This is a genomic window from Sphingomonas palmae, from assembly GCF_900109565.1.
In the GTDB taxonomy this organism is placed as follows: Bacteria; Pseudomonadota; Alphaproteobacteria; order Sphingomonadales; family Sphingomonadaceae; genus Sphingomonas; species Sphingomonas palmae.
Window position 1 is genome coordinate 515,228 of sequence record NZ_FNZZ01000002.1, and the last position, 56,427, is coordinate 571,654.

General features: G+C 68.2%; 56 protein-coding genes, 1 tRNA gene and 1 riboswitch (2 of these 58 only partly in view). Of the genes, 26 read left to right on the top strand and 31 right to left on the bottom strand.

Annotated features, from left to right (window positions below; genetic code table 11):
• The 4 genes in view from BMW51_RS06930 to bluB are tightly spaced (each overlapping or abutting the next) and all read left to right on the top strand, a layout consistent with a single transcriptional unit that may run on beyond the window.
• Nucleotides 1–659, top strand: partial view of a cobyrinic acid a,c-diamide synthase CobB gene (locus BMW51_RS06930; protein WP_093004730.1) — the 3' portion only. Its footprint begins 652 nt before the window's first position; only the last 659 of its 1,311 coding nucleotides appear in the window; its start codon lies beyond the left edge, outside the window; the stop codon is at nt 657–659.
• Nucleotides 656–1,375 carry a uroporphyrinogen-III C-methyltransferase gene (cobA, locus tag BMW51_RS06935; RefSeq protein ID WP_093004732.1) on the top strand — a complete coding sequence of 240 codons (720 nt, stop codon included), beginning with the start codon at nt 656–658 and terminating at the stop codon, nt 1,373–1,375. Before BMW51_RS06930 ends, cobA begins: the two co-directional genes overlap by 4 nt.
• Nucleotides 1,372–2,127 carry a precorrin-6A synthase (deacetylating) gene (gene cobF, locus BMW51_RS06940; protein WP_093004734.1) on the top strand — a complete coding sequence of 252 codons (756 nt, stop codon included), beginning with the start codon at nt 1,372–1,374 and terminating at the stop codon, nt 2,125–2,127. Before cobA ends, cobF begins: the two co-directional genes overlap by 4 nt.
• Nucleotides 2,124–2,759 (top strand): 5,6-dimethylbenzimidazole synthase, encoded by a 636-nt coding sequence (gene bluB, locus BMW51_RS06945; RefSeq protein WP_093004736.1) that lies wholly within the window; start codon nt 2,124–2,126, stop codon nt 2,757–2,759. Before cobF ends, bluB begins: the two co-directional genes overlap by 4 nt.
• On the opposite strand, the gene BMW51_RS06950 is transcribed toward bluB, so the two are convergent.
• Nucleotides 2,756–3,328 (bottom strand): histidine phosphatase family protein, encoded by a 573-nt coding sequence (locus BMW51_RS06950; protein ID WP_177171565.1) that lies wholly within the window; start codon nt 3,326–3,328, stop codon nt 2,756–2,758. The genes bluB and BMW51_RS06950 overlap by 4 nt on opposite strands.
• Before the next feature lie 64 nt (nt 3,329–3,392).
• Nucleotides 3,393–3,467, top strand: a riboswitch (cobalamin riboswitch).
• A gap of 51 nt (nt 3,468–3,518) precedes the next feature.
• On the opposite strand from BMW51_RS06950, the gene BMW51_RS06955 reads away from it, so the two are divergent.
• Together BMW51_RS06955 and BMW51_RS06960 are read left to right on the top strand one after the other, a co-directional pair.
• Nucleotides 3,519–3,749: a CbtB domain-containing protein gene (locus BMW51_RS06955; RefSeq protein WP_093004740.1), complete on the top strand. Its 231-nt coding sequence runs from the start codon at nt 3,519–3,521 to the stop codon at nt 3,747–3,749.
• A 16-nt stretch (nt 3,750–3,765) separates the two neighbouring features.
• On the top strand, nt 3,766–4,473 hold the full coding sequence (locus tag BMW51_RS06960) for a CbtA family protein (RefSeq protein WP_093004742.1): 708 nt from the start codon (nt 3,766–3,768) through the stop codon (nt 4,471–4,473).
• Nucleotides 4,474–4,477: 4 nt separating this feature from the next.
• Here BMW51_RS06960 and BMW51_RS06965 read toward each other — a convergent pair whose 3' ends face one another.
• A complete protein-coding gene (locus BMW51_RS06965; RefSeq protein ID WP_093004744.1) occupies nt 4,478–5,428 on the bottom strand; it encodes a glycoside hydrolase family 130 protein in 951 nt (316 codons plus the stop codon).
• Nucleotides 5,425–6,192 (bottom strand): SDR family oxidoreductase, encoded by a 768-nt coding sequence (locus BMW51_RS06970; RefSeq protein ID WP_093004746.1) that lies wholly within the window; start codon nt 6,190–6,192, stop codon nt 5,425–5,427. Before BMW51_RS06970 ends, BMW51_RS06965 begins: the two co-directional genes overlap by 4 nt.
• Nucleotides 6,193–6,261: 69 nt before the next feature.
• Here BMW51_RS06970 and BMW51_RS06975 point away from each other — a divergent pair, with 69 nt between their 5' ends.
• Nucleotides 6,262–6,663 carry a hypothetical protein gene (locus tag BMW51_RS06975; protein ID WP_143051824.1) on the top strand — a complete coding sequence of 134 codons (402 nt, stop codon included), beginning with the start codon at nt 6,262–6,264 and terminating at the stop codon, nt 6,661–6,663.
• Nucleotides 6,664–6,688: 25 nt separating this feature from the next.
• On the opposite strand, the gene BMW51_RS06980 is transcribed toward BMW51_RS06975, so the two are convergent.
• Nucleotides 6,689–6,762, bottom strand: a tRNA-Gly gene (locus BMW51_RS06980).
• 286 nt (nt 6,763–7,048) lie between these two features.
• Between BMW51_RS06980 and BMW51_RS06985 the strand changes: the two genes are divergently transcribed.
• Together BMW51_RS06985 and BMW51_RS06990 are read left to right on the top strand one after the other, a co-directional pair.
• A complete protein-coding gene (locus tag BMW51_RS06985) occupies nt 7,049–8,602 on the top strand; it encodes a L,D-transpeptidase family protein (RefSeq protein WP_177171566.1) in 1,554 nt (517 codons plus the stop codon).
• Nucleotides 8,603–8,624: 22 nt separating this feature from the next.
• On the top strand, nt 8,625–9,011 hold the full coding sequence (locus BMW51_RS06990) for a hypothetical protein (protein ID WP_093004750.1): 387 nt from the start codon (nt 8,625–8,627) through the stop codon (nt 9,009–9,011).
• A gap of 49 nt (nt 9,012–9,060) precedes the next feature.
• Here BMW51_RS06990 and BMW51_RS06995 read toward each other — a convergent pair whose 3' ends face one another.
• Entirely contained in the window at nt 9,061–9,345 is a 285-nt protein-coding gene (locus BMW51_RS06995) for a hypothetical protein (protein ID WP_177171568.1), read from the bottom strand.
• Complete coding sequence (locus BMW51_RS07000; protein WP_093004754.1) at nt 9,345–10,343, bottom strand: glycerophosphodiester phosphodiesterase; 999 nt, start codon at nt 10,341–10,343, stop codon at nt 9,345–9,347. Before BMW51_RS07000 ends, BMW51_RS06995 begins: the two co-directional genes overlap by 1 nt.
• Before the next feature lie 118 nt (nt 10,344–10,461).
• Here BMW51_RS07000 and BMW51_RS07005 point away from each other — a divergent pair, with 118 nt between their 5' ends.
• The 10 genes from BMW51_RS07005 to BMW51_RS07050 all read left to right on the top strand — a co-directional run bounded on the left by BMW51_RS07005 (nt 10,462) and on the right by BMW51_RS07050 (nt 23,151).
• Entirely contained in the window at nt 10,462–11,025 is a 564-nt protein-coding gene (locus tag BMW51_RS07005) for a 2Fe-2S iron-sulfur cluster-binding protein (protein WP_093004756.1), read from the top strand.
• The gene (locus tag BMW51_RS07010; protein WP_093004758.1) at nt 11,022–11,987 is read left to right on the top strand and encodes an FAD binding domain-containing protein; all 966 of its coding nucleotides are present in this window, start codon (nt 11,022–11,024) and stop codon (nt 11,985–11,987) included. Before BMW51_RS07005 ends, BMW51_RS07010 begins: the two co-directional genes overlap by 4 nt.
• A complete protein-coding gene (locus BMW51_RS07015; RefSeq protein ID WP_093004760.1) occupies nt 11,984–14,230 on the top strand; it encodes a xanthine dehydrogenase family protein molybdopterin-binding subunit in 2,247 nt (748 codons plus the stop codon). Before BMW51_RS07010 ends, BMW51_RS07015 begins: the two co-directional genes overlap by 4 nt.
• Before the next feature lie 82 nt (nt 14,231–14,312).
• Entirely contained in the window at nt 14,313–16,517 is a 2,205-nt protein-coding gene (locus tag BMW51_RS07020) for a xanthine dehydrogenase family protein molybdopterin-binding subunit (RefSeq protein ID WP_093004762.1), read from the top strand.
• 19 nt (nt 16,518–16,536) lie between these two features.
• The gene (locus BMW51_RS07025; RefSeq protein WP_093004764.1) at nt 16,537–17,508 is read left to right on the top strand and encodes an XdhC family protein; all 972 of its coding nucleotides are present in this window, start codon (nt 16,537–16,539) and stop codon (nt 17,506–17,508) included.
• Nucleotides 17,505–18,134: a nucleotidyltransferase family protein gene (locus BMW51_RS07030; RefSeq protein ID WP_093004766.1), complete on the top strand. Its 630-nt coding sequence runs from the start codon at nt 17,505–17,507 to the stop codon at nt 18,132–18,134. The genes BMW51_RS07025 and BMW51_RS07030 overlap by 4 nt, the downstream gene beginning before the upstream one ends.
• Before the next feature lie 182 nt (nt 18,135–18,316).
• Nucleotides 18,317–19,813 carry an efflux transporter outer membrane subunit gene (locus BMW51_RS07035; protein ID WP_093005145.1) on the top strand — a complete coding sequence of 499 codons (1,497 nt, stop codon included), beginning with the start codon at nt 18,317–18,319 and terminating at the stop codon, nt 19,811–19,813.
• Nucleotides 19,813–21,213 (top strand): efflux RND transporter periplasmic adaptor subunit, encoded by a 1,401-nt coding sequence (locus BMW51_RS07040; RefSeq protein WP_093004768.1) that lies wholly within the window; start codon nt 19,813–19,815, stop codon nt 21,211–21,213. Before BMW51_RS07035 ends, BMW51_RS07040 begins: the two co-directional genes overlap by 1 nt.
• Nucleotides 21,137–21,943: an ABC transporter ATP-binding protein gene (locus tag BMW51_RS07045; RefSeq protein ID WP_425440975.1), complete on the top strand. Its 807-nt coding sequence runs from the start codon at nt 21,137–21,139 to the stop codon at nt 21,941–21,943. Before BMW51_RS07040 ends, BMW51_RS07045 begins: the two co-directional genes overlap by 77 nt.
• Nucleotides 21,943–23,151, top strand: a complete 1,209-nt coding sequence (locus BMW51_RS07050) for an ABC transporter permease (RefSeq protein WP_093004770.1) — start codon at nt 21,943–21,945, stop codon at nt 23,149–23,151. The genes BMW51_RS07045 and BMW51_RS07050 overlap by 1 nt, the downstream gene beginning before the upstream one ends.
• A 32-nt stretch (nt 23,152–23,183) precedes the next feature.
• Here BMW51_RS07050 and BMW51_RS07055 read toward each other — a convergent pair whose 3' ends face one another.
• The 10 genes from BMW51_RS07055 to BMW51_RS07100 form a co-directional block, all read right to left on the bottom strand.
• Entirely contained in the window at nt 23,184–25,202 is a 2,019-nt protein-coding gene (locus BMW51_RS07055; protein WP_093004772.1) for an acetyl-CoA carboxylase biotin carboxylase subunit, read from the bottom strand.
• Nucleotides 25,199–25,573 (bottom strand): hypothetical protein, encoded by a 375-nt coding sequence (locus BMW51_RS07060; protein ID WP_143051825.1) that lies wholly within the window; start codon nt 25,571–25,573, stop codon nt 25,199–25,201. The genes BMW51_RS07055 and BMW51_RS07060 overlap by 4 nt, the downstream gene beginning before the upstream one ends.
• Nucleotides 25,570–26,562: a biotin synthase BioB gene (gene bioB, locus BMW51_RS07065; RefSeq protein WP_093004777.1), complete on the bottom strand. Its 993-nt coding sequence runs from the start codon at nt 26,560–26,562 to the stop codon at nt 25,570–25,572. The genes BMW51_RS07060 and bioB overlap by 4 nt, the downstream gene beginning before the upstream one ends.
• A gap of 11 nt (nt 26,563–26,573) precedes the next feature.
• Nucleotides 26,574–26,951, bottom strand: a complete 378-nt coding sequence (locus BMW51_RS07070; RefSeq protein WP_093004779.1) for a lysozyme inhibitor LprI family protein — start codon at nt 26,949–26,951, stop codon at nt 26,574–26,576.
• Nucleotides 26,948–29,110, bottom strand: coding sequence for a methylmalonyl-CoA mutase (scpA, locus tag BMW51_RS07075; RefSeq protein WP_093005149.1), 2,163 nt, complete (start codon nt 29,108–29,110; stop codon nt 26,948–26,950). The genes BMW51_RS07070 and scpA overlap by 4 nt, the downstream gene beginning before the upstream one ends.
• A gap of 100 nt (nt 29,111–29,210) precedes the next feature.
• On the bottom strand, nt 29,211–29,999 hold the full coding sequence (locus tag BMW51_RS07080) for an enoyl-CoA hydratase-related protein (RefSeq protein WP_093004781.1): 789 nt from the start codon (nt 29,997–29,999) through the stop codon (nt 29,211–29,213).
• A 24-nt stretch (nt 30,000–30,023) separates the two neighbouring features.
• Nucleotides 30,024–30,455 (bottom strand): methylmalonyl-CoA epimerase, encoded by a 432-nt coding sequence (gene mce / locus BMW51_RS07085; protein ID WP_093004783.1) that lies wholly within the window; start codon nt 30,453–30,455, stop codon nt 30,024–30,026.
• An 8-nt stretch (nt 30,456–30,463) separates the two neighbouring features.
• Nucleotides 30,464–30,676 (bottom strand): hypothetical protein, encoded by a 213-nt coding sequence (locus tag BMW51_RS07090; protein ID WP_093004785.1) that lies wholly within the window; start codon nt 30,674–30,676, stop codon nt 30,464–30,466.
• Entirely contained in the window at nt 30,673–30,972 is a 300-nt protein-coding gene (locus BMW51_RS07095; protein ID WP_093004787.1) for a hypothetical protein, read from the bottom strand. The genes BMW51_RS07090 and BMW51_RS07095 overlap by 4 nt, the downstream gene beginning before the upstream one ends.
• A gap of 58 nt (nt 30,973–31,030) precedes the next feature.
• Nucleotides 31,031–32,557: an acyl-CoA carboxylase subunit beta gene (locus BMW51_RS07100; RefSeq protein ID WP_093004789.1), complete on the bottom strand. Its 1,527-nt coding sequence runs from the start codon at nt 32,555–32,557 to the stop codon at nt 31,031–31,033.
• Nucleotides 32,558–32,656: 99 nt separating this feature from the next.
• Between BMW51_RS07100 and BMW51_RS07105 the strand changes: the two genes are divergently transcribed.
• Nucleotides 32,657–34,060 carry a helix-turn-helix domain-containing protein gene (locus BMW51_RS07105; protein ID WP_093004791.1) on the top strand — a complete coding sequence of 468 codons (1,404 nt, stop codon included), beginning with the start codon at nt 32,657–32,659 and terminating at the stop codon, nt 34,058–34,060.
• On the opposite strand, the gene BMW51_RS07110 is transcribed toward BMW51_RS07105, so the two are convergent.
• Complete coding sequence (locus BMW51_RS07110) at nt 34,045–34,428, bottom strand: PilZ domain-containing protein (protein ID WP_093004793.1); 384 nt, start codon at nt 34,426–34,428, stop codon at nt 34,045–34,047. The two genes, BMW51_RS07105 and BMW51_RS07110, sit on opposite strands and share 16 nt — an antisense overlap.
• Nucleotides 34,429–34,565: 137 nt before the next feature.
• Between BMW51_RS07110 and acs the strand changes: the two genes are divergently transcribed.
• From acs to BMW51_RS07130, 4 genes are all read left to right on the top strand, one after another.
• Nucleotides 34,566–36,506 (top strand): acetate--CoA ligase, encoded by a 1,941-nt coding sequence (gene acs, locus BMW51_RS07115; RefSeq protein ID WP_093004795.1) that lies wholly within the window; start codon nt 34,566–34,568, stop codon nt 36,504–36,506.
• 71 nt (nt 36,507–36,577) lie between these two features.
• Entirely contained in the window at nt 36,578–38,656 is a 2,079-nt protein-coding gene (locus BMW51_RS07120; protein ID WP_093004797.1) for a M13 family metallopeptidase, read from the top strand.
• 185 nt (nt 38,657–38,841) lie between these two features.
• Nucleotides 38,842–39,396: a hydrolase gene (locus BMW51_RS07125; RefSeq protein ID WP_093004799.1), complete on the top strand. Its 555-nt coding sequence runs from the start codon at nt 38,842–38,844 to the stop codon at nt 39,394–39,396.
• Nucleotides 39,397–39,530: 134 nt separating this feature from the next.
• Nucleotides 39,531–40,673, top strand: coding sequence for a mechanosensitive ion channel family protein (locus tag BMW51_RS07130; protein WP_245708322.1), 1,143 nt, complete (start codon nt 39,531–39,533; stop codon nt 40,671–40,673).
• Here BMW51_RS07130 and otsA read toward each other — a convergent pair.
• From otsA to BMW51_RS07155, 5 genes are all read right to left on the bottom strand, one after another.
• Nucleotides 40,636–42,045, bottom strand: coding sequence for an alpha,alpha-trehalose-phosphate synthase (UDP-forming) (gene otsA, locus BMW51_RS07135; protein WP_093005153.1), 1,410 nt, complete (start codon nt 42,043–42,045; stop codon nt 40,636–40,638). The genes BMW51_RS07130 and otsA overlap by 38 nt on opposite strands.
• Nucleotides 42,042–43,835: a glycoside hydrolase family 15 protein gene (locus tag BMW51_RS07140; protein ID WP_093005155.1), complete on the bottom strand. Its 1,794-nt coding sequence runs from the start codon at nt 43,833–43,835 to the stop codon at nt 42,042–42,044. The genes otsA and BMW51_RS07140 overlap by 4 nt, the downstream gene beginning before the upstream one ends.
• Nucleotides 43,832–44,578 (bottom strand): trehalose-phosphatase, encoded by a 747-nt coding sequence (gene otsB, locus BMW51_RS07145; RefSeq protein WP_093004801.1) that lies wholly within the window; start codon nt 44,576–44,578, stop codon nt 43,832–43,834. Before otsB ends, BMW51_RS07140 begins: the two co-directional genes overlap by 4 nt.
• A 68-nt stretch (nt 44,579–44,646) precedes the next feature.
• The gene (locus BMW51_RS07150; protein WP_093004803.1) at nt 44,647–45,375 is read right to left on the bottom strand and encodes a class I SAM-dependent methyltransferase; all 729 of its coding nucleotides are present in this window, start codon (nt 45,373–45,375) and stop codon (nt 44,647–44,649) included.
• Nucleotides 45,375–45,821, bottom strand: coding sequence for a GtrA family protein (locus tag BMW51_RS07155; protein ID WP_425440976.1), 447 nt, complete (start codon nt 45,819–45,821; stop codon nt 45,375–45,377). The genes BMW51_RS07150 and BMW51_RS07155 overlap by 1 nt, the downstream gene beginning before the upstream one ends.
• Nucleotides 45,822–45,952: 131 nt before the next feature.
• Between BMW51_RS07155 and BMW51_RS07160 the strand changes: the two genes are divergently transcribed.
• Complete coding sequence (locus BMW51_RS07160; RefSeq protein WP_425440979.1) at nt 45,953–47,734, top strand: AcrB/AcrD/AcrF family protein; 1,782 nt, start codon at nt 45,953–45,955, stop codon at nt 47,732–47,734.
• Between the two features lie 9 nt (nt 47,735–47,743).
• Entirely contained in the window at nt 47,744–47,998 is a 255-nt protein-coding gene (locus BMW51_RS07165; protein ID WP_093004805.1) for a hypothetical protein, read from the top strand.
• On the opposite strand, the gene BMW51_RS07170 is transcribed toward BMW51_RS07165, so the two are convergent.
• From BMW51_RS07170 to BMW51_RS07210, 9 genes are all read right to left on the bottom strand, one after another.
• A complete protein-coding gene (locus BMW51_RS07170) occupies nt 47,995–48,615 on the bottom strand; it encodes a MarC family protein (protein ID WP_093004807.1) in 621 nt (206 codons plus the stop codon). The two genes, BMW51_RS07165 and BMW51_RS07170, sit on opposite strands and share 4 nt — an antisense overlap.
• A 25-nt stretch (nt 48,616–48,640) precedes the next feature.
• Complete coding sequence (gene folD, locus BMW51_RS07175) at nt 48,641–49,510, bottom strand: bifunctional methylenetetrahydrofolate dehydrogenase/methenyltetrahydrofolate cyclohydrolase FolD (RefSeq protein WP_093004809.1); 870 nt, start codon at nt 49,508–49,510, stop codon at nt 48,641–48,643.
• 67 nt (nt 49,511–49,577) lie between these two features.
• Nucleotides 49,578–49,889, bottom strand: coding sequence for a YggT family protein (locus BMW51_RS07180; RefSeq protein WP_093004811.1), 312 nt, complete (start codon nt 49,887–49,889; stop codon nt 49,578–49,580).
• Nucleotides 49,890–50,594: 705 nt separating this feature from the next.
• Entirely contained in the window at nt 50,595–51,494 is a 900-nt protein-coding gene (gene argB / locus BMW51_RS07185) for an acetylglutamate kinase (protein WP_093005161.1), read from the bottom strand.
• A gap of 44 nt (nt 51,495–51,538) precedes the next feature.
• Nucleotides 51,539–52,684: a PepSY-associated TM helix domain-containing protein gene (locus BMW51_RS07190; protein WP_093004813.1), complete on the bottom strand. Its 1,146-nt coding sequence runs from the start codon at nt 52,682–52,684 to the stop codon at nt 51,539–51,541.
• 60 nt (nt 52,685–52,744) lie between these two features.
• Nucleotides 52,745–53,428, bottom strand: coding sequence for a Fe2+-dependent dioxygenase (locus BMW51_RS07195; RefSeq protein ID WP_093004815.1), 684 nt, complete (start codon nt 53,426–53,428; stop codon nt 52,745–52,747).
• A gap of 16 nt (nt 53,429–53,444) precedes the next feature.
• Nucleotides 53,445–55,913 (bottom strand): TonB-dependent receptor, encoded by a 2,469-nt coding sequence (locus tag BMW51_RS07200; protein WP_093004817.1) that lies wholly within the window; start codon nt 55,911–55,913, stop codon nt 53,445–53,447.
• Between the two features lie 58 nt (nt 55,914–55,971).
• The gene (locus BMW51_RS07205; protein WP_093004819.1) at nt 55,972–56,238 is read right to left on the bottom strand and encodes a ribbon-helix-helix domain-containing protein; all 267 of its coding nucleotides are present in this window, start codon (nt 56,236–56,238) and stop codon (nt 55,972–55,974) included.
• 13 nt (nt 56,239–56,251) lie between these two features.
• A protein-coding gene (locus BMW51_RS07210) for an aspartate/glutamate racemase family protein (RefSeq protein WP_093004821.1) crosses the window boundary here: on the bottom strand, nt 56,252–56,427 show its 3' portion. 514 nt of this gene lie beyond the right edge of the window; 176 of the gene's 690 nt are visible here — the last part of the coding sequence; the start codon falls outside the window, past its right edge; its stop codon occupies nt 56,252–56,254.

Below are 56,427 nucleotides of genomic sequence, written 5' to 3' on the forward strand. Positions count from 1 at the left end.
ACTTGGACGCGTTGCGCGCCGCCGCCAATGCGGAGCCGCTCGCCGCTGCGCAGGCGCAGCCGGTCACGCCACCGGCGCAGCGGATCGCGCTCGCGCGTGACGCCGCCTTCTCGTTCACCTACCCGCACCTTCTCGACGCGTGGCACGCCGCGGGCGCGGAGATCATCCCATTCTCCCCGCTCGCCGACGACGCACCCGATCCTGCCGCCGATCTCGTCTGGCTGCCGGGCGGGTACCCCGAGCTACACGCCGGCCGCCTCGCCGCCGCCGATCGCTTCCGCGCCGGATTGCACGCGCACGCCGCGACGCGTCCGATCCACGGCGAGTGTGGCGGCTACATGGCACTGGGCGAAGCGTTGATCGACGCCGACGGGTCGAGCCACCGCATGGCGGGGCTGCTCGGCCTCGTCACCAGCTACGCGCAGCGGCGGATGCATCTGGGCTACCGGCGCGCGGTGCTGGAGGCACCGATCGGCGCCATCCCGGCGGGCAGCGGCCTCGCAGGCCACGAATTCCATTATTCCACTATCATCGAGCAACCCGACGCCGCACTGGCGAGGGTCAGCGACGCCGATGGCAATGCGGTGGCCGATACCGGATCGTATCGCGGGCGCGTGTCGGGTACCTTCTTCCACCTGATCGCGGGGACTGCCGAGTGACGCGGGTCAGCTTCGTCGGCGCGGGGCCGGGTGACCCCGAACTGCTGACGCTGAAAGCGGTCGACCGGTTGGCGCACGCCGACGTGGTGCTGTTCGACGACCTGTCCGCCGGCCCCGTGCTGCGTCACGTTCGCGCCGGCGCTGACCTCGTCGCGGTCGGCAAGCGCGCGGGGCGCCCCTCGCCAAGCCAGGCTCACGTCTCCGCGCTGCTGGTCGAGCACGCGCTGAGCGGCGCGCGCGTGGTGCGGTTGAAGGCGGGCGATCCCGGCATCTTCGGCCGGCTGGAAGAGGAGATCACCGCGCTGCGCACCGCCGGCGTGGCGTTCGAAATCATACCCGGCATCAGCGCCGCGCAGGCCGCCGCCGCGGCCGCCGCGATCCCGCTGACGCGCCGGGCCGAGGCGCGCCGCGTCCAGTTCGTCACCGGCCACGACGCGACCGGCGGCCTGCCCGAACAGCGCAACATGGCGGCACTCGCCGATTCGGACGCGACCACGGTCGTGTTCATGCCCAAGCGCACCTTCCCCGCGCTCGCCGACGATCTGGCGGCGCACGGGCTGCCCGGCGACACGCCCGCACTCCTTGCCGAGGCGGTCGGCCATCCCGAGCAGCGGCTGACGCGCACCTCGATCGCGGCGCTCGCCGAACAACTGCGCGCAGGCGTGTCGGATGCGACCGCGCTGATCCTCTACGGTCCGCTGGCGGCCGAGGCATGATCGACCTGCACCTGATTGGGATCGGTACTGGGAGCCCCGACCACCTGACGCGCGCGGGCGAGAGCGCGATGCGCGCGGCCGACGTGATCCTGCTGCCGCGCAAGCGCGCGGACACCGCCGATCTGCTCGACGTGCGGTTGGCGCTCTGCGACGCGGTGCTGGGAGAGCGGGGGCGCGTCGCGGTCTTCGACCTGCCGGTACGCAACACCGCCGCTCCCTATCTCGGCGCGGTGAACGCGTGGCACGACGCGATCGCCGATGCCTGGGCGAACGCGATCGCGCGGCACCTGCCCGGCGGTGGGCGGCTGGCACTGCTCGTCTGGGGTGATCCGTCGCTGTACGATTCGACCCTGCGCATCACCGACCGGCTGCGCGCGCGGGGGATGACATTGAGCGTGACGGTTACGCCCGGCATCACCAGCTTGCAGGCGCTCACCGCCGCACACGCGATCCCGCTCAACACGATCGGCGACCCGGTGACGATCACCACCGGGCGGCGACTGGCGGATGGCGGCTGGTCCGCGGGCGCGGACACGCTGGCGGTGATGCTCGACGGGCAATGCGCGTTCGACACGATCGATCCGGCGGGCGTGACGATGTGGTGGGGCGCGTATCTCGGGATGCCGCAGCAGGCGCTCGCGGCGGGGCCGCTCGGCGAGATCGCCGTCGGCGTTCGCACGCGCCGCGCGGCGCTTCGCGAAGAACACGGCTGGATCATGGACATTTACCTGCTGCGTCGCGCACGACCGTGACGGCTCCGGTGTTCGACGCCGCGTTTCGCGACCAGTTCGACGCGCTGCTGCGCTGGCGGCGCGATGTGCGTCACTTCCGGCGCGATGCGCTGCCCGCAGGCGAGCTCGACACGATCCTCGACGCCGCACGCCTCGCCCCGTCGGTCGGCAACAGCCAGCCATGGCGGTTCGTGCGATGCCGCTCGGACGATCTGCGCGAGCAACTGGCGGCACACGTCGACCAACAGAGCACCGTCGCGGCGACAGCGATCACCGATCTCGAGCGTAGCGCATCCTACGCCAAGCTGAAGCTGCATGGCCTGCGCGAGGCACCCGAGATTGTCGCGGTGTTCAGCGACGACGATCCCGCCGCCGGCTACGGCCTCGGGCGCGCGACGATGCCGGAAACGTTGCGTTATTCCACCGTGCTCGCGATCGATCATCTGTGGCTCGCCGCACGCGTGCGCGGCGTGGCGGTCGGTTGGGTGTCGATCCTCGATCCTGCCTACGTCACCGCGTTGCTCGACGTACCGGCGGGCTGGTCGCTCGTCGCATTGCTGTGCCTCGGCTATCCCGAGCGCGATGCCGACACGCCCGAGCTGGAGCGTCGCGGCTGGCAGGCACGCCAACCGCTGAACATCCTCACGCGCTAGCCCTCGCGCGGCGGGACGAGCGCCTGCAACCGCCAGCGGCCGTGTCGCGACAGGATGAGACGGGTGAGCGGCGCGACGTCGATCGCCAGCACGCTCGCGTCCGGCAGCACCAGCGCATGCGCCAGTGTGGCGCGGATCACTGCCGCATGCGTCACCGCGAGCACGCGCCCCTCTTCCAGCTCGTCGAGCCATCCACCGACTCGTTCGCGCACCGCCGTCATCGGCTCGCCACCCGGAGCGCCCTGCTCGGGCGCGGCTAGCCACCGCGTGAACGCCTCCTCACCGATCTCGGCCATGCTGCACCCCGCCCAGTCACCAGCATCGACGTCGCGGAGGGCCGGTTGCTGTGCCGCGTCGATGCCGAGCAGCGCAGCAGTCTCGATCGCCGAGGCAGCCGGGCTGACGAAGCAGTGATCGACGCTTGCCCGGTCGAAAGCCGCCGCGCGCACCTTGGCGCGGCCGCCGTCATCGAGCGGTTCGGCCGGATCGGGGAAGCGCCCCTCGCGCACGCCGCGCGTCGCCCCGGCACATAGCAGGGTCAGGCGAGTGGTCGGGGGGCGGGCAGTCACGCGGCTGCTCTGGCCGGTTGACGCGCGGGCGTCCAGCCGCCACACCGATCGCATCGGAGCCGGGCGGGAAGCCGGTGCGAAACCGGCGCGGTCGCGCCACTGTGATCGGCGGGCTTGCCCGACCGGAAGCCAGACCCCGCCCGGCACCTTCACCCACGCCGGGCGCGTTCACCCGGACAGGAGCGACACGATGACGACCCGCACCGCCACCCATCCCGGCCCCTTTGCCGCTGCTGCTCCCGCCGCGCGGCCGATCCCGCTCGCCGACATCGCGCCTTGGGCGGTGTTCGCATTCGTCGTCGCGCTGATCCTGTTGTACTTCGTCAGCACCGAACAGGGCGCGTTCGCGCTGTTCGACGGCATGTACGTTCATGAATACGTCCATGACGGGCGTCACCTGCTCGGCTTCCCCTGCCACTGATCCGGCGGACGCCGTCATGACCAGGTCTTTGCTCTGGCGAGGGTTGCTCGCCGGACTCGTCGGTGCGTTCATCGCCGTCACCTTTGCGCTACTATTCGCAGAGCCGCAGATCGACGCCGCGATCGCGCTTGAGGCGCGCCATGTCATGCCCGGCATGGCGGCGGAGCCCGAGCTCGTGTCGCGCGCGACGCAGAAGACGTGGGGGCTGTTCACCGCGATGGGCCTGTACGGCACCGCGCTTGGCGGATTGTTCGCGATCCTGTTCGCCGCGCTTCACGGCCGCGTGTCACGCCTGAGCCCGCGCGCGCTGTCGCTGCTGCTGGCACTCGCCGCCTTTGTCGTGGTCGTGCTGGTGCCCGCGATCAAATATCCGCCCACCCCGCCTGCGGTCGGGCTGCACGAGACCGTGCGCCTTCGCACCGCCGCCTATTTCGCGATGCTGGCGCTGTCGGTACTGGCGGCGGTCGCGGCGGGGTGGACGGCCCGGCGTGCACACAAGCTCGTAGGCGTCGATCGCCTGCTGATCGCAGCCGGCGTGTTCGTCGGGGTCGTCGCGATCGGGCAGCTGCTGCTGCCGGTGATCGACGAAGTGCCGGCGGACTTCCCCGCCAGCCTGTTGTGGCAGTTCCGCCTCGCCTCGATCGGCACGCAAGCGGTGTTCTGGCTCGCCACCGCCGACCTGTTCGGCCGCGCGGCGGAGCGCGAGTTAGCGCGCCCCGCCTGAGCGATCAGCTGCGGCGGATCAGCGCGCGCGACAGCCGGCGATCCTCCAGCGAGTAGTAGAGCCAGATCGCGCCACGATCGACCACGACCGAGGCGGCGAAGGCGATGTCGGTCGCCGTGCGATCGTCGACCGGCGGCGGGGTGATGAGCGGCTCGATCCCGCGCGCGACGATGCGGGTCAGGTCGGCGTCGAACGCGATCCAGCCGATCCGCCAGCGCGCGTCGCGTGTAGCGCCGTTGTAGAACATTACCGGCACATCGGGATCGTCGATCAGCAGCGGGCCGGTCGACAGATGCCAGTCATCCCAGCTGTTCTCGCGCGGCATGAACGGGGTCGGCTGCTCGTCCCACGGACCCGCGGCATCGGTGCCGACCGCCAGCCCGACGCGCGATGCCTCGTCCGCGGCATATTCGTAGAACAGCCGCCAGCGCCCGTCCTTGGTCCGGTTGACGGTGGCTTCCTTGGTGTTCCCTTCCGACTTGGACGAAGCGAGCGCGACCCCGCTCTTTGTCAGCCGGTCGAGCGACCGCCCGCTCGCGTAGGATAATTCGCCGTGCGCGTGGTCGGCGAGCACGCCCGAGTAGTAAACCAGATAGCCAGCAGCGGTGCGTACGACCGTAGGGTCCTCGACCCCGCCCGCATCGTGCGCGTCGGGACCGGGCACGATCGACGGCTCGGGCAGCATCGTGAAGCGGACGCCGTCGTCGCTCCACCCGCTCCAGATCTGACCCGTGTCGGTCATCAGCTCGCCCGGGCGGCAGACCGCGCGCACCATCATGCCGAAGCGGCCGTCCGCTTCCTGCCAGACGTACGGGCTCATCAGGTCGCGCGCCATCAGTGCGGGCGGGCCGTCGACCTGCACGACCTCGATCCGCTTCACGTTGAAGTCGAGCGCGATGTCGGCGGGCGCGACCGCGTCCTTGCGGTGCGGATCGGCGACGGACGCGTCGCTCATGCGCCCAGCGCCTGCATCAGCGACAGCCCGCCGTCGATGACGATCCGTGCGCCGGTGATGTAGCGCGCCTTGTCAGAGGCGAGGAACACCGCGAGGTCGGCGACCTCCGCCGGATCGCCGGCGCGGCCCATCGGAATGTTGTGCTCGAGCGTGCGACGATAGACCGGATCGGCCTGCGCCCGCGCGTTCATCGGCGTCAGGATCATGCCCGGTTCGATCGCGTTGACGCGAATGCCGCGCGGCGCTTCCTCGATTGCCAGCGTCTCGACCAGGTTGGAGAGCCCGCCCTTCGCCGAGCAATAATCTGCCCCACCCGCGCGCACGGCATAAGCGTGGATCGAGGAGATATGGATAATCGAGGCATCCGCCTTCGCCTCGCCGCGCGCGGACAGGAAGCGGCGCGAGACGATGAACGCGCCGGTCAGGTCGGTGCCGAGCAGCCGCTGCCACTGCGCCAGCGTCATGTCGCGCACGGTGACACCGGACATGTTCAGCCCGGCCGAGTTGACCAGCACGTCGGCCGCGCCCCATTTCGCTTCCACCGCGGCAAAGGCGGCCTCGATCGATTGTTCGTCCGCGACATCGGCCCGCACCGCGATCGCCTCGCCACCGCGTGCGGTGACCGCCGCGACCGTCTTCTCCGCCGCGGCCGCATCCGAATGATAGATCACGCAGACGCGGTCGCCGCCAGCGCCGAACGCCTCGGCACAGGCGGCGCCGATACCTGATTCCGCTCCCGTCACGACAATCGTCCGCGCCGTCATGTTATCCTCCGCCGATGTTGCGCGCTTAACTCACGGCAACCCCGATCGGCTGCACGCACGCGCTCGACGGTGGCGCGACGATCGCGGCTGGCCTATCCTCACGTCATGATCGACCCCTCGCCGCCTTCACGAACGCAGCATCGGGCAAGTGCCCTCATCCTCTCGCTGCTGCTCGCCGCGTGCGGTCAGCCGAGCACCGCGACGCAGAACGTGCCGAGCAATCCGGCGGCGAACGACGTCGCGGCGATGAAGAACGACATTGCGGCGGTCGAGGACCGCGTCACGCGCGACACGCTGACCCGCCGCGTCGACGATTTGGAGAAACGGGTCGGCGCGCTGGAGGTCACGCCGGAGAAGATCGACCTCGACCTGTTGACGCAGCGCGTTCAGGCGCTGGAGACGAAATCGAGCGTGTCCGATCTCGCCGATCGGCCGGTACCAAGGCCAACGCCGTCGAAGGCTGCGCCTTGAGAAGCGTTGCTACTTAGGTTAGTTGTGGAGCGGGTAACGGGAATCGAACCCGTGTATTCAGCTTGGAAGGCTGCTGCACTACCATTGTGCTATACCCGCCCGGCGCATTTACTGCGCGGTCTTGAGGCACGCGGATTATTCGAGAACCCGCTCGCGTGCAAGCAGGACGTTGCCCGCAGCTTCCTTCACGCGCGGCCCTAAAGAAATTCGGCCTGAATTAGGTACTTAGCACATCAGCCATCGTTGAACCGAGCACATGGGTGCGACGAAGCGTTGTTTGCGTCCGTGCATCCAAGCCGACGTTCGCGTATTTCGTCGGCGTTCATCGTGGCGCATGACGCGCACGCTATGGCGCGGCACGACCGCGAGTTGAGGATAGAAGGTGATGCAGACGCTGAACGCGTTCGAGGGTGAGATCGGAAACAAGCACGCACGTGGCACGCGCGGCGCGGCGCTGCTGCGCGTGGTCGGTGGCGCGAGCAGTGCAGTGCTGGCGGTGATGGCGAGCCACGCTTCGGCGCAGATAATCCCGCCGGCCGCGCCGCCCGTGACTGCGCCGGCAACGCCCGCCCCCGCGGCAGCGTCGCCTGCCGCGCGCATGATCGCGCAGCCGCTACCGCGCCTCACCGATGCGCAGACGCGAGAACTCGCCAAGCTGATCGCGCAGGACGAAGTGCGTCAGGGCTTGCGCCAGGGCAACCCGCGCGACCTGAGCGACAAGACCGGCGACGCACTGGTCCGCGCCGCGCTCGACCACGCGCGCGCAGTGCACGCCGGACGGCTCGACGCGAGCGATTTCGAGCGCGACTGGGGCATCCGCCCGCAGGCCTATGATCCGCTGCCCGGCTTCGTCGATGCGGTGGAGCGCGATCGGCTCGCCGCGTGGGTCGCCTCGCTGCCGCCGCCTTATGCCGGCTACGATGCGCTGGTCGCGGGGCTCGCGCGTTATCGCCAGATCGCGGCCGATGGCGGTTGGGGCACGGTCCCCGCCGCGGCCGAGTTGAAGTACGGGCGCTCGGGGCCTGCGGTCGCCGCACTGCGCAAGCGGCTGGCGGCGGAGGATCCTCAGGTCTCGGCCAGCGGCGACAAGTTCGACGCCGACCTGCTCGCCGCCGTGCGCCGCGCGCAGCGTCGCTACGGCCTCAACCCCGCGGGCGATGTCGGCGCGCAGACGCTGGCGGCGCTGAACGTCCCGGTCGCGGCGCGGATGCGGCAGATTTCGGCGAACATGGAACGCTGGCGCTGGCTGCCCGCACAATTGGAGCAGAACCGCGTCCAGGTGAACGTCGCCGCGGCCGTGCTGACCGTGTTCGACGGCGACGCGCCGGTCATGTCGATGAAGGCTGTGACCGGGCGACCCGGCAACGAGACGCCGATGCTTGTTTCCTCGATCCACTCGGTCGTGCTCAACCCGCCGTGGAACGTGCCGAGCTCGATCGCTGACAAGGAATTGTGGCCGAAGGAGCGCGCCAATCCCGGTTATCTGAAACGCAACGGTTTCCGCGTGATCGACACCGGCGGCGGCGGCAAGCGGTTGCAGCAATCGTCGGAGAAGAGCGCGCTCGGCCGCTACAAGTTCGACTTCCCCAACGACTTCGCGGTTTACCTGCATGACACGCCCGCGCAGGCCGGCTTCTCGCGCTTCGACCGGCTCGCCAGTCACGGCTGCGTCCGGCTGGAGAAGCCTGAGGCGCTTGCCAAGCTGCTGATGAAGACCACGCCGCAGTGGCAGCCCGAGGCGATCGATGCCACGGTCGCTGCCGGCAAGACGGTGCGTGCGCAGATGGCGCAGCCGGTCGCGGTCTACCTGCTCTACTGGACCGCCTTCGCCAGTCCGTCGGGTCAGGTCGGTTTCCGCGACGATCCGTACAATTGGGACAGCGATCTGGCGAGCAAGGTCGAGGCGCGGCAGGCGAAGCAGACGCTCGCGTCGCTGTAACCGGCAAAAGGGAACGGACAGAATGTTGAAGAAGACGAAAACCGCCGCCGCGCTCGCCGGCGTCCTGATGCTCTCGCTCGCCGGCTGCTCACGCTCGGCGGACGAGCAGGCGCCGCTGCCCGACAATGAGATTTCCGACAATTACCAGTCCGAGCCGGAGCCGATTCCCGTGCCGACGGAGAGCGCGACGCCCGAGGCACTGCCCGCGACCGACCTGAACGCGACCGCTGAGGCGCTGCCGCCACCTGCCGAGCGGAGCGTCGACGAGCAGATGAACGACGACGCCTTCGCGACCGGGATGACGGCGCGCAGCACGCGCGGGCAGTCACGCGATACTGCGGCCGCGCCGACGCGCGACCAGCCGAGCGTGGACGAACCCGCGACCGACGGCAACTACACCGGCGAGTAAAGCTGGTTCGCCGACCACGCCCAAACAGGCGTGGTCGGCAGATGCCTCCCTAACGGTCGCGCTGCCCCGCGACATAGCCGTTATAGGGTGGGCAATCGCCGCGCTTCTTGCGGCAGTCGCGCTCATAGTCGCGCCGCTCGCGCTCCTCGCGCTCGGCCTGCTTGCGCTGTTGGCGGACGTATTTCTCGTCGCGCTCACGCGGGCTGGTGGTGGCGAGGTCGACGCCCTTGCCGACCGCACGCACCGGCAGCGTCGCGACGTTCCACGCCGTCTTCACGCACCCGCCGGTCGCGAGCAGCGGCAGCGCCGCGAGTGCCAGCACGATTGCACGCATCACTTCTTCTCCCCGGCGACGTACGCGTCGCGCGTCGCGACCCCGATAGCAGGAAAGTCGGTGAAGAACCCGTCAACGCCCTGCCCCAGCGCGGCCGCGATCTCACCCGACAGGTCGCCGTGCGCGGACGGGACGTCGCCGACCCGGAAGCGCGCACGAACGAAGGCGTTCTCGGCGCGATAGGTCCACGGGTGGACGCGCAAGCCCGCGGCATGTGCGTCGGCGACGAGCGGCGTGGAAGCATCACCCTGCCACAACATCGCCTTGTCGGGCCCGATCCCCCAGGCGTAGCGCGCGACTTCGCGCAGCCCCGCCGGGGTCATCATCGCGGCGTAGCTGGGCGCGGCAGCGTCAGCGGGCGCTCCGCTCGCGGCGACGAGCTGGATCAGGCGGATACGCGTCATCTTCGCCAGCCGCTTGAGATTGTCGACCTCGAACGACTGGATGAACACGGGCGCGTCCGCGCTGTCCCATCCAGCGGCGTGTAGCTGGTCGACCAGCAGGCGGTCGGTCGGATGGCCGATCCGCGCGAAGTAGCTCGGGTGTTTGGTCTCGGGATAGATCGCGACATCGTGGGCTTTCGCGAGCGCGATGATCTCGCCGAGCGTTGGGATCGTCTCCTGCCCGTCCCACGCAATGTTGCCGGGGCGCAGCGCGGGCAATCGCTCCTTCGCGCGCAGCGTCTTTAGTTCGGCGAGGGTAAAATCCTCGGTGAACCAGCCGGTGAGCGTCTGGCCGTCGATCGTCTTGGTCGCGCGCCGCGCGGCGAACTCGGGATGGTCGGCGACATCGGTCGTCTCCGAAATCTCGTTCTCGTGCCGGGCGATCAGCACGTCGTCCTTGGTCGGCACCAGATCGGGTTCGATCACGTCGGCGCCCTGACTGATCGCTAGCGCGTAGCTCGCCAGCGTGTGCTCGGGCCGCTCGCCGCTGGCGCCCCGGTGCGCGATCACGATCGGCGGCGAGGACAGGCGCGGGCTGGCTGGAGTCGCAGGCATCGGCACAGTCTGCCCGCTCACGAACGTGGGCGCCAGCAGCGCCGCGGCGGTGAGAATGATTCGCAGGGATATGAAGCGTATAACGCTCGTTATGGAGCGAGCAGCGAAAAGGCGGACCATGCGCTTCACCATCAATCAGAAAACCTACGAAGCGGATGTCGACGTCCGCACCTCGCTCCTCGACCTGTGTCGCGAGCATCTGGGCCTGACCGGCAGCAAAAAGGGCTGCGACCACGGTCAGTGCGGCGCGTGCACGATGCTGGTCAACGGAAGGCGTATCAACGCCTGCCTCTCACTGGCGGTAATGCACCAGGATGACGAGATCGTGACGATCGAGGGCCTGGGGACGGTCGAGGACCTTCACCCGATGCAGGCGGCATTCGTGTCGCACGACGGGTACCAGTGCGGTTACTGCACGCCCGGGCAGATCTGCTCCGCGGTCGGGATGCTCGACGAGGTAAAGAAGGGCTGGGCCAGCCACGTGACCGGCGACCTCGATCAGGTCTCGCTCACCGACGCCGAGATCAGCGAGCGGATGAGCGGCAACATCTGCCGCTGCGCCGCCTACCCCAACATCGTCGACGCGATCCGCGAGGTCGCGGGCCAGTGGGGTGAGCAGGCGATCAAGCCCGCGCCGCGTTCTGCCGCCGAGCAACCCGCACAAGAGAAGGTGTCGGCATGAAGACCTTCGATTACCAGCGCGCCGACACGATCGAGGCAGCGACGCACGCGAACGGCCGCTTCATCGCGGGTGGGACCAACCTGCTCGACCTGATGAAGCTGCAGGTCGAAACGCCCGAGCGGCTGGTCGACATCAGCCGACTCGACCTGAACGGAATCGAAGAGCGCGAGGATGGCGGGCTGTCGATCGGCGCGCTCGTGCCCAACAGCGACCTCGCCGCCGACCCCCGTGTGGTCGAGAAGTACGAGGTGCTCAGCCGCGCGCTGCTCGCGGGCGCGTCGGGGCAGTTGCGCAACAAGGCGTCGACCGGCGGCAACCTGCTCCAGCGGACGCGCTGCTATTACTTCTACGATACCGCGTCACGCTGCAACAAGCGCGCGCCCGGCTCGGGGTGCGACGCGATCGGCGGCTTCAACCGCATTCTCGCGGTGCTCGGCACCAGCGAGCAGTGCATCGCGACGCATCCGAGCGACATGGCGGTGGCGATGCGCGCACTCGACGCGACGATCGTCACGCAGAAGGCTGACGGCGACAAACGTCGTATCTCGATCCACGATTTCTACCGCCTGCCCGGCGACACCCCGCAGATCGAAACCGTGCTCGACGCCGGCGAACTCATCACTCACGTCGAGCTGCCCGCCCCGCCCGCGGGCAAGCAGGTTTACCGCAAGGTGCGCGACCGCGCCTCCTACGCCTTCGCGCTCGTCTCGGTCGCGGGCGTGATCGAGGTGAAGGACGGCGTCGTCGCCTCAGCCGCGCTCGCGTTCGGCGGATTGGGGCCGATGCCGTGGCGCAACCCCGCGGTCGAGGCCGCGATTGTCGGCCGCGCGCCGTCGACCGAGGCGTTCGAGGCCGCGGCCGATGCGCTGCTCGCCGACGCGAAAGGCTACGGCTCCAACGATTTCAAGATACCGCTCGCACGGCGCACGCTGATCGCGACCCTCAGGGATTTGACCGCATGAGCATCATCGGCAAGCTGTTCGGCAGCGACGACACCAACGCGCTGGTGATGGATGAGCCGCGCCCGACGAGCTTCCTCGACGGCGCGCAGGACGTGATCGGAAAGCCGATCAACCGCGTCGAGGGGCCATTGAAGGTCGCCGGACGCGCGCCCTACGCCGCCGAATATCCGGCCGAACGGCTCGTCTACGGTGTGCTGGTGCGTGCGACCTTCGGCCGTGGCAAGCTGACCAAGGTCGACGATACCGCCGCACGCGCACTGCCGGGGGTCATCGACGTCATCACCGACTACGACACCTTTATCCGCAGTCCCGGACAGGGCGGCGCGACCGACGCGCCACCGCAGGGCGTGCAGGACGTGCAATATTTCGGCGAGCCAATCGCGGTCGTCGTGGGTGAAACGTTCGAGGCCGCGCGCGATGGTGCCGCCGCAGTACGGCTCGAGTACGAGGAAGCCGACGCGAACTTCGTCTTCGCCGCGCACAAGGACCAAGGCAAGGAGCCGAAGAAGGATCAGATCCCCGGCCACAGCAAACAGGGCAATTTCGAGAAGGCGTTCAACGACGCGCCGGTCCAGCTCGACGTCACCTATACGACGCCGAGCCAGAACTCGACCGCGATGGAGCCGCACGCCTCGATCGCCGAGTGGCGCGACGGCACGCTGATCCTGCACGGCGCGTATCAGATGGTGGCGAGCGACCAGCAACAGCTCGCCAAGGCGCTGGGCGTATCGGCGGACAAGGTGCGGATCATCGCCCGCTACGTCGGCGGCGGATTCGGCTCGAAACTGGGTATCGCGCCCGAGAGCGTCGCAGCGGCGGTCGCGGCAAAGAAGCTCGGTCGCCCGGTCAAGATCGTGCTCGCGCGCCAGCAGGTGTACGAGGCGACGGTGCGTCGCTCCAACACCGAACAGCGCATCCGCCTGGGTACCGACGCGAACGGCAAGATCGACGCGCTCAGCCACAACTCGCTCATCGCCAACACGCCGTACGAGCAATATTGGGAGCCGGTCGGCGTCGGGACGCACTTCATCTACGGCGGTGAAAACCGCGAGGTCAACCACGACCTGATCCCGATGAACCTGACCGCAGCGGGCTCGATGCGCGCACCGGGCGAGGCGGTCGGCATGATGGGTCTGGAATGTGCGATGGACGAACTGGCCGAGAAGCTCGGCCTCGATCCGATCGAACTGCGCCGCCGCAACGAACCCGCGCAGGAGCCGGAGAAGCAGATCCCCTTCTCCAGCCGGCAGATGATCCCGGCGCTGGAGCAGGGTGCGCAGCTGTTCGGCTGGTCGCAGCGCAAGAAGGCGGGCACCGATCGCCGCGGCGAGTGGCTGTATGGCATGGGCGTCGCGGCTGCGGTGCGGTCGAACCAGCTGCAGAAATCGGCCGCCAAGGTCACGCTTACCACCGACGGGCGGGCGATCGTCGACACCGACATGACCGATATCGGCACCGGCACCTACACCATCCTGGCGCAGATCACCGCGGAGACGCTGGGACTGCCGCTCGACAAGGTCGTGGTCCACCTGGGCGACGGTAAGGCACCGGCCTCGTCGGGGTCGGGCGGATCGTGGGGCGCGGGCTCGTCGGGCTCGTCGGTCTATCTCGCCTGCGAAGGTATCCGCGAGAGGCTGGCCAAGTCGATGGGCGTGTCGGTCGAGGAGATGACGCTCAAGGACGGCCGCGCGATCGCGCAGAACCGCGCGGTACCGGTAACCGAGCTGATCGAAGAGAACCTCTCCGTCACCGGGCAGATCGAGCCGGGCAAGCAGGAGAAGAAGTTCCATCAGGCGAGCTACGGCGCGCACTTCTGCGCGGTGAAGGTCAACGCGGTGACGGGCGAGGTGCGTGTCGAGCGGATGCTGGGTGTGTTCTCCGCCGGGCGAATCCTGAACGAGAAGACCGCGCGGTCGCAATGCCTCGGCGGTATGACCTTCGGGATCGGCGCTGCGCTAACCGAGGAGCTGATCCACGACGAGCGGAGCGGCAAGGTCGTCAACCGCGACATGGCCGAATATCACGTGCCGGTGAACGCCGACGTGCCGCAGTTGGAGGTCCACTTTCTCTCCGAACGCGACATCCACGCCAATCCGATCCACGCCAAGGGCATCGGTGAGCTCGGCATCTCGGGCGCAGGGGCGGCGGTCGCCAACGCGATCTACAACGCGACGGGCGTGCGCGTACGCGACTTCCCAATCACCTGCGACAAGATCATTGAGCAGCTGCCGTTCGACGCGTGATCCTGTCCGTCCGCGCCGGCCACGGCTGGCGCGGACGCCCGTCGCTTCCTAGATACGCCACGTTCAAGCGGGGAGCGCGACGATGACCGAACAGGCGATCGACACGGCCGAGCGGCCGGGCGGGCTAAAGCGCGCAGTGCAGGGGCTGCTTGGTACCCCGTTGCCGCGTATCGAAGGGCCGTTGAAGGTCACCGGTACGGCGACCTACGCATTCGAGGACGCGCCGGAAGGTACCGCTTATCTCGCTGTCGTCGGCGCCCCCGTCGGCGCGGGTGAGTTGACCGGCATCGACGCGACTGCGGCGGAGGCTCTGCCCGGCGTCCTCGCCGTCATCCACGACGACCCGCGCATGATGGCGGGTGAGGGCAACTCGCGCGCGATGCCCAGCCGCGGCACGCGCCGCATCTTCCACGTCGGCCAGCCCGTCGCCGCGGTCGTCGCCGAGACGCAGGCGATCGCACGCGAGGCCGCCGCGCTGGTGCGCGTCACGGTGGACGAGCAGGCGGGCCGCTACGACTTCGCTGCGGCGCCCGTCGACGACGCGCCCGACATCGGTTTCCTGCCCCCGGTCACCAAGGGCGACCTGGACGCGGCGATGCGCAACGCGCCCGTCACCTTCGACGCGACCTACTCGACCCCGGCGCACTTCCCGGCCGCGCTGGAGCCGCACGCCACCACCGCCTGGTGGGAAGGCGACCAACTGACCGTCCGTTCCAGCAACCAGGTGATCGGCGCGGCCAAGAGCACGATCGCGACCGCGCTGGGAATCGCCGAGGACAAGGTCCGCGTGCTCGCGCCCTTCGTCGGCGGCGGCTTCGGCGGCAAGACAGGCGTTGGCCCCGAGGTAATCCTCGCGGCAATCGCGGCGGAGAAGCTCGGCCGCCCGGTCAAGGTGGCGCTGCCCCGGCGTGACACCGCCTACCTCGTCCATCACCGTAGCGAGACGCGCCAGCGCATCCGCATCGCCTGCGACCATGACGGCCACATTAACGCGATCGCGCACGAGGGTGTCGCCTATCAGAACGACGACAGCGCGTTCCTGGAGCCGATCCCGTTCGGCTCGATCCCGCTCTACAGCGGCAACACGCGCGTGTTCCGCACCGCACTCGCGCGGGTCGACCTGCCGCCGACCGGCGCGGTGCGCGCACCGGGCGAGGCGATCGGCACCTTCGCGATCGAGTGCGCGATGGACGAACTCGCCGAACAGCTCGGGCTCGATCCGATCGAGCTGCGCCGCCGTAACGAGACGGCGTACGATCCGACCTCGTCCAAGCCCTTTTCCACCCGCCGCCTGCTCGACTGCTACGCTGAGGGCGCGCGCCGCTTCGGCTGGCCCGAATGCGTGCCCGATCCCGGCACCACGCCCGAGGGCGAGTGGCTGATCGGCATCGGCATGGCCGCGGCGCTGCGCGGCAACTTCACCGTCACCGCCGCGGCGAACGTGCGGCTGGAGCCGAACGGGCGCGTGACGGTGGAAACAGACATGACCGACATCGGCACCGGCACCTACACCATCCTGGCGCAGACCGCGGGTGAGGTGCTGGGCGTCGATGCGAGCCAAGTCGACGTGCGGATCGGCGACACCAATTATCCCAAGAGCGCGGGCTCGGGCGGGTCGTTCGGCGCCGGCAGCGCGTGCGCGGCGGCGGTGCTGGCGTGCGAGGACGTACTCGCCGAGCTGGCGCTGCGCATGAACGCCGCACCTGAGGAACTGGTGCTCAAGGACGGTTGCGTCGCGGCGGGCGGGCGCGAGGTGCCGCTCGCCGACCTCGCGCGCGGGGAGCCGATCGAAGGGCGCGGCAAGTCCTCGCCGGGCCAACAGGCCAAGCGCACCAGCCAGGCGAGCCACGGCGCGCATTTCTGCGAGGTCGCGGTCAACGCGGTGACAGGCGAGGTGCGCGTGCGCCGGATGCTCGGCGTGTTCGATGTTGGCCGCGTGCTGAACGCGAAAACCGCGGCGAACCAGATCGTCGGCGGGATGATTTGGGGCGTCAGCTACGCGCTCGGAGAGGCGGCGATCACCGACACGCGCAGCGGCCGCTTCGTCAATCCCGACTTCGGCGAGTATCACGTCGCGGTGAACGCCGACGTGCCGCAGATCGACGTCCACTTCATCGAAGAGATCGACGACGCCGCCAACCAGGTCGGCGCGAAGGGAGTCGGCGAGCTCGGCATCTCGGGCGCGGGTGCGGCGGTCATCAACGCGATCCACAATGCGACCGGCGTGCGCGTGCGAAACGTGCCCGCGACGCTCGACACCCTGCTCGCCGGCTTGCCGCCGGTCTGAGACACATACGAGAACCGACATGGCCGATAACGATTCCGTCCTCGCCGCCGCCGCCGCCTGGAAGGGCGAGCCGCTGGCGCTCGCCACCGTGGTTTCTACCTGGGGCTCGGCTCCGCGCCCTAAGGGTAGCCACATGCTGGTCCACGCCGATGGGCGGTTCGAGGGGTCGGTGTCTGGCGGATGCGTCGAGGGCGACATTCTCGATACCGCGGCGCAGGTGATCGCGGGCGCACCGTTCCAGGTGAAGACCTACGGCGTTGCCGACGACAGCGCGTGGGAGGTCGGGCTGCCGTGCGGCGGGCAGATCAGCGTCATGGTCCAGCCCGTATCCGCCGAAGGGTTCGACCCCGAACTGTTCGACCGTATCGCGGAGGCACGCGATCACGGACAGGGCGTGACCGTCACGACGAACTTGGTGACCGGGCACAGCGACCTGCGCCCGGTGGAAACCGGCGAGGTGTTCGCCAACCGCTACGCTCCGCCGCGCCGGTTGCTGATCGTCGGCGCGGTGCAGATCGCGCAGAGCCTCGCCGCACTCGCCGCGACGCTCGGGATCGAGGTCGTGGTGATCGACCCGCGCGGGCGTTTTCTGACCGAGGAGCGCTTCCCGGGCGTGACGCTCGACGATCGCTGGCCCGACGAGGCGGTCGAGGCGTATCGCCCGGGTCCGTCGACCGCGGTGGTGACGCTCAGCCACGATACCAAGATCGACGATCCCGCGCTCATCGCCGCGCTCAAGACCAACGCCGCCTATGTCGGCGCGCTCGGCAGCCGCAAGAGCCACGCCGCGCGGCGCGAGCGGATGGCGGCGGCAGGACTGAACGAAACGCAAATCGACCGTATCGACGGACCCGTCGGCATCGACATCGGCGCGATCGGCCCGGCGGAGATCGCGCTGTCGATCGCCGCCGCGATGGTGCGCGCGTTCCACCTGCCCGTCGCCGCAGCGGACACTGCACTCGATCGCGCTGCCGAGGCCGTGCTCGCGTGATCGCGGCGGAGGACACCGTCCTCGTCCTGCTCGCCGCAGGCAAGTCGGCGCGCTTCGGCGATGTCGGCAGCAAGCTGAACGAACCCTTCCTCGCGCGCCCGTTGGGCCTCCACGTCGCCGTCGCGCTGGAAGCCGTGCCGTTCAAGCACCGCGTCGCGATCACCTCGCCGCGTTGCACGATCGACTTCGCACCGCACGGTTTCCAAGTGGTGAGCAACGACGATCCGGTCGCCGACATGGCCTCGTCGGTGCGACTGGGCGTGGCGTGCGCGCAGAAGTGTGGGGCAAGCGCGGTGGTGCTGGCACTCGCCGACATGCCGCGCGTCACCGCCGCGCACATCCATCGTCTGCTCGACGCCGCCGACTCGGACGATGCAGTGGTCGCCTCGAGCGACGGTATCTCGCCCAAGCCTCCCGCACTCTTCGCGTGCGCGCACTTCGACACCTTGCTCACGCTGACCGGCGACCAAGGCGCCCGCGATCTGATCCGCGCCGGGCGCCACGTCGTCACCAACGCGGCCGAACTGATCGACGTCGACACGGTGGAGGAGCTGGAGCGCCTTCGCGAACTCGTCCACGCGCCCGAGGCGCTGACGCTGCCCGGCACGCGACGGCACGGGGGCTGAGGCGCACTGACGGCGCGCGACGCGGAAGTGAATTCCGCGTCGTCGGACAGCACTGGCGTGCTGCCGGCCGAGCCGGTGCGTGCTTCGCACCGCGCGCCAGCGTGGCGCGCTTGCACCGGCTGCGACACTTCGCGACATAAAAGCGCTGGACGCGACGCGGTGTGTTGTCCATCTCCATCACCATGACGCGTTTGCGCCTCTCGCTCCTCTCCGGGCTCGCTGCCCTTCCCGTCGCGCTTGCCGGCTGCACGGTAGGGCCCGATTACGCTCCGCGCTCGGCCGCCGAACTGGGTGTGCCCGATCGGTATTCGGTCACGGCGGCGCCGACGCGCGAAGACCTGACGCACTGGTGGACACGCTTCGACGATCCCGTGCTCGGCCAGTTGGTCGAGCAGGCAGGCGCCGCCAACACCGACGTTACGCAGGGGCTCGCGCGGCTGAGGCAAGCGCGCGAATCGCTGGTGCAGAGCCGCGCCAACCTGCTGCCGACGCTCAACGGGTCGGGCGGGTACAGCCGATCGGAGACGTTTCGCGGCGGCGGACAGTCGGTGACGCTTCCCGACGGCACCGTCCAGAACGTCGGCGGCGGCGGCGGCTCGAACTTCTCGCTCGGGCTCGACGCGCAATACCAGCTTGGGCTGTTCGGCGAGGTGCGGCGCACCGTCGAGGCAACGCGCGCGCAGTACGAGGCGTCCGGCTTCGACTATGCGACGACGCTTCTGTCGGTGCAGCAGGAGGTCGCGCGCAACTACGTGCTCGCGCGGCTCTATCAGGCGCAACTCGCCAATGCGCGCGCCAGCCTCGCACTACAGAACGACAATCTCGAGATCGCGGGCTTCCGCGTTCAGGCCGGGCTGGTCTCCAGCCTTGATCAGGAGCAGGCACGTAGTCAGCGCGCAGCCACAGCCGCGACGATTCCTGCGTTCGAGCAGCAGTATAACGCCGCCGTCTCACGCTTGGGCGTTTTGACCGCGCAGGCGCCGGGTGCGGTGAAGCCGCTGCTCGCCACCCCGCGCCCGATCCCGACCGGCCCGCGCGTCGTCGGTGCCGGCATCCCCGCCGACGTGCTGCGCCAACGCCCTGACGTGCGCGCGGCCGAACGCACGCTCGCCGCCGCCACCGCGCAGATCGGCGTCGCCAAGGCCGCGCTCTATCCGGCACTCGCGATCAGCGGCAACATCAACACCAACGCTGGCAATGTCGGCGGCCTGCTCGGCACGATCACCGGCGGGCTGTTCGCCGGGCTGACGCAGGCGATCTTCAACGGCGGGCGCCTGTCCGCGCAGGTTCGCAGCAACGAGGCCGCCGCCGACGCCGCGCTCGCCGCCTACAAGGGCAGCGTGCTCGTCGCGCTTGAGGATGTCGAGAATGCGGTCGTCGCGCTCGACACCGCGCAGCGCCGCGCGCGCGAGTTCACCGTGCAGTTCGATGCCGCCAACAACGCCGCGCTGCTGTCACGCACGCAATATCGCAGCGGGCTGACCGATTTCACCACGCTGTCGCAGCAGGAGGCGAGTTTGCTGTCCGCGCGCAACAGCGAGGCACAGGCGCGCGCCGATCAGGCGACCGCGTTGATCCAGCTGTTCGGCGCACTCGGCGGCGGCTGGAACCCCGACGTAACCCCGACCGCATCCGACCCCGCAATCCAGCAGCCCGCACCTGCCCGAGAGACCCGCTGATGGCCGACCAGAACCTCGACGAATTCCTGGGGCAGAAGCCGCAGCCGAAATGGCGCAGGTGGCTGAAATGGGGCTTGGTCGCACTGGGCGTCGTGCTGCTCGCTCTCCTCGTCCAGCGGCTGGTCTTCGGATCGGCGAAGGCAGCCGATTACGCGACCGCGCCGGTTGAGCGCGGCAATCTGACCGTCAGCGTATCAGCGACGGGCAAACTCGCCCCGACCAATCAGGTGACGGTCGGCTCGCAGCTGTCGGGGCTCGTCACCAAGGTCGTGGTCGACGTCAACGACCGCGTCAGCGCGGGGCAGCCACTGGCACTCATCGACCCTGAGCAGATCGAGGATCAGATCCGCCAGCAGCAGGCGCAGATCGCCGCCAATCAGGCGCAGGTGCGTCAGGCGCAGGCGACGGTCGCGGAATCGCAGGCACAGCGCGCGCGGCTGGAGGAAGTGTACCGGCTGTCGAACGGTCGCGTGCCGTCGGCGACAGAACTCCAGACCGGTCGCGCCGATTACCAGCGCGCGGTCGCGGCGCTAAAGGTTGCGCAGGCGAACGTGACCGCGGCGCAGGCGACGCTGGCGCAGAGCCAGACGCAGCGCGCGCGCGCGATCATCCGCTCGCCCGTCAACGGCGTCGTGCTCGCGCGGCAGGTCGATCCCGGCCAGACCGTCGCCGCCTCGTTCAACACGCCGACGCTGTTCGTGATCGCGGAGGATTTGAGCAAGATGAAGCTGGAGGTCGCGATCGACGAGGCCGATGTCGGCTCGGTCAAGGTCGGACAAAAGGCGAGCTTCACCGTCGATGCTTTCCCGGGCAAGACCTTCCCCGCAACGATCACGCGCGTCGATCTCGGCTCCAACCTGACGGTCAGCAACGCGACCGCCTCGTCCTCGTCGTCGACTGCCTCGACCGGCAGCACGAGCGGACAGGTTGTGTCCTACGCCGCCGATCTGACGGTCGAGAATCCGTCGCTCGAACTGCGCCCCGGCATGACCGCGACCGCCGACATCATCACCTCGGACAAGGGCAACGCCTTGCTCGTCCCCAACGCCGCCTTCCGCTTCAAGCCGCAGGCGGCGGGCGCGAAGGACGACGGCGGCGGCATCGCGGGCTCGCTCACCTTCCGGCGTAGTCGTGACCGGCCGGAGCGAACCGCAACGGTCGGCCGCGGCGCGACGCAGACGCTCTACGTCAAGGGCGAGAACGGCCAACCCAAGCCGATCCAGGTCACGACCGGTGACACCAACGGCACGATGACCGAGGTGCTGTCGGGTCCGCTCAAGCCCGGCATGCAGGTCATCACCGGGCAGCTCGCGGGCGGCGGTGATGGGGGCAGCGGCGGCGGATCGCGTCGTGGCGGCGGCGGTGGGGGCCGGCGCGGGGGTGGCGGTGGTGGCCAGTAACGCCGTGCCTTCACCTGACACCGCGCCGCTGATCCAGTTGCGCGGTGTCACCAAGAGCTACGGCGAGGGCGGCACCGCGTTTCAGGCATTAAAGGGCGTCGACCTCGACATCGCGGCCGGCGACTTCATCGCGGTCATGGGGCCGTCGGGATCGGGCAAGTCGACGACGATGAACATCCTCGGCTGCCTCGACGTGCCATCGGGCGGCACCTTCCTGTTCCGCGGCCACCATGTCGAGACACTTGACCGCGATCAGCGCGCACTGCTCCGGCGGCGGTACCTTGGTTTCGTGTTTCAGGGCTTCAACCTGCTCAGCCGCACGACTGCGCTCGAGAATGTCGAGTTGCCGCTCCTTTACCGCGGCGACGAGAAGAAGGCGCGGCGCGACCTGTCGATGGCGGCGCTGGAGAAGGTCGGGCTCGACCGCTGGTGGGATCACACGCCGGCCGAACTATCGGGCGGGCAGCAGCAGCGCGTCGCGATCGCGCGCGCGATCGTGACGCAGCCCGACGTGCTGCTCGCCGACGAGCCGACCGGCAATCTTGATTCCGAACGCTCGGTCGAGATCATGGAATTGCTCACCGACCTCAATCGCGGCGGCATCACCGTGCTGATGGTGACGCACGAACCCGACATGGCGGCGTTCGCGCGCACGGTGATCCACTTCAAGGACGGGCTGGTGGAACGCGTCGAGCGCAACCACCATCAGGGCGAGGCGGTGGAGGCCTGATGCTCGGCACTACCTTTGTTCTCGCACTGCGCTCGATCCGGCGGCACCTGCTGCGCTCGTTCCTGACGACGCTCGGCATCATCATCGGCGTCGCGGCGGTGGTCACGATGGTGACGCTCGGCAAGGCGACCACCGCGCAGGTGCAGCAGAACATCTCCTCGCTCGGCACCAACATCCTGCAGGTTCGCCCGGGCCAGGGGTTCGGCCGCGGCGGCGGCGGCCCGCGCCCGCCCGACTTCAAGCCCGAGGACGTGACCGCGATCGCCAACCAGATCGCGGGCGTATCCGCGGTAGCGCCGCAAGCGCAATCGACCGCGACCGCGATCTACGACGGCGCGAACTGGTCGACGACGATCAACGGGACCACCGCTGCCTACTTCCAGGTCCAGCCGTGGCCGCTCGCCGCCGGCCGGATGTGGACGCGCCAGGAGGAATCGGCGGGCAAGGCGGTGTGCATCATCGGCAACACGGTCAAACAGAATCTGTTCAGGACCGGCGACGCGGTCGGGCAGCGGTTTCGCATCGGCAACGTCAGCTGCGACGTGATCGGCGTACTGTCGACGCGCGGACAGGCGGGGTTCGGCGGCGATCAGGACGATGTCGTCATCATGCCGATCAAGACGGTGCAGCGCCGCTTCACCGGCACGCGCGACATCCGCCTGATGCTGGTCGGCGTCGATCAGGCCTATTCGACCGCGACCGTGCAGGCCGGGATCACCGACCTGCTGCGCGAGCGCCGCACCATCACCGCGGGCAAGGACGACGATTTCAACATCTTCGACACGAAGCAGATCAGCGACACGCTATCGAGCACCACGACGCTGCTCACCCGCATCGTGACTGCGGTCGCCGGGATCAGTCTGGTCGTCGGCGGGATCGGCATCATGAACATCATGCTGGTGTCGGTGACCGAGCGGACGCGCGAAATCGGCATCCGCCTCGCGATCGGGGCGGTTGCGAGCGAGGTCCTGCTGCAATTCCTGGTTGAGGCGGTGGTGCTGTCGATGCTGGGCGGCGTCATCGGGCTGCTGCTGGCGCAACTCGCGATCGGTGCGCTGTCAGCACTCGGCGGTCTGCCCTACCTGTTCGTGCCCGAGATCAACGCGATTGCGTTTGGCATCTCGGCGGTGATCGGCGTCGTGTTCGGCTATTTCCCGGCGCGGCGTGCGGCGGCGCTCAACCCGATCGACGCGCTTCGCCACGAGTGACGACGGGCCGGCAGCATGCCGGCCCATCTCGCTTATTCCAGTTCCAGGATCACCTGGTCGACCTGCAGGCTCTCGCCCGCGGCGGCGTTGACGGTCTTCACCACCGCCGACTTCTCCGCGCGCAGGATGTTCTCCATCTTCATCGCCTCGACCACCGCCAGCGCCTGCCCCGCCTCGACGCGGTCACCTTCGCGCACGTCCAGCCGAACGAGCAGCCCCGGCATCGGCGCGATCAGGAACTTCGACAGGTCGGGCGGCACCTTCTCGATCAGGTGCTGCGCATAGTCGGCAACGTGCGCTGGCAGCACCCGCACCTTGTGCGTCGCGCCGCGCGCATTGAGCGTGAAGCCGGTGCGTGTGCGCTTCAGCTTGACCGATAGCGGCGCGTCGCCACCGACCTGCGCGATGCGTCCACCGGCATCGTAGTCGACGCCGCCCGGCAGCGGCGTGCCGTCGACGCTGACCTGATCGTCACCAACGTGGACGCGGTGATCGCTCTTGCCGACGCGCACCACCCAGTCGGTCGGCGCGTCGAGCTGATGGCCCAACTGCCCGTCGATCTGCCGCGCGCGGTCGGCTTCCGCGGTCGCCGCGAACCCCGTTACCGCCGCGAGCGCGCGGACCACCTCGTCACCCGCCGGCGCACCGTGGAACCCTTCCGGATACTCCTCCGCGATGAACCCGGTCGTGATCTCGCCCGAGCGGAAGCGCGGGTGCTGCATCAGCGCGGACAGGAAATCGAGATTGGTGCCCGGCCCCTCGATCTCGAACGCGTCGAGCGCCGCGATCTGCTTGTCGATCGCCTCCTCGCGCGTTGGCGCCCAGGTGACCAGCTTCGCGATCATGGGGTCGTAGAACATGCTGACCTCGCCGCCCTCGCGCACGCCGTCGTCGACGCGCACGCCCGGCGCGCCCTCGTCGTCACCAAACGGCGCCTGGCGCTGATCGGCGGCAGGCGTGCGATAGCGCACCAGTCGCCCGATTGACGGCAGGAAGCCGCGATACGGGTCCTCGGCGTAGACGCGATTCTCGACCGACCAGCCGTTGATCTTAACGTCGTCCTGCCCGAACGCGAGCGGCTCGCCCGCAGCAACACGGATCATCTGCTCGACCAGATCGAGCCCGGTGATCTCCTCGGTGACCGGATGCTCGACCTGCAGCCGGGTATTCATCTCAAGGAAGTAGAACCCCTGTCCGGTCTTGTCCGCGCCCGAGACGATTAGTTCGACCGTGCCGGCACTGTAGTAACCGACCGCCTTGGCGAGCGCGACCGCCTGCTCGCCCATCGCGCGGCGCATCTCGGGGCTGACGAACGGCGACGGGGCTTCCTCAACCACCTTTTGGTGGCGACGCTGCACCGAGCATTCGCGCTCGTTCAGGTACACGACGTTGCCGTGCTGGTCGCCCAGCACCTGGATCTCGATATGCCGGGGCGACTCGATGAACTTTTCGATGAACACGCGGTCGTCGCCGAACGACGCCAGGCCCTCGCGCTTCGTCGCCTCGAAGCCCTCGCGCACGTCCTGCTCACTGTACGCCAGCCGCATGCCCTTGCCGCCGCCGCCCGCCGACGCCTTCATCATCACCGGATAGCCGATGTCGCCCGCGATGCGGACGGCCTCGTCGGTGTCGGCGATCTCGCCAAGAAAGCCGGGCACGACGTTGACGCCGGCTTCCTTCGCGAGCTTCTTCGACTCGATCTTGTCGCCCATCGCCGCGATCGCGTTCGGCGGCGGTCCGACGAAGGCGATGCCGGCCTCTGCACAGGCGCGCGCGAAGCTCTCGCGCTCGGACAGGAAACCGTAACCCGGATGAATGCAGTCTGCGCCCGTTTCCTTGGCGGCGAGCAGGATCAGATCGGCCTTGAGATAGCTTTCGGCGGCGGGCGCCGGCCCGAGCCTGACCGCCTCGTCCGCCATCAACACGTGCGGGCTGAGCGCGTCGGCGTCCGAGTAGACCGCCACGGTCCCGATCCCCATCTTCTTCGCGGTCCGGAACACCCGACACGCGATCTCGCCACGGTTGGCGACCAGTATCTTCTTGAACACTATTCAGGCTTCCTCGTCCCCAAGAGTTCCACTTCAGGCAACGTCGCTGCCGCCTCATTTCCGGCGGAATCGCGCAATCCGACGATTGTCATTCCGCCGGGCACCATCTCGGCTTGCACCAGCACGCGCGGATGGCGCCGCCCCTCGTCGTCGTGCCACCACACATATTGCGGCACCTTCAGGTCGCTCGCGCTGCTGGCGCCATCGGTTGCGAAAATTGCAGCGCCGCTCGCGACATCTGCCTGCGTGGCAGTCCGCCCCGCCACGAACCCGGTTGTCGGCAGCTCGGGCCAGTCTTCTCGCACATCAGCCATTGCAGACACACTCCAACCGATTGCCGCAGCCAGTGCATAGCGAGCGACGGAGCGGATCACTCCGCCGCTTCCATCACCCGGCACTCCGCCGGCATCGATCGCAGCCCCAGCTTGTCGAACAGCGCGGCGTCGCGGTCATCGCCCGCGTTCGCGGCGGTGAGCAGCTTGTCACCGGTGAAGATTGAGTTCGCCCCCGCCATGAAGCACAGCGCCTGCGTCGCCTCGCTCATGCTCTCGCGCCCGGCCGACAGCCGCACCATGCTTTCCGGCATCGTTATGCGCGCGACCGCAACGGTGCGGACGAACTCGATGTCGTCAATTTTGGCGAGCGGCGTGTCGGCGAGCATGTCGCCCAGCACCGTGCCCTTGACCGGCACCAGCGCATTGATCGGCACGCTGCCGGGATGTTCGGGCAGGGTCGCCAGCGCGTGGACGAAGCCCACGCGGTCTTGCCTCGTCTCGCCCATGCCGACGATCCCGCCGCAGCAGACGTTGATGCCCGCCTCGCGGACGTGCGCCAGCGTGTCGAGCCGTTCGTCGAAGGTGCGCGTGGTGATCACCTCGCCGTAACGCTCGGGCGAGGTGTCGATGTTGTGGTTGTAATAATCGAGCCCGGCCTCGCCCAGCATCGCCGCCTGCGACGGCGTCAGCATGCCCAGCGTCATGCACGTCTCCAGCCCCATCGCGCGCACGCCGCGCACCATTTCGAGCACCGCGGGCATGTCGCGGTCCTTCGGGTTGCGCCACGCAGCCCCCATGCAGAAACGGGTCGAGCCCGCATCCTTCGCCTGCGCGGCGGATTGCAGCACCTGGCGCACGTCCATCAGCTTGGTTGCCTTGACCCCGCTGTCGGCAACCACGGACTGCGAGCAATAGCCGCAATCCTCGGGACAGCCGCCGGTCTTGATCGACAACAACGTCGACAGCTGCACCGCGCCCGCATCATGGTGCGCGCGGTGCACCTCGGCGGCGCGGAACACGAGATCGGTGAAGGGCAGGTTGAACAGCGCGGCGATCTCGTCACGCGTCCAGTCGGTACGGGTGGTCATGGGTTGCTCGGTCACTTGGGGGCGAAGATCGACTGCATCTGGCGCAGTTCAGCGGTGCGCGCGCGCGTCACGCGGGTCAGGCAAACGCGGTTCGACAGCCCCTGCGCCGAGCCGCCGCGATACTCATAGGAGAAGGCGCGGCAGTTGGCGTCACGATAGGCGAGCCACGCGCGCTGGCTGGCGAGCAATGCCTGCGCGTAAGTCGGACCGCTACGCTCGGGCGCTGGCAGGTCGGACGGCTTGGTGCCACGATCGATCTGCTGCATCCGCGCCATGACGGTGCGGTATGCCGCGTTCAACTGCGTGTCGGCGGCCCGGTAGTCGCTCGCCGACTGCGCCGCCGCCGGCGCGGCGGACAACGCACCCGCGATCAGGATCACTCGCCTCATTCCGCCGCCTCGCTCTCGGGCGGCATGTTGTGACCAAGCAGGCGGAGCACTTCCTCGGCCGCCGCGATCAGGTTGGTGCCGGGGCCGAAAATCGCCTGCACGCCCGCATCGCGCAGCGCCTGGTAATCCTGCGCCGGGATGACGCCGCCCGCGATCACCTTGATGTCTGCCCGGCCCGCGTCGCGCAGGTGACCGATCAGTTCGGGGATCAGCGTCTTGTGCCCCGCCGCGAGGCTGGAGGCACCGACCACGTCGACGTCCTTCTCCAGCGCCAACTCGCTTGCTTCCTTGGGCGTCTGGAACAGCGGACCAGGCACGATCTCGAATCCCAGATCGCCGAACATCGAGGACACGAGATTGGCACCCCGGTCATGGCCGTCCTGCCCCATCTTCGCGACGAGCATCCGCGGCCGGCGCCCCAGCCGCCGCTCGGTCGCGGCGACACCCTCCTCCAGCCGCGCCCAGGCAGCGTCACCATCATAAGCGCCGCCGTAGATACCCTTCACCGGGGTCGGCTGCGTGCCGAAACGGCCGAACACGTCCTCCATCGCCGAAGAAATCTCGCCCAGCGTCGCGCGCGCGCGCGCGCAGGTCACCGCGAGTTCGAGCAAATTGCCATCCCCGCGCGCACCCTCGCGCAGCGCATCCAGCGCCGACTGGCACGCCGCCTCGTCGCGTTTCGCCTTCATCTCGTTGATGCGGCGAACCTGCGCCTCGCGCACCGCGTGATTGTCGACGTCGAGGATCTCGATCTCGTCCTCGTTCTCCTTGCGGTACTTGTTGACGCCGACGATCACGTCCTCGCCCCGGTCGACCCTGGCGGCGCGCGCGGCGCTGGCTTCCTCTATCATCGCCTTGGGCCAGCCCGCCGCGACCGCCTTGGCCATCCCGCCCTCGCGCTCGACACGCTCGATGATCGCCCAGGCACGGTCGACCAGGTCCTTGGTCAGCGCCTCGACATAATAGCTGCCGCCGAGCGGATCGACGACGTTCGTCATGCCGGTCTCCTCCTGGATCACCAGCTGCGTGTTGCGCGCGATCCGGGCGGAGAAGTCGGTCGGGAGCGCAATCGCCTCGTCGAGCGCGTTGGTGTGGAGCGACTGCGTGCCGCCCAGCATTGCCGCCATTGCCTCGATCGTGGTGCGCATGACGTTGTTGTACGGGTCCTGCTCGGTCAGCGACACGCCGCTCGTCTGGCAGTGCGTGCGCAGCATCTTCGAGCGCTCGTCACGCGCACCCAGATTGGTCATCACGCGGTGCCACAGCACGCGCGCGGCGCGCAGTTTCGCAATCTCCATGAAGAAGTTCATGCCGATCGCGAAGAAGAACGAGAGCCGCCCGGCGAACTTGTCGATGTCGAGCCCGCTCGCGACACCGTATTTCACATATTCCATGCCGTCGGCGATGGTGAAGGCGAGCTCCTGCACCTGCGTCGCGCCCGCCTCCTGCATATGATAGCCGGAGATCGAGATCGAATTGAACTTCGGCATCTCGCGACTGGTGTAGCCGAAGATGTCCGAGATGATCCGCATGCTCGGCTCGGGCGGGTAGATATAGGTGTTGCGAACCATGAACTCCTTGAGGATGTCGTTCTGGATGGTCCCGTCGAGCAGCCGCCGCTCGACTCCCTGCTCCTCGCCTGCGACGATGAAGAAGGCGAGGATCGGGATCACTGCGCCGTTCATCGTCATGCTGACGCTCATCTGATCGAGCGGGATGCCGTCGAACAGGATCTTCATGTCCTCGACCGAGTCGATCGCGACGCCCGCCTTGCCAACGTCGCCGGTGACCCGCGGATGGTCGCTGTCGTAGCCGCGGTGCGTCGCCAGATCGAACGCGACCGACAGCCCCTTCTGCCCTGCCTTCAAATTGCGGTGGTAGAAGGCGTTGGACGCTTCCGCGGTCGAGAAGCCGGCGTATTGGCGGATCGTCCACGGTCGGCCCGCATACATCGACGCGCGCACCCCGCGCGTGAACGGCGCGAACCCGGGAAGGCCGGGCTCCCACCCGTCCACGTCGTCGGCGGTATAGAGCGGCTTGACCGCGATTCCCTCGGGCGTGTCCCATGTCAGGTCGCGACCCTTGACCTCCTTCGCCGCCGCCTTCGCCCAGGTGTCGAGCGACGGTGCGGGCGGGGGTGCCGCGACCTCGGTCGGCATCGCCGCCGGCTTGGGCGCGCTACCGGCGTCCTCGCCGGTGTTCTGCTCGATGGTGGATTCGCGCTGGGGATCGGTCATGTCGCTTACTCGATTGTTCGGATCACGCGCCGGTAAAGGCAGGCTTGCGCTTCTCGACGAAGCTTGCCGCGCCTTCACGCGCGTCGTGCGAGTTGCCCGCGGTGCGCTGCCCCTCGGCCTCGGCACGCAGCACATCGTCGAACGATCCGTCGAGCGCCGTCATCAGGTTACGCCGCATCGCCGCGATCGCGACGGTCGGCCCCGCCGCCAGCCGGGTGGCGAGCGCCAGTGCCTCGTCCATCAGCGCCGCGTCATCGATCGCGCGGTAGATCAGCCCCCAGTCGGCCGCCTGCTCGGCACCGATCCGCTCGCCCAGCAGCATCATCTGCGTCGCGCGCGCCCGCCCGATCGCGCGGGCGAGCAGCCACGACGAGCCGCCATCGGGCACCAACCCGATGTTGACGAAAGCCTGGAGAAAATACGCGCTTTTGCCTGCCAGCACGAAGTCGCCTGCCAGCGCCATCGAACAACCGATCCCCGCCGCCGCGCCGTTGATCGCGGTGACGACCGGCACGGGCGAGCGCAGCAACTGGCTCATCACCGGATTGTAGACGTTCATCAGCGCGTGGTGACTGGCATCTCCGCCACCGACCGCCGAGCGTTCGCCACGCGCCTGCAAGTCCGCACCCGAACAGAACGCGCGCCCGGCACCCGTCAGCAGCACCGCGCGCGCGCCCTGCAGGTCGTACAACGCCCGGCCCAGCTCCTGCGCGAGGTCGAGCGAGGCGGCGTTCAACCGTTCGGGACGGTTGAGCGTAATGACGAGTACGTCGCCCTGCTTCTGCGCGATGATCGTCTGGTAATCGGTCATGACACCCTCCCCCGCTCGTTGTTCTCAGTGAGCGCCGGCCTGCTCGTCCTTGGGCGCTTCCATCAACTCAACCAGCAGCCCGCCGAAATCCTTCGGGTGAACGAACACGATCGGCGTGCCGTGCGCGCCGATCCGCGGCTCGCCCAGCACGGTCGCGCCTTGTGCCTTCAGGTGCGCGACCGCGGCGTCGATGTCGGGCACCTCGAAACAGACGTGATGCTGTCCGCCAGCCGGGTTCTTCTTGAGGAACCCGGCAATCGGCGACTGTTCGTCAAACGGCTCGATCAACTCGATCTGCGTATTCGGCGCGTCGACGAAGCAGACGCGCACGCCCTGCGCGGGCAGGTCGAAAGGCTTGCCGATCGCCTCCGCGCCCAGCAAGCTACGATAGGTGTCGACCGACCGCTCGATCGACGGCGTCGCAACTCCGACGTGGTTGAGGCGCCCCAGTGTCATCCCGGCTGTCACTCCTCGATCCTCCGCTGCCGCGCTGCCATCGCCGCCCCCTCGATGATGCCCTCCAGCCGGCTGACGCGGTCGCGCATGTTCGACAGGGCGTCGGTCAGACCGTCGACGTCCGCTACCAGTTGCGCAATCCGCCCGTCGAGCTGATCCATTCGCTGTTGCATCAGAATGACCTGCCGGATCGCCGCCAGCGCGTCGCCGATCGCGCTCACGCGCGCACGCCCGCATCTCGCAGGAACGCGTCGACCTTGCGGTGCGAAGCGTCGAGCGTGTCGATCATCCGGTCGATGGCAGCGCGCATTTGCGGGATAGCGGCATTCGCCTCAGCAACGAGCGCCGCCAGTTCGGCCTCTTCCCCGCCGTCGTCAGCCGTGGGCGGCTGCGCGATATAGCGGCTCGTCGCTTCGCGCACGACGTGGCCGACCGACTTGCCATTCGACGCGGCATAGGCGTCGAGCGCAGCCTTGTGGTCGGGGGTGGTGAGGAAAGTCACGCGTTCGGTCTGCACATCACGTCTCCTTTATCATGGACATGATAATGTGCCGACATGGCCGCCACAACGTCCCTTACAGCGGGATGTTGTCATGCTTCTTCCACGGGTTCTCCAGCGTCTTGCCGGCGAGCTTACGCAGGCCGAGCGCGATGCGGCGGCGGGTGGAATGCGGCATGATGACCTCGTCGACGAACCCCTTCGACGCGGCGACGAACGGGTTGGCGAAGCGTGCTTCGTACTCGGCGGTGCGTTCGGCGATTTCCTCGGGCGTGCGGCCGCGGAAGATGATCTCGACTGCGCCCTTCGCGCCCATCACCGCGATCTCAGCGGTCGGCCAGGCGTAGTTCAAATCGCCGCGCAGGTGCTTGGAAGCCATCACGTCGTACGCGCCGCCGTACGCCTTGCGTGTGATGACGGTGATCTTGGGCACGGTCGCCTCGGCATAGGCGAACAGCAGCTTGGCGCCGTGCTTGATGATGCCGTTATGCTCCTGGCTCGTTCCGGGCAGGAAGCCGGGCACGTCGACGAAGGTGACGATGGGGATGTCGAACGCGTCGCAGAAGCGGACGAACCGCGCCGCCTTCTTAGACGAGTTGATGTCGAGCACGCCCGCCAGCACCATCGGCTGGTTCGCGACGACGCCGACGGTCCGCCCCTCGATCCGGCCGAAGCCGCAGATGATGTTGCCCGCGTGGCCCGGCTGAATCTCGAAGAAGTCGCCCTCGTCGAGCGTTTTCCGGATCAGCTCGTGCATGTCGTACGGCTGGTTGGCAGACGCGGGGATCAGTGTGTCGAGGCTCGGCTCCAGTCGGTCCCACGGATCGTCGCTCGGCCGCTCGGGCACGGGCTGCCGGTTCGAGCCCGGCAGGAAGTCGAAGAAGTCGCGGGTGGCGAGCAGCACCTCGATATCGTCGTCGAACGCATTGTCGGCGACGCTGGTCTTGGTGGTGTGCGTCACCGCCCCGCCGAGCGCCTCCTGCGTGACCACCTCGTTCGTCACCGTCTTCACCACGTCGGGGCCGGTCACGAACATGTAGGACGAATCCTTCACCATGAAGATGAAGTCGGTCATTGCCGGCGAGTACACCGCGCCACCCGCGCACGGCCCCATGATCAGGCTGATCTGCGGCACCACGCCCGAGGCGAGCACGTTACGCTGGAACACCTCGGCATAGCCGCCGAGCGAGGCGACACCCTCCTGAATGCGCGCGCCACCGGAGTCGTTCAGGCCGATGACCGGCGCACCGACCTTCATCGCCATGTCCATGATCTTGCAGATTTTCTGCGCGTGCCGCTCGGACAGCGAGCCGCCGAAGACGGTAAAGTCCTGGCTGAACACGAATACGAGGCGGCCGTTGATCGTTCCCGATCCGGTCACCACGCCGTCACCGGGGATCACCTGCTCCGGCATGCCGAAATCGACGCAATTATGCTCGACGTACATGTCGAGCTCCTCGAATGACCCCTCGTCCAAGAGCACGTCGAGCCGCTCGCGCGCGGTCAGCTTGCCCTTGGCATGCTGCGCGTCGATGCGCTTCTGCCCGCCGCCCAGCTTCGCCGCGGCGCGCTTTTTCTCGAGTTCGGCGAGCGTCGATGACATCCTGATCTCCTCTGCATGTTCCCTGCGCCCTCACGCGCGCCCGCGCAAATGCGAAGTTGCGAAGTTGCGAACGGGACGATTGCGAACTAATCGTTCTCGATGCCCCGCGCCCGCCTCTATGCCGGAGATCGCCTGCGCGACCTGCGCCGCGGCGCCGGGCTCAACCAGCGCGCGATGGCGGCGCGGCTCGGCCTGTCGGTCAGCTACCTGTCGCAGCTGGAAGGCGGCGAGCGTCCACTGACCGCCGCGGTCACGGCGGCACTTGCGCGTCATTTCCCCGCCGCGCTCGCAGGGATCGAGGGAGAGGTGCCGGCACGTCGGCTGGCGGCGCTGAGCGCCGCACTCGCCGATCCTGCCGTCGCGCCGCTTGACGCCGAGGGTGTTGCGCGCCTGGCGGACGAGCAGCCCGACCTAGCCGACCGTTTCGTCGCGCTCCACGCGGCCAAGCGCGCGGCGGAAGAACGCGCCGCACTGGCGGAGGAAGCGATGACGTCGAGCGCCGGGCATGCCGGTGCCGGCGCGCGGCTGCCGTGGGAGGCGGTCCGGGACTGGTTCCACGACGCGGGCAATTACGTCGACGCGCTCGATCGCGCGGGCGAGGCGCTCGTCGACGGGCGCGACACGTTCGAGCAGCGATTGGGCGACTACCACGTCACGCTCGCGCTCGATCCGGACGATGCCGCACCGCTGGCGCGTTTGGACGGACACGTGCTGACGCTCGCCGCCGCCGCTCCGCCTGAGACGCGCCGCTTCCTCATCGCGCATCGCCTCGCCGCTATCGCCTTTGCCGAACCGATTGCGGAGATCGTCGCCGCCGCCCCGCTCGCGCACGACGAGGCGCGACGGCTGCTCAGCATCGGGCTCGCCAATTACGCCGCCGGTGCGCTCGTCATGCCCTATACGGCGTTTCGTGCCGAGGCGAAGGCAACGCGCCACGACATCGACCGGTTATCCCGGCGCTTCGGCGTCAGTTTCGAGCAGGCGTGCCACCGGCTTTCGACGTTGCAGCGGCCGGGGGCGGAGGGCGTGCCCTTCTATTTCTGCCGCGTCGATATGGCGGGCAACATCACCAAGCGGCACTCGGCAACGCGGCTGCAGTTCGCGCGCTTCGGCGGCGCGTGTCCGCTGTGGCACGTCCATGAGGCAGCAGCGATCCCCGACCGCATCCTAGTCCAGCACGCCGAGACGCCCGACGGCGTCCGCTATGTGTCGATGGCGAAGGGATTGGTGAAGCCGTCGGGCCGCTTCGCACGCGCGCCGCGCCGCTACGCCGTCGTGCTGGGATGCGAGGCGGTCCACGCCGCCGACTTCGTCTACGCCGACGCGGTCGGGGTCTCGCACGGCGGCGTTACTGCAGGATTGGCGGGTGCGCCGACGCCGATCGGTATTTCGTGCCGTCTGTGTCCGCGCAGCGACTGCGACCAGCGCGCCTTTCCGCCGACCGACCGCGCGATCCGTGTCGATCCGGCGACGCGCGGCGTAGTGCCCTACGCGGTGATCTGACGCCGGAAACGCTCGTTCGCGCTTGCCATCCAGCCAGAGCTCGGCGGCGGCGCAGCGTTGCCGACGCGGCGCTGGCGCGCAGCGTCGAGGTCGATCCGCGCGTCGAAGCGTAGCCCGGCGCGGTCACCGCGCACCCATTTGACCCGCGCTGCAACGTGGTCGACGCGGCCGATCGAGACCATCACCGGCATGTCGGCGACCAGTCCGACCGGCTTGGCGATGCACACGCCCGACACCGATACGTTGAGCACGCGGTGCTGCGTCGGCTGCGACCCTTCGCTGCGCACGACATCGGCGCTCAGCATCACGCTGGTACGCGGGTCGCGGGCGGCGGCGGTGTCGTCGGTGGTGGAGGGCATCGGCTGCATGGCGCTTCGCGCCTTACCCACCGAAACGTTACGAAATCGCTAACGCACTGCGAACAAGCGCGGCTGGCACGCGCACCATGCTTGCCCTCTCCCATCACCCGGCGCATGCATCGCCGCAGGAGAAGGAGCCCCCGCGCGTGTCCGACAACGACCTGTTCCCTGTTCCCGCCACCTGGGCCAATGAAGCGCGCGTCGACGCCGCGGGCTACCGCGCGATGTATGCGAAGAGCGTCGAGCAGCCCGATGCCTTCTGGCTCGAACAGGCGCGCCGGCTCGACTGGATGAAGGCTCCCACGACCGCCGGCGACTGGTCGTTCGGTGCCGACGACTTCCATATCCGCTGGTTCGCCGACGGCTCGCTCAACGTCAGCGCCAATTGCATCGACCGCCACCTGGCCGAACGCGCCGACCAGATCGCGATCATCTGGGAACCCGATGTTCCGACCGAGGAGCCGCGCCGGATCAGCTACGCCGAGCTCCACCGGGAGGTGTGCCGCTTCGCCAACGTGCTGAAGGCGCAGGGTGTGGCGAAAGGCGACCGCGTCACGATCTACCTGCCGATGATCCCGGAGGCGGCGTTCGCGCTGCTCGCCTGCGCGCGGATCGGCGCGATCCACTCGGTCGTGTTCGGCGGCTTCTCCCCCGACGCACTAGCCGGCCGGATCGAGGATTGCGGATCGAAGATCGTGGTCACCGCCGATTACGGTCGCCGCGGCGGAAAGACGATCCCGCTCAAGGCCAATGTCGACGCCGCCGCCGACCACGCGCCGACGCTGGAGCGCGTGCTGGTCATACGCGCGACCGGCGAGGATGTGGCGATGGGCGAGCGCGACATCTGGTATCACGAAGCTGCCGCCGACGTGGCCGACGATTGCGCGCCCGAGCCGATGAACGCCGAGGATCCGCTGTTCATCCTCTACACCTCGGGTTCGACCGGAAAGCCGAAGGGCGTGCTCCACTCGACCGGCGGGTACCTGCTGTGGGCTGCTTTCACTCATGGCCTCGTGTTCGACTACCGCGCGCCCAACGTCTACTGGTGCGCGGCCGACATCGGCTGGGTCACCGGGCACACCTATATCGTCTACGGTCCGCTCGCGAACGGCGCGACGACGCTGATGTTTGAAGGCTTGCCGACGTGGCCCGATGCGAGCCGCATCTGGCAGGTGGTCGACCGGCATCAGGTGCACACGCTGTTCACCGCGCCGACCGCGCTGCGCGCGCTGATGAAGGAAGGCGACGCGCCGGTTCGTGCCACCAGCCGCGCGTCGCTCAAGCTTCTCGGCACGGTCGGCGAGCCGATCAATCCCGAGGCGTGGCGCTGGTACCACGACGTCGTCGGCGAGGGCCGCTCGCCGATCATCGACACCTGGTGGCAGACCGAGACAGGCGGTGCGATGATCGCTCCCCTGCCCGGCGCGACCGACCTGAAACCCGGCTCCGCAACCAGGCCGCTGCCCGGTGTCCAACCGCAACTGGTCGACGAACAGGGTAAGGTGCTGGACAACGCGACCAGCGGCAATCTGTGCATCACCGCCTCGTGGCCGGGGCAGATGCGCACCGTGTGGGGCGATCACGACCGCTTCTTCCAGACCTATTTCACCACCTATCCCGGCAAGTATTTCACCGGTGACGGCTGCCGGCGCGACGAGGACGGCTATTACTGGATCACCGGCCGCGTCGACGATGTCATCAACGTGTCGGGTCACCGCATGGGCACCGCCGAGGTCGAGAGCGCACTGGTGCTGAACCCGCAGGTCGCCGAGGCCGCGGTGGTCGGCATGCCGCACGACGTGAAGGGCCAAGGCATCTACGCCTACGTCACCTTGAAGGCCGGGGTCGAGGCGTCCGACGCGCTCGTGGCCGAGCTGAAGCAGTGGGTCCGAAAGGAGATCGGGCCGATCGCCACACCCGATGCGCTGCAATTCGCGCCGGGCCTGCCCAAAACGCGCTCGGGCAAGATCATGCGTCGCATCCTGCGCAAGATAGCGGAAGGTGACACGGGATCGCTCGGCGACACGTCGACGCTCGCCGACCCGGCGGTGGTGGACGACCTCGTCGCCAACCGCGTTACCGCCTGAGCAACGAGTGGTTGCATCGGTTACATCACCGCCTTAAGTCACTGATACACTGTTGTAGGGGAAGGGGAACAATGCAACTCTCTGTTTTCGCGCGCCTATCGATCAGCGTCGCGGCACTCGCCATCGCCGCGCCCGCGCTCGCCCAAACCGCCACGCCGGCGCCTGCCACACCGGCGCCCGCCGCCGCTGCCAAGACCGGCCCGCGCTACGGCACCTTCGGTATCGACCTGACCGCCGAGGACAAGTCGGTGAAGCCCGGCGACGATTTCTGGACCTACGCCAATGGCAGCTGGGACAAGCGTACCCCGATCGCCGCCGACCGCACCAGCGCGGGCGCGGGCGTCATCCTGGCCGACGAGGCCGAGGGGCAGGTGCGTGACATCCTGACCGACGCCGCGCGCGATCCCGCATCGGTCGGCGCCGGCGGCAAGCAGATCGGCGACCTGTACGGCAGCTTCATGGACGAGGCCGCGATCGAGCGCGCCGGCACCGCGCCCTTGAAGCCCTATTTCGCCAAGATCGACGCCGCCAACGACAAGACCAAGCTCCAGACGTTGTTCGCCAGCGTCGGCTACGCCTCGCCGGTCGAGGTGGGTCAGCTGCCTAACCCCGCCGATCCGACGCAGTACACCGCGATCGCCAGCCAGGGGTCGCTCGGCATGCCGCAGGATTACTACCTGCTGCCGGGCGCCAAGTACGACGCCTACCGCGCCGCTTATCGCAAGTATGTCGAGCAGGTGCTGACGCTGTCGGGCATCGCCAACGCGTCGGCGAAGGCGGACGGGATCGTCGCGCTCGAGACCGCAATGGCGAAGGTGCAGTGGACGCCGGTGCAGCAGCGCGACCTGCAGGCGATGCTGAAGCCGATGGACGCCGCGCAGCGCAAGGCGCTGGCGCCCGAATTCGACTGGCCGCTGATGCTCAAGACCGCGGGTTACGAGCGGTTCCCGGTCGTCATCATGGGCACCTCGACCGCGCTTACCGCACTCGGCAAGATCTACGCCGCGACGCCAGTCTCGACGTGGCAGGACTGGATGAAGTTCCGCTTCGCCAGCGCGAACGCGTCGGTGCTGCCCAAGGCGTTCGACACCGCCAGCTTCGACTTTTACGGCCGCACGCTGTCGGGCCAGCAGGAGCAGCGCGCACGCTGGAAGCGCGGCATCGCGCTGGTCAACGGCGCGATGGGCGAGGCGGTCGGCCAGGTCTATGTCGCGCGCCACTATCCGCCTGAATCCGAGGCGAAGATGGGCGAGCTGATCGACAATCTGCGCGCCGGCTACAACGAGCGGATCAGCGCCAATACCTGGATGGATGCGAAGACCAAGCAGGCCGCACTCGCCAAGCTCGCCGCATTCGACCCGCGCGTCGGCCACCCGGTCAAGTACATCGATTATTCGACCTTCAACGTCGTGCGCGGTGATCCGCTGGGCAACAACATGCGCGCGGGTGAATTCCAGCACCAGCTCGACCTGTCGTATCTCGGCAAGCCGGTCGACCGCACGCTCTGGGGCATGACACCGCAGACGGTGAACGCTTATTACGACCCGACGATGAACCAGATCACGCTGCCGGCCGCGATCCTGCAGCCGCCCTACTTCGACCCGAAGGCGGACGCGGCAGTCAACTACGGCGCGATCGGCGCGGTGATCGGCCACGAAATGGGTCACGGCTTCGATGATCAGGGCAGCCAGTTCGGCCCGACCGGCAAGTTCGAGAATTGGTGGACGCCCGAGACGCGCGCCGCCTTTGCGAAGCGCACCGGGCAGCTCGTCACGCAGTATGACGCCTATGAGCCGATCCCCGGCACGCACATCAAGGGTCAGCTGACGCTGGGCGAGAACATTGGCGATCTGGGCGGTGTCGAGGCGGCGTATACCGCGTACCAGAAGTACCAGCAGACGCATGGCCGTGCGCCGGTGATCGGCGGGCTGACCGGCGATCAACGCTTCTTCCTCGCCTATGCGCAGGCGTGGCAGTCGAAGGTCCGCGAGGACGCGCTGCGCAGCCGCCTGCTGACCGACCCGCACTCGCCGGCGTACAACCGTGTCAACGGCGTCGTCCGCAACGTCGATGCCTGGTACAATGCGTTCAACGTCAAGCCCGGCGACAAGCTGTACCTTGCCCCCGACCAGCGCGTGAAGATTTGGTGAAGCCGACGCGAAGCGCGTAGCCACGCTACGCGCCGATCCGCGCAAGCGGACGCGCCGGCCCGGCCGACGTGGCGCAACCAGCGCCACGTTCGACGGCGCGGGATTAACTCCCGCGCCGCGGCCACCCGGATCGCTACCGCACTCGCACCACCGGAACCGCACCCGTCCCCACCGGTTCGGCGCACATGCAGCTCGACCCCCGCACCACCGCGCTCGTCCTCATCGACCTCCAGCAAGGCATCGTCGCCGGCGACAAGGGGCCTCGTTCCGGCGAGGAGGTGGTCACCACCGCAAAGTCGTTAGCCGACCGCTTCCGCACCGCCGGCGCCCCCGTGATCCTCGTCCATGTCGCCGTCGCGCCCGGCAACGCGCCCAGCCGGCAGGTCGACAAGCCGAGCCTGCCCGAACGAACGCCGCCGGGGTTCGAGACGTTGGTCGACGGGCTGCAGCACGAGGGCGACATCGTCGTGCTGAAGCATCACTGGGGCGCGTTCACCGGCACCGACCTCGACCTGCAACTGCGCCGCCGCGGCGTGCGCACGATCGTGCTCGCGGGCATCGCGACCAACTTCGGCGTCGAGTCGACTGCGCGCAGTGCGTGGGAGCTGAGCTACGACGTCGTCGTGGTGGAGGACGCGTGCACCTCGCGCTCGGCCGAACTGCACGATTTCGCGGTCGCAAACATCCTGCCGCAGATCGCACGACTGGTCAGCGCGGAGGAGGTCGAACTGGCCGACTGACAGCATCAACCGTCCAAGGGCCGCTAGCCGCACTTCATCCATACTCCCGCCCGCTCCGTCGCTGCGGCACCACCTCGGTACGGAACAGTGCGTTCCCGTCGCCGTTCGAGCGGTTCACGACACCGGGAGAACTCATGCCGCGTTTCCTGCGCGACCTGCCCCTGCGCGATCTGTCGATGCGCGACCTACCCGACTGGATCGTCGACCTGAGCATCGTTGCTGCGGCGGTGCTCGCCGCGCTGCTGATCCATGCGGTTATTTTCACGCTGGTGGAGCGCGCCGCGCGCCGTAACGAGCGCGAGGGCAGCGCCGCCATCGTCGCGCGCACGCGCGGGCTTGCCCGCTGGATCCTGGTCGCGGTCGCGCTGGCAATGGTCCAGCCCGTGCTCGGTCTCACGCGCGCGCAGGCAACGTTATGGGCGCGCGCGGCGGGGTTGGTGATCCCCGGTCTGATCGGCTGGTTCGCGGTGGTGACGCTCGGCAACGTCGTCGACCTGCTGTCGCGCCGCGCCGACATCAGCGTGGAGGATAATCTGCGGGCGCGCAGGCGGCGGACCCGGCTCGGCATCTTGCAACGCATCGGCGCCTTCGTGATTGTGCTGGTGACGATCTGCATGATGCTGGTGAGCATCCCGAGCGTCCGCGCGCTGGGCGTTACCCTCGCCGCCTCCGCCGGTGTCGCGGGCATCGCGGTCGGCGCCGCCGCGCAGCCCGCGCTCAAGAACCTGATCGCGGGCATCCAGATGGCCTTTACCGAGCCGATCCGGCTCGACGACGTGGTGATCGTCGAGGGCGAATGGGGCCGGGTCGAGGAAATCCGCCTGACCTACGTCGTCATTCGCGTGTGGGACGATCGCCGGTTGGTCGTGCCGGTATCCAAGTTCTTGGAGGACAGTTTTCAGAACTGGACGCGTCAGTCATCGAAGCTGCTCGGCAGCGTGTTCTGGTACCTCGATCCCGCCGCCGACGTGGCACGCTTGCGCGACGAACTCGGCCGCATCGTCACCGGAAATCCGCGCTGGGACGGGCGTTTCTGGAACTGCCAGGTGACCGACACCAAGCCGGACGGCGCGATTGAGCTTCGAGGGCTGATGACGGCCAAGGACGCGAGCACGGCGTTCGACCTGCGCTGCGACGTGCGCGAAGCGTTGCTCGACTACATCAAGCGCGAGATGCCCGAGGCGATCCTGCGCCGCCGCGCCGACGTGGCGCTAACTGCTGACGCGACCGCCCCGGTTGTTACGCCGGCTCCTCGATCCGGGGCCGCGCCTGTCTGAGCGAGTCGAGGAAGCGCGTCGCCCACCACGTCACGTCTTCCTTCTGCACGCCGTCCATCAACGCCTGCCAGCGCGCGATCCGCTCTTCCTTGGGCATCCTGAGCGCCTGCTGGATCGCGTCGGAGATTTCCTCGGCGCTGTACGGATTGATGAGCAGCGCGTCCTTCATCTGCTCGGCCGCACCGGCGAACCGGGACAGGATCAGCACGCCCGGATCCTCCGGGTTCTGCGCCGCGACATATTCCTTCGCGACAAGGTTCATCCCGTCGCGCAAGGGCGTGACCAGCCCGATCTTCGCCGCGCGGTAGATGCCGGCCAGCACGTCGCGCGAATAGCCTTGGTTGACGTAGCGGATCGGCACCCAGTCGACATCGGCATATTCGCCGTTGATCCGCCCCGCCAGTCCTTCCAGTGAGTTGCGGATGCGGCGGTACGTTTCGACCGACACGCGGCTGGGCGGTGCGATCTGGAGCAGGAACACTTCCTTGCGCTCTTCCGGGTGCTCGATCAGGAAGCGTTCGTAGCCCGAGAAGCGCTCCTCCAGCCCCTTGGAATAGTCGAGCCGGTCGACGCCGACGATCATGTCGCGCCCGTCAGCCGAATCGCGCATTCGCCGGTACGACAACCGCGCCTGCACCCCGGCGGACGCCTGCGCGAATTCCTTCGCGTCGATCCCGATCGGATCGGCGAGCAGCCGGACGCAGCGGTCGCCCACCCGCGCCACGTCGCCCTCGATCGTCGCGCCCATTTCGTGGATCGCGAAGTCGCAAAAGGATTCAAGCCACTCCTGCGTGTGGAAACCGAGCAGGTCATAGTCGAACATCGCCTCGACCAGCGCCTTGGCGCCCGGCAGCGTGGCGAGCAGTCGCCTGGGCGGCCACGGAATGTGCAGGAAGAAACCGATCCGGTTCTGGCAGCCGAGCTTGCGCAGCTCGGCGCCCAGCGGGAACATGTGATAGTCCTGAATCCAGATCAGGTCGTCGGGCTCGATCAACGGGCGAACGGTCTTCGCGAAGCGCTCGTTGGTGCGCTGGTATCCGCCCGCGAAGTCGCGTTCATACTCGGCCAGGTCGATGCGGTAGTGGAACAGCGGCCACAAGGTTCGGTTGGCGTAGCCCTCGTAATATTCCTCGACGTCCTGCTCTTCCAGATCGACGACCGCGGTGGTCACGCCCTGGTTGCGCTGGAAGTCGATCTGCCCGGTATATTGCTCGGTCACCTCGCCCGACCAGCCGAACCAGATGCCGCCATTCTCGCGCAAGGCGGCGGCGAGCGCGACCGCGAGGCCGCCCTGCGCACCCGAGGTCGACCCCTTGGGGGCGCTGACGCGGTTGGAGATGACGATCAGTCGCCCCTCGCTCGAACGGCTCATCGGATCGCACTCCACGGTTTGCTGAGCATCCCTGCGCAGTTGATCATGCCGACCAGCGAGTAGGTCTGCGGATAATTGCCCCACAGCTCGCCGCTGGTGGGGTCGATGTCCTCGGACAAGAGGCCCGCCGCGGTGCAGCGCGACAGCATCTCCTCGAACAGGCTGCGCGCCTCGTCATGGCGCCCGGTCAGGTACAAGGCCTCGATCAGCCAGAAGGTGCAGACGTTGAACGCGGTCTCGGGCAGCCCGAAATCGTCTTCGGTGTCGTAGCGCAGCATGGTGGAGCCGCGCCGCAAGCCCTTCTCAATCGCCTCCAGCGTGTCGACGAAGCGCGGATCGTCCGCCTCGAAGAAGCGCAGGTCGAGCAATTGCAGCACGCTCGCGTCCAGGTCGTCGCCCGAGAAGGTCGCGGACATCCGCCGCGTGTCCTCGCGCCACGCCGATCGCTCGATCACGTCGCGGATCGTGTCCGCGCGGCCGGCCCACACCGCTTGTCGATCGGCGAGCCCTAGCCGCTCGGCGGCGTTCGCCAGACGATCGCACGCCGCCCAGCACATCGCGGAGGAATAGGTGTGGACGCTCTGGCGCGTACGCAACTCCCACAGCCCGGCGTCGGGCTGATCGTAGAACTTCCACGCGCGCTCACCGACATGCTCCAGCCGCTCGAAATCGGCGGCGTCGGCGGGGCGGAACAGCCGCTGGTCGAAGAAGGCGTGGACGCTGCACAGCACGATCTGCCCGTAGGCATCATGCTGGATCTGCTCGGCCGCCTGGTTGCCGACGCGCACCGGCCCCATGCCGCGATAGCCCGGCAGCTGCGGCGCGACACGTTCTGGCAGATGCGCCTCGCCGAGGACGCCATAGAGCGGCTGTATGTGACCGTCGTCCTCACCATTCCCCGCGGCATCGACGATGTTGCGCAAATAACCGAGATAGCCCTCGAGCACGTCGAGCGCGCCCAACCGATTGAGCGCCTGCACCGTGTAATAAGCGTCGCGGATCCAGCAGTAGCGATAGTCCCAGTTGCGCTCCGATCCCGCATGTTCGGGCACCGAAGTGGTCAGCGCCGCGACGATCGCGCCCGTCTCCTCGTGCTGGCACAATTTCAACGTGATCGCGCAGCGGATCACGACCTCCTGCCACTCGAGCGGCACGGCGAGGCCGCGCACCCATTGCTGCCACTCCGCCACCGTGTCGTGCAGCATCAGGTCGAGCGTGCTGGCGAAATCGCCAGCGAAACTCTCGTCGGGACCGAGGAAGAAATGCAGCGGGCGCTCGACCCGGAACGAGCGCTCCTGCTGCACCATGCCGATCGGCGCGTTGGTGGTCAGCCGCATTGCCAGCGCGTCGAGCAGGAAGCGGACGTGGTTCGACCCGCCGACCTGCTCGCGGCACGTTCCACCCCAGCCGCAGGTCGGGCGCAGCCGCATCTTGAGCCGCGGACTGCCCGAGATCGGGCGGACGATCCGCGCGAAGGCGACCGGGCGGTAGGTGCGCCCGGTGCGTTCGAAGCGCGGGCAGAAATCGGTCACCTCGATCACGCCGCCGTGCGCGTCGGTGTGGCGCGAGACGAGCACGGGCGTGTTGCGGACGTAATGCTGCTCGACCGAGACGGAGTCCTCGACCGCAATCTCCCAGTATCCGCCCTCCGGCGCGTCGCCGCCGAGCAGTGCGGAGAACAGCGGGTCGCCGTCGACGCGCGGCACGCATCCCCAGACGAAGCGCCCGGCGCGGTCGATCAGCGCGCTGACCTGGCAATTTCCGATCGGCCAAAGATCGAGGTCGCTCATGCCAGCGCCTCCGCGCCGCGGCGCAGCCACGCAAGCGCGGCGGGCACATCGTCGAGGCGGTAGCGCGCATGCGTGTCGCGCGCCGGCCCGACCAGGATGCCAGCGCCACCCAGTTCACATGCGGCGGCGAACGCCGCCTCGTCGGTTACGTCATCCCCCATGAACACAGGACGCGTGGCAGCGCGTCCGGGTTCCGCCATCAATGCTTTCAACGCGCTACCCTTGTCGCCGCCGCGCAAACGTAGCTCTGCGACCATCTTACCCAGTTGCAGGTGCAGGCCGTGCCGGTCGGCCAATGCGGCGGCGAGCGCGCGCGCGTCGGCCTCCTGTTCGGGTGCCTGTCGATAGTGGAGCCCGACCCCGAACGGCTTGTCCTCGACCAGCACGCCCGGCCGGTCGCGGGCGAAGTCGTTGAGCGCAGCAAGAGCGGCATCGACGCCCTCCGTCCGTGCGGGGACGACCGGCGGCTTACCCGCCGCGGCGATCTCCAGCCCGTGGCTGCCCGCCACCGTCAGTGTGACCGGATCGAGCATCGCGGCGATCTCCGCCACCGAACGCCCGCTGACGATCGCGACGCGTCCGTCCAGCCGCTGATAAAGGTCATGCAGCAGCTGCCTGAGCGTGTCCGACACCTCTACCGCATCGGGTGTCGCCGCAATCTCCACCAGCGTGCCATCGAAATCGAGGAACAGGCTGGCGTTCAGCAGCAGGTCGGCGGGCGGCGGCGGCAGCGTATCGGACATGCGCCGCGCCGTGGCGGCTTCGCATGGACGGCGCAAGCCGGCTCTTGCGACCGCCCGCTCAGATCAGGTCAGGCGGGCTCCGCGAAGCACAGGATCGACACGCCGATCGGCATCGGCACGCGACCGACCAGGTGCCGCTCGACGCGGAAGATGCGCTCGAACAGCGCGTTCACCGGCGCGGCGGGGGGCGAGTCGTCGCTGTCGTCGCGCCCGGTCAGCCGCCCCGCGATCCGCGCGGCGGCGGCGAGCGGGAACAGGATCGAGTTGAAGTAACCGAGCTTGCGCGGGCGCAGCCCTGCCGCACGAATTGCCGCCGCCAGCGTCTTCTTGGAATAACGCCGCTCATGATGGTTGACGACGTCGTGCGCGCTCCACATCCACTGGTGCGCAGGGACCGCGATCAGGATCTTGCCACCCGGTGCCAGGCATTCGCGCATGGCCTTCAGCGCACCAACGTCGTCGGCGATGTGTTCGACAACGTCGAGCACCGCGACCATGTCGTATTTGCCTCGCTCGACACCCGGCAGCACCGGCAGCGGCGCGTCGCCGACTGGCTTCCCCAGCCGTGCGCTGGCGATGTCGCGCGCGGCGGGATCGATCTCGATCGCGTCGACCTGCCCGAACTGCGACAGCATCGGCAGATTGTGCCCCGTGCCGCAGCCAATCTCCAATATGCGAGCGACCTTGGGCAGATGCCCCTCGCGCGTCACATAGTCGGACAGGATGTCGCGACGCGCACGGTACCACCAATGGGTAGAATCATGCTCGGCCATGCGGTCGTAGACGCGGCGATCCATCAGACGAACACCAGATATTTGTTGAGAAGAAAGGTCACGATCGTCGCCAGCGCGACCGCGGGCAACAGCGGCACCCAGGGTGCGAGGCCGAGATGCGCGGTGCCGATCCAGGTGACCAGCGCGTTCAGCGCCATGCCGCTCGCCTGCACGCCGACGAATTTCAGCTGCTGTGCCGGACCCGACGAATGCGCCCCTTGCCCTTTGAAGCTCCAGCGGCTGTGCAGGAAGAACCCGCACGTCACCGCGACCAGAAACGACGGCGGCACCGCCCAGACGGCCTCGGCGCGCGGCAGCACCCACGCGGTCAGCGGCAGGTAGACCGCCGAGTAGATCAGCGTCGAGATGCCACCGGCGATGCCGAAGCGGACGAGTTGCCAGAACGCCTCGCGCTGGCTCTCGCCGCGTCCGTTCCACCCATCGTTCAACCGGTCCGTGCCCGCCGTCACCATCTTGCCCTTTGCGCTGCCCCGCGTCAGGAGCGCGGCGGCGGCCGTACTAGCTCGCGCGCGATGAAGGAAGCGTTTTGACCATCTCGATCCGTTCGCTGCTCCATCGGCCGACCGCGGCTCACCCGCTGATCGACCATCCGTTGGTCAAGCGCGGCGCGGTGGTCCTCGACCGTCGCTGGATCAACCTGACGCTGATCGCCTGGATCTTCATCGCCGCCTGGTACATCGGCCAGCGCTGGACCGCGATCCAGTGGCTGAGCCTGGGCGACACCGACGACAACATGCGATTGATGCAGGTGCGCGCGCTGCTCGCCGGGCAGGGCTGGTTCGACCTGACCAATTACCGCCTGAACCCGCCCACTGGCTTCAACATCCACTGGAGCCGGCTGGTCGACCTGCCGATCGTCGCGCTGATCCTGCTGTTGCGGCCGTTCGTCGGCAATGCCGAGGCGGAGCGGCTGGCGTGCGGCATCGCGCCGCTGATCCCCTTGTCGCTCGCGCTGATCGGGCTGGGCGCGACCGTGCGCCGGCTGGTGTCGTCGCTCGCCTGGCCGCTCGCGATCGCGGTGGTGCTGGTCACCAACGTCGCGCTCGGCATGTACATGCCCGACCGGATCGACCACCACGGCTGGCAGCTCGCGATGCTGTGCCTGACCGTCGCGGGCCTGTGCGACCCGCGCGATGCGCGCGGCGGCGTGATCGTCGGACTGGCGAGCGCCTATTCGCTGTCGATCGGGCTCGAGCTGCTGCCTTATGCCGCGATGGCGGGCGCGATCATCGCGCTTCGCTGGATGTGGGACGCGGGCGAGCGCACCCGGCTCGCCGCCTATGCGCTATCGCTCGGCGGCGGTACCGCAGCGGGGTTCGCGGGCTTCGCATCCTACGCCAACCGGGTGATGCGCTGCGACGCGCTGACGCCGGTGTACCTCTCAACGGTAGTGGTCGCCTCGGCGCTGCTGCTCGCGCTCGCTTTCTGGTCGCCGCGCCGGCGGGGCGTCCGCATCGCTGCCGCGCTGGTCGCGGGCGGGATCGTCGCCGCTTTCTTCGCGCTCGCCTTTCCACAGTGCCTCGGCCGGCCCGAACAGGTCTCGCCCGAACTCTACACCAGCTGGCTCGCCAACGTGCGCGAGGCCAAACCGATCTACAAGCATCCGCTGCGCAGCGCCGCGCCGATCGTCGCACTGCCGATCATCGGATTGCTGGGCGCATTGTTCGCGACCTGGCGTGCGCGCCGCACGCCTTCGCTGCTCGGCTGGACCTGCGTCGCGCTGTTCACCGCCTTCTCCTGCCTGATGCTATTGTGGCAGGCGCGCGCGGGACCCGCCGCGCAGCTGATGGCAGTGCCCGGCGCGGTCGCGCTCGCGATCGCGATGCTGCCGTGGATCGCCGGGCCGCGCTGGTGGCCGGCGAAGCTCGCCGCCGCCGCAATGACCTACGTACTCGTCTCGGGCTGGTTCATGACGCTCGCGGTCCGCTACCTGCCGATCGATCGACCCAACGCCTATGTCACCCGCGTCAATCGCGCGACCGGGCGGTGTTTGACGATCCCCGCGATGCAGCCGCTGAACGCTATCCCTGCGCAAACGGTGTTCACCTTCGTCGACCTCGGTCCGCGGCTCATCACGCTGACGCACCACGACGCAATCGCGGGGCCGTACCACCGCAACGGCGACGCGATCCTCGACGTCCAGCACGCCTTCAGCCGATCGCCGGAGGAGGCACGCGCGATCATGAAGCGTCACGGCGCGACGCTGCTGCTCGTCTGCCCCAACATGGCCGAATCGACCAACTACCGCGCCAAGGCGAAGAACGGCTTCTACGACCAGCTGGCGCACGGCAAGGCATTCAGCTGGCTTGATCCGGTGCCGCTGCCGGCCAAGTCACCGTTCCGAGCGTTCCGGATCGGCTAGGGGCCGGATGTGGCGTACCGCGACGGATCGTCGTTCAACTGGGACGTGATGGCGGCGATCTTGCTCGCAATCCCCGCGCTGTGCCTCTGGACGTTAATAGAAGTCGTCGGCGGCAGCCTGGCAGGCGAGGGAGTTGACGGGCCGTGCGGTGGGGGCTTCGCGAGATTTCTCCTCGGCGTCATTGTGATCGGCGCCGGCGCATCCGGCACCGGGTGGCTGATCAATCGTCTGATCGCCTTTGCCGGCCGCTTGCGACGCCGCTAGCGCAACTGCTCCATCACGCCGTCGATCACGAACTGCACCGCCAGCGCGGCGAGCAGCACGCCCAGGATCCGCGTCACCACCGCCTCGATCTTCGCGCCCACCACGCGCATCAGCGGCCCGGCGGCGAGCAGCGCGACGAGCATCAGCGCGAGGTTGGCGAGCAGCGCGCCGAACACCACCAGCGAGCGCTCGAACCCGTTGTTGCGCGCCATCAGCAGCATCACGGTCGCGATCGATCCCGGCCCTGCGATCATCGGCATCGCCATCGGAAAGATCGACACGTCCTCGACCTCGGAGGTCGCCTGAACCTTGGCGGCGCGGTCCTCGCGGCGCTGGGTACGCTTCTCGAACACCATTTCGAGCGCGATCAGGAACAGCATGATCCCACCCGCGATGCGGAAGCTGGCGAGCTCGATGCCGAGGCCGTGGAGCAGCGGCTCGCCGGCGAGTGCAAAGACGAGCAGGATGATCGCCGACACAATCACCGCGCGCACCGCCATCGCGCGGCGGTGCGCCGCGGTCGCGCCTGCGGTCAGCCCGGCGAAGATCGGCGCGCAGCCCGGCGGATCGATCACCACGAAGAAGGTGACGAACGAGGATACGAACAGCTCGAGCATCAGCCGCGCTTCACCAGCGTTGCGCTCACAACGCGTCGTCCAGCGACACGCCCTCGCGACGCGCGGCGGAGACGAGCGTGTTGCGCATCAAGACCGCGATCGTCATCGGACCGACCCCGCCCGGCACCGGCGTGATCGCGCCTGCCACATCGGCCACGGTCGGATCGACGTCGCCGACAAGCCCCGCATCGGTGCGATTGATGCCGACATCGATCACGCTTGCACCCGGCTTGATCCAGTCGGCCTTGACGAAACCGGGGATGCCGACCGCCGCGACGACGATATCGGCGCGGGCGACGTGCGCGAACAGGTCGCGCGTGCGGCTGTGCGTCATCGTCACGGTGCAGCTCTCCGCCAGCAGCAGCTGCCCCATCGGCTTGCCGACGATGTTCGACCGCCCGATCACCACCGCGTCCAGCCCGCTAAGGTTCGGGTGCACGTCCTTCAACAGCATCAGACAACCGAGCGGCGTGCACGGCACGAACCCCGGCAGCCCGGTCGCAAGCCGCCCGGCGTTGACCGGGTGGAAGCCGTCGACGTCCTTGTCAGGATCGATCCGCGTGATGACGCGGCGCTCGTCGATGTGGCGTGGCAGCGGCAGCTGCACCAGGATGCCGTCGACTGCCGGATCGGCGTTCAACCGGTCGACCAGCGCGATCAGTTCGTCCTCCGCCACGTCGGCCGACAGCCGGTGCTCGAAGCTCTCCATGCCCGCGGCGAGCGTCGCCTTGCCCTTGCTCCGGACGTAGACCGAGGAAGCGGGGTCCTCGCCGACAAGCACGACCGCCAACCCCGGCTTGCGCCCCGACGCGGCGACGACGCGCGCCACCTCGGCCGCCACCCGCGCGCGCAGTTTGCTTGCGAAATCCTTGCCGTCGATGATCCGTGCGCTCATGGCCCGGCTCCTTAGGGTCCAGCGGCCAGCTATGCCAGCGCCGCGATGCTCGGCGGCACTTGCGCGATCAGAGCGCGCCGCCGCTCGCCATCGTGCTCGCCGCGACGTTGTTGAGGATGATGTTGGCGATCGCCATCAGCACCAGCACGATCATCGGCGCGAAGTCGATCCCGCTGGTGTTGGGCAAGCGGCGCCGGATCGGGCGATAGAGCGGGTCGGTCAACCGATCGAGCCCGTCATGGAGCGAGCGGATGAAGGGGCTCGACGTGTTGATGACGTTGAACACGATCAACAACGACAACACGAACTGGATGATGATCACCCACCACACGACGTTGAGCAGGACCTGCAGGATCTGGATAATGGTCAGGATCAACACGGGGGTTTCAACTCCGAACGGGGTGCGCCGGTCCTAGCCGATGCGGGCGCGGAGCGAAACGCCTTACGCGACGGCTGGCGAGCGGTTCCAAATGGGCCATCGCCATCTGAGCGACAAGTAACGACTTCAATCAGCAGACCGCGGCTTCTCCCCCGCTGGAACGAGAGCCAATTAGCTACGCCGTATGGCGCATCGCCTAAGCCAAGCGGTCGGCAAGACGTTGACTGCAACATTAGAAGGCAGCTCGTAGAAGTCCATCTCGCGATAGCTCCACGCATAAGGCTTACAGGACCGAAGTGCCGCAGCATGGAGCTCGAGCTGAAACTCAGCCGGCGCACTGCGGATCGATTGAAGAAACGAACGGTCGAGCGTTAAATCAGCGCCAAAGGTGCGCAAACGGCTCTTTCGAACGTAGTCAGCATACACTCCAATGAGGAGCACTGATATGATCATGACGCTGGCGACGTAGAATGGAACGCCAAAAGGCCGCAATTTACGTACTACAATCAGCGGAGCCAGGGCGATCGAGATCACCAGAACCCACAGTCGCCAGTGAAAACCAAGCCTGTCCGGCCATATCAACAAGTCTGCAAGCGGAGCGAAGACGTCACCGCACAATACAATTGCAGACAGGCAGTAAGAGGCAACGGCTAAGCCGATTATTCTTGCCCAGCTAATCACGACTGATTGCTTTCCGGTCAGTCCTCACCCTCGCCGGATCAGCGTACCCGCACCGCGCTTCGTGAAGATTTCCAGCAGCATCGCATGGCGGATGCGGCCGTCGAGCACCACCGCCGCGTCGACGCCTGCCTCCACCGCGGCAACGCACGTTTCCAGTTTCGGGATCATGCCGCCGCTGATCGTGCCGTCGTCGCGCAGCGCCTTGACCTGCGCCGGGTTGAGGTCGGTCAGCAGCTCGCCCTGCTTGTCGAGGACGCCCGCCACATCGGTCAGCAGGAAGAAGCGCGCCGCGCCCAGCGCCGCGGCGATCGCGCCCGCCATCGTGTCGGCGTTGATGTTGTAGGTGTGCCCGTCTGCACCAATTCCAATCGGCGCGATCACCGGAATGATGCCGTCGGCGGACAGCGTGTCGACGATGCGGCGGTCGACCGCGACCGGCTCGCCGACGAAGCCCAGATCGACGTGTCGCTCAATCCCCTGCAGCGGATCGGCGTTGCGGTTGCCGCCGACCTTTTCCGCCTGCACCAGCCCCGCGTCCTTGCCCGAGATGCCGACCGCGCGGCCGCCCGCGCGGCCGATCCAGCTGACGATTTCCTTGTTGATCGATCCCGCCAGCACCATTTCCGCGATCCGCGCCGTCTCCGCATCGGTCACGCGCAGCCCGTCGACGAAGCGCGATTCGACGCCCAGCCGTTTCAGCATCGACCCGATCTGCGGCCCGCCGCCGTGGACCACCACCGGGTTGATGCCCACCGCCTTCAGCAGCACCACGTCCTCGGCGAAGTCGCGCTGTGCCTGTTGGTCGCCCATCGCGTGACCGCCATATTTCACGACGAAGGTCTTGCCGGCGTAGCGTTGCAGGTACGGCAGCGCCTCGACCAAAGTCTCGGCCTTGAGCGACGGTGTGAAGGTGGGTTCGGTCATGGCTGCGCGCGATAGCGGCGGCGGCGCGATTGCGAAAGCACCCGCTACGCCGCCGAACCTTCGACCCGCGCGCGCTTCGCCCGCTGCCGTGCCGCGAGATCGGCCTTCCAGCCGCGCGCGCGCCACCACATGATCACGCCGGTGATGCCCAGCAACGCGGGGATCACGCCGCCCGCGAAGATGATCGCCTGCCACAGCCAGCCCATGTCGGTGCCGTCGTGGATGCGCCGCATCCAGCGCGCGACGCTGGTGCCGCCACGCGCGCGTTCGGCCGCGGCGACGCCGCTGTCGTCGGCGACGGTGACGCTCCGCACCGGCTGCGTGTCGTAGCTGAGCCGCCAGTCGGACGAGCGATCGGTCGGCCACGTGACGCTGCGCAGCCGCGCCTCGGGCACCAGCGGCTTCGCGCGTGCGACAACCGCGGCGATCGACAGCGCCGGGGCGTCGAGCGGCCGTGCCCGCATCATCGCCGCGCGCCCGCCGCCCGCCGGCCCGCGTGCGCCCTCGCCCGTCAGCGCGCCGAAGAACGCGGGAAAGCTGATCCACGCGCCCGTCAGCGACAGCACGAACAGCGGCAGCGCGACCCAGAAACCGGTCAGATAATGCAGGTTGGTGTCGGTGTTGCGATGCCGTCGCCACCTAAGCCCGCGCACCCAGCGGCCGACGGTCGGCCACCACAGCCACAATCCAGTAAAGCTCGACACCATCATCGCGACGCCGATCCAGCCGACGATGCTCCGCCCCAGACCCGGCACCATCAGGCTGCCGTGGATGACGTGCATCGTGCGCACCAACCCGGCGCGGTTGTTCGCCACGTCGAGCACGCGCGCGCTCGGCGGATCGAGGAAGACGGTCGTGCGCGCGGGCGGGCCGCCCTGCGGCTTCGCACCCGGCTTGGGCGCGGTCGCGATCGTCACCGCGACGGGACCGTGGCCGTCCTCGGGCAAAGCGATGCTCGCGACGCGGTCACCGGGTGCGGCACGCGCGCGCGCCGCCGCAACGTAGCGGTCGAGCGGCAGCAGCGCCTGCCCGCTGACCGCGAAGCGCTTGGGGTTGAGCGCGCGGTCGAGCGCGTCGTGCCACACCAGCGCCGCGCCCGTCAGCGAGATCGGGATGATCAGCACCGCCAGCAGCAATCCGATCCACTTGTGGACCTGAAACCACGCCTTGCGCCACCTGATCTTGTTCATGCCGTTCCCCCCGACCCACGCACCGGGCTCGCACGCGGGCTATTGCAAGTCAATCGCAGCTTACGCGTCGGCCCAGCGACGCAGCAGATTGTGGTACACGCCGGTCAGCCGGATCACGGTGGCATCCCCCTGGCCCTTGTCGGTCGCGACCGCCTGCACGCCTTGGTCGAGCTCGAACAGGATGCGCCGTGCGCCGTCGTCGCGCACGATCGATTGCACCCAGAAGAACGAGGCGACGCGTGTTCCCCGCGTGACCGGCTCGACGCGATGCAGGCTGGAGGCGGGGTAGAGCACCATGTGCCCGGCAGGCAGCTTGACGCGCTGCTCCCCGAACTGGTCCTCGATCACCAGTTCGCCGCCGTCGTACGTGTCCGGATCGCTCAGGAACAACGTCGCCGACAGGTCGGAGCGCAGGCGAAAGTCACTGCCGCGCCGCAACCGGATCGCATTGTCGACGTGCATGCCGAACGCCTGCCCGCCGGCGTAGCGGTTGAACAGCGGCGGAAAGACCTTGAGCGGCAGCGCGGCGGCGACGAACAGTGCCGAGCGGCCGAGCGCGTCGAGAACGATCGCCCCGCCCTCGCGCGCGGCGGCGTCGTCTTCGGGCAATTGCTCGTTGCGCTTGGCGAGTGCCGACTGCGGCCCGCTGGTGGCGTTGCCGTCCGACCACGCGCCCACGTCGATCACCTCGCGCAGCCGTGCCACACCGGCCGCATCGAGCATGTCGGGGATCGCGATCAGCATGGCGTTACCTCCTGCATCAGAAGCTGTAGAACAGGCTCAGCACCGCCTGCCGCCGATCGCCCGGCGCGGCCCAGCCGCCGGTCACGACGCCGCTGGTCGCGTTGATGTTGTTGCGCACGCTGGTGAAGTAACGCTCGTCGGTCAGATTCTGCACGTTCAGCTGCAATGTCACGCCTTCGCGGAAGCTGTACGCCATGTAAGCGCGGTGGATCAGGTAATCGTCGACCTTGAACTGCGGCGCGATCTGACCGTCGACGGCGACGACGGGCGAATTGCCGTAGAACGACCCCTGGTAGGTCAGCCCGTAGCCGATCTCCAAACCGAACGGCAGGCGATAGGTGGTGAACAGGCTGCCCGAATGCTCGGGCGTCTGCACCAGCCGGCTTCCGGCCTGCGGGTCGGGGATCGCGACCGAGTTGGTGCATCCGTTGCCGGCGAGGTTGGTCGCCGAGCCGCGCGGGTTGTCGCGGCAGAAGTTGGACACCGATTGAACCACATTGCTGTCGAGATAGGTGTAATTGGCGAAGATGGTCCAATTGCGCGTCACATTGCCGCTCGCGCCCAAGGCGATGCCGTCGACGCGGCTGCGCCCGTCGAGCACCTGCAGCGACGCGGGCAGCGACGGATCGTTCGAGGGCACGCGGTAATTGGTGCGCTCGTTGCGGAACGCGGCGGCGGTCAGCTCCAGTCGGCGATCGAACAGCCCGGCCTTGACGCCGACCTCGTAGTTTTTGGCGGTCTCCGGCGCCACCGCGCACGGATCGGCCGCGGCGGCGGTCGCGAGCGTGCCGCAGCCAAGCCGCACGGTCGCCGATGACGGTGTGCGCGCGTTGCCGTAGCCGGCGTAGACGCTGACGTCGCGCACCGGGTGGAACACCGCGCCGATGCGGTAGGAGAACAGCCGTTCGCGGCTGACCTGCGGCAGTTGCGCGAGCGGCGCGACCTGTGTCGTGCCCGGCGGCACGAACGCCAGCGGATGCGCGCGGAAGGTGTTGCGGTTGGTCTCCCACCTGACCCCGCCGTTCAGCTCGAAAAAGCGCCCGAGTTCGAGCGTGTCGAACGCGTAGACCGCCAGGTTGCGCGACTCCGCGGAAGAGACCGCGATCACCGTGCGATTGACCGGCCCGGTGTAGGTCGTGTCGGGGGCGACGATCGGGAGCGGCGGCAGCGTCACCGCGGCACCCGCCGCAGTGCGCGTCAGCGACCCTTGCGTCAGGTCGTAATCCTCCAGCGTGCCCGCCACACCGATGTTGGCGACGTTGCGCACGCCGCCCTTCGCGCCGTTCTCCACGCGCAGGTCGGTTTGGTTGAACAGCAGCTGGTTCTCCTGCTCGCGCAGCAACCCGCGCGGGCCGGAGGGTTGCCAGAAGCCGGGCCGCAGCCCCGCCGGGCAGGGCGCGCCGACGGTGCCGTTGATCGTCTGCGTCACCGGCTGGCGGTTCGTTTCCGCCAGGCAGAAGGTACCCTGCGGCGCGCTCGTCACGCTGTTCTGCCCGACGCGCTGCCACCACGTCAGATTGCGGACCGAGATCTGATCGTTGACCGCGTGGCGAAACGTCGCGGTCAGGCGGTCGACCGTCACGTCCTGCCGGTCGAGATTGACGATGCCGTAGTAATCGGAGCGACTGGTGCCGGGCAGCGGCCCATCGTTCACCGGCGTCACGAAATAGGGTACGCCGTAGATCGGCGTGTTGCGATCCTCCTGATGGACGTAGGCCAGCGTCAGGCTGGTCGGCCCGCCGACGCCGATCGTGATCGCGGGCGCCACGCCCCAGCGCTTCATCCGCTCGACATCGCGTCCGGGCACGTCGTTGCGGTGGTACACGCCGTTCAGCCGCACCGCGACCATGTCGCCGACGCGCTGGTTCGCGTCGATCGCGGCGCGGTAGTAATCGTCGGTGCCGATCGCCGCTTGCGCGATCGTCAGTTCTTCCGCGCGCGGCTCCTTGCTGACGAGGTTGATCGTGCCGCCGACGCTGCCCGATCCGTTGAAGACCGAATTGGCGCCGTTGTAGACCTCGATCTGCTGCAGGTTGAACGGATCGGTGCGGCTGTACTGCGCGCTGTCGCGGACGCCGTCGATCGTAATGTCGTTGTTGGCGGAAAAGCCGCGCAGGTTGATCGAGTCGCCGTAGCCGCCGCCGCCCTCGCCCGCGCCGAAGGTAATGCCGGGGATCGTCTGCAACGCGTCGCGTAGGGTGAGCAGGTTCTGCTTACGAAGCGTCTGGTCGGAGATAACGGTGATCGTCTGCGGCGTGTCGATCAGCGCGGAGGTCGCCTTGGGGCTCTCGACCGCGGGCGGCTTGGCCTCGAGCGTGCCCGTCACGACGATGTCATCGCGGTCGATCTGCGCGCGACCGTCCTGTGTGCGCGCGGCAGCGCTGTCCGCGACCGGCGCGGCGCCGGGAACCTCGGCCAGCGCGGGCGCGCTGGCGATAAAGCCGACGCACGACAGCGCCAGGAACGGCGACACGGCAGATGACATGAAACGAACCCCCTTGTTATGGAAGTTCAGCTATTGAGAGTCACTCTCACTGTCAACGCTAATGCGATCCAGTCGCATCTCCGTTATGGGATTGTGTCAGCACCCAGGTGCGCAGCGCGCTGGCGAGGTTCGGCGGATCGTCGGCGACGATCCTGAGCGCATCGACCTGCGCCACCAGCGCCGACAACGGCAGCGCGCGCGCGATCGCGGCCTCCTCCAGCGCTTGCCAGAACAGCGGTTCAAGGCTGATCGAGGTCTGATGCCCCGCGATCGTGATTGAGCGTTTGACCGGGCCGACGAACCCGCCGGGCGGCGCGGTGATCACGCGGATGCCCCGATCACGCCAGCGCAGCGTCTACTATGGCACGCGCGTGAATTTCGGTTGTGCCGAACAGCGGTACGGCGCTGTCCGCCGCACCGACCAGCAGCATGATCTCGGTGCAGCCGAGGATGATCGCCTCCGCCCCGCGCGCGACCAGCCGCGCGATCACGTCGCGGTACAGCGCACGCGACG

Coding starts and splice junctions, on each gene's coding strand:
- cobF (WP_093004734.1), top strand. CDS start 1,372: ATGATCGACCTGCACCTGATTGGGATCGGTACTGGGAGCCCCGACCAC.
- BMW51_RS06955 (WP_093004740.1), top strand. CDS start 3,519: ATGACGACCCGCACCGCCACCCATCCCGGCCCCTTTGCCGCTGCTGCT.
- BMW51_RS06960 (WP_093004742.1), top strand. CDS start 3,766: ATGACCAGGTCTTTGCTCTGGCGAGGGTTGCTCGCCGGACTCGTCGGT.
- BMW51_RS06965 (WP_093004744.1), bottom strand. CDS start 5,428: ATGAGCGACGCGTCCGTCGCCGATCCGCACCGCAAGGACGCGGTCGCG.
- BMW51_RS06970 (WP_093004746.1), bottom strand. CDS start 6,192: ATGACGGCGCGGACGATTGTCGTGACGGGAGCGGAATCAGGTATCGGC.
- BMW51_RS06985 (WP_177171566.1), top strand. CDS start 7,049: ATGCAGACGCTGAACGCGTTCGAGGGTGAGATCGGAAACAAGCACGCA.
- BMW51_RS06990 (WP_093004750.1), top strand. CDS start 8,625: ATGTTGAAGAAGACGAAAACCGCCGCCGCGCTCGCCGGCGTCCTGATG.
- BMW51_RS06995 (WP_177171568.1), bottom strand. CDS start 9,345: ATGCGTGCAATCGTGCTGGCACTCGCGGCGCTGCCGCTGCTCGCGACC.
- BMW51_RS07000 (WP_093004754.1), bottom strand. CDS start 10,343: ATGCCTGCGACTCCAGCCAGCCCGCGCCTGTCCTCGCCGCCGATCGTG.
- BMW51_RS07005 (WP_093004756.1), top strand. CDS start 10,462: ATGCGCTTCACCATCAATCAGAAAACCTACGAAGCGGATGTCGACGTC.
- BMW51_RS07010 (WP_093004758.1), top strand. CDS start 11,022: ATGAAGACCTTCGATTACCAGCGCGCCGACACGATCGAGGCAGCGACG.
- BMW51_RS07015 (WP_093004760.1), top strand. CDS start 11,984: ATGAGCATCATCGGCAAGCTGTTCGGCAGCGACGACACCAACGCGCTG.
- BMW51_RS07020 (WP_093004762.1), top strand. CDS start 14,313: ATGACCGAACAGGCGATCGACACGGCCGAGCGGCCGGGCGGGCTAAAG.
- BMW51_RS07025 (WP_093004764.1), top strand. CDS start 16,537: ATGGCCGATAACGATTCCGTCCTCGCCGCCGCCGCCGCCTGGAAGGGC.
- BMW51_RS07035 (WP_093005145.1), top strand. CDS start 18,317: ATGACGCGTTTGCGCCTCTCGCTCCTCTCCGGGCTCGCTGCCCTTCCC.
- BMW51_RS07040 (WP_093004768.1), top strand. CDS start 19,813: ATGGCCGACCAGAACCTCGACGAATTCCTGGGGCAGAAGCCGCAGCCG.
- BMW51_RS07045 (WP_425440975.1), top strand. CDS start 21,137: ATGGGGGCAGCGGCGGCGGATCGCGTCGTGGCGGCGGCGGTGGGGGCC.
- BMW51_RS07050 (WP_093004770.1), top strand. CDS start 21,943: ATGCTCGGCACTACCTTTGTTCTCGCACTGCGCTCGATCCGGCGGCAC.
- bioB (WP_093004777.1), bottom strand. CDS start 26,562: ATGACCACCCGTACCGACTGGACGCGTGACGAGATCGCCGCGCTGTTC.
- BMW51_RS07070 (WP_093004779.1), bottom strand. CDS start 26,951: ATGAGGCGAGTGATCCTGATCGCGGGTGCGTTGTCCGCCGCGCCGGCG.
- scpA (WP_093005149.1), bottom strand. CDS start 29,110: ATGCCGACCGAGGTCGCGGCACCCCCGCCCGCACCGTCGCTCGACACC.
- BMW51_RS07080 (WP_093004781.1), bottom strand. CDS start 29,999: ATGACCGATTACCAGACGATCATCGCGCAGAAGCAGGGCGACGTACTC.
- mce (WP_093004783.1), bottom strand. CDS start 30,455: ATGACACTGGGGCGCCTCAACCACGTCGGAGTTGCGACGCCGTCGATC.
- BMW51_RS07100 (WP_093004789.1), bottom strand. CDS start 32,557: ATGTCATCGACGCTCGCCGAACTCGAGAAAAAGCGCGCCGCGGCGAAG.
- BMW51_RS07105 (WP_093004791.1), top strand. CDS start 32,657: ATGCCCCGCGCCCGCCTCTATGCCGGAGATCGCCTGCGCGACCTGCGC.
- BMW51_RS07110 (WP_093004793.1), bottom strand. CDS start 34,428: ATGCAGCCGATGCCCTCCACCACCGACGACACCGCCGCCGCCCGCGAC.
- BMW51_RS07120 (WP_093004797.1), top strand. CDS start 36,578: ATGCAACTCTCTGTTTTCGCGCGCCTATCGATCAGCGTCGCGGCACTC.
- BMW51_RS07125 (WP_093004799.1), top strand. CDS start 38,842: ATGCAGCTCGACCCCCGCACCACCGCGCTCGTCCTCATCGACCTCCAG.
- BMW51_RS07130 (WP_245708322.1), top strand. CDS start 39,531: ATGCCGCGTTTCCTGCGCGACCTGCCCCTGCGCGATCTGTCGATGCGC.
- otsA (WP_093005153.1), bottom strand. CDS start 42,045: ATGAGCCGTTCGAGCGAGGGGCGACTGATCGTCATCTCCAACCGCGTC.
- BMW51_RS07140 (WP_093005155.1), bottom strand. CDS start 43,835: ATGAGCGACCTCGATCTTTGGCCGATCGGAAATTGCCAGGTCAGCGCG.
- otsB (WP_093004801.1), bottom strand. CDS start 44,578: ATGTCCGATACGCTGCCGCCGCCGCCCGCCGACCTGCTGCTGAACGCC.
- BMW51_RS07150 (WP_093004803.1), bottom strand. CDS start 45,375: ATGGATCGCCGCGTCTACGACCGCATGGCCGAGCATGATTCTACCCAT.
- BMW51_RS07170 (WP_093004807.1), bottom strand. CDS start 48,615: ATGCTCGAGCTGTTCGTATCCTCGTTCGTCACCTTCTTCGTGGTGATC.
- folD (WP_093004809.1), bottom strand. CDS start 49,510: ATGAGCGCACGGATCATCGACGGCAAGGATTTCGCAAGCAAACTGCGC.
- argB (WP_093005161.1), bottom strand. CDS start 51,494: ATGACCGAACCCACCTTCACACCGTCGCTCAAGGCCGAGACTTTGGTC.
- BMW51_RS07190 (WP_093004813.1), bottom strand. CDS start 52,684: ATGAACAAGATCAGGTGGCGCAAGGCGTGGTTTCAGGTCCACAAGTGG.
- BMW51_RS07195 (WP_093004815.1), bottom strand. CDS start 53,428: ATGCTGATCGCGATCCCCGACATGCTCGATGCGGCCGGTGTGGCACGG.
- BMW51_RS07200 (WP_093004817.1), bottom strand. CDS start 55,913: ATGTCATCTGCCGTGTCGCCGTTCCTGGCGCTGTCGTGCGTCGGCTTT.